Source organism: Echinicola salinicaeni, from assembly GCF_014280965.1.
Taxonomy (GTDB): Bacteria; Bacteroidota; Bacteroidia; order Cytophagales; family Cyclobacteriaceae; genus Echinicola; species Echinicola salinicaeni.
In genome coordinates this window covers 1-57671 of sequence record NZ_JACODZ010000011.1, presented here as the reverse complement: position 1 = coordinate 57671, position 57671 = coordinate 1, and the positions used below count along the sequence as shown (strand labels likewise).

The window sequence follows — 57671 nt, the reverse complement described above, 5'->3', positions numbered from 1 at the left end:
CAGCTATAGTGGTGAAAATTTTGTAAAATTTAAATTGTCCTACTATGCTAGGATGTTTTTCATGTGTTTTTCAAAATTTTCAAATAAATGTATATAGTTCTTGATAATGTTTTGTGTCAAGGTGTCGTCAGTATTTTCGGTGTATAATGTGGTGGCTTTTATCCTGCAAATGATCATGTCTAACCAGCCCTTTCCATCATCAATTAATTCTTCATCAAAAGCATCCAAGGTGACATCTCTAGATCCTGAATAAGGGGGGCGGCCTTGGTTTCTAAAGTATTCACTCATAGTGTTTAGTGCCAATTCATGGGTGAGTTCAAAAGATCGGTGTAGGTGCTGTTCTGATTTAGAATTGATGCCCCTGACTTTGATTTCTTCGATTACTTCTTGCAGCTCAGATAATGAGCTTGAAAAGTCCTCAAAATATTTTTCACAGGTTATTGGCTGGGTCTTCATATTTGCTTGTCGTTTTTTTAAAAATACAAAATTCCAGCAAAAAAGCACCGAATATTTTTCGGTGCTTATAATTTAATTTCGCTCTAAATAATGGGCTTAACGGACGCTGTAGGACTGTCTAAATGCCCTGCCTCTTGGTGTCAATCCTTCAATGACCAATCTTCCGCTATAATCCTCCAAGAATTCACCTATTTCTTCAGGATCCTTAGCTGGTTCGCCATTTATTTTTGTAAGTATAAATCCATTTCCTAGTCCCAGTTCATTTAGATATCCTCTGGTGAGTGAGGTGATTTTTATACCGTATTCTATTTGCATTTTGTCCTTTTCAACTGTGTTTACAGCTTCTAATCTAGCTCCCAAAAGCGCAGAGGAATAAAAGGCTCTTTTTATAATGCCAGTACCACCTTCTAAATTTTCAAGGGTAAGTTGTGCGGTCTTTGGCTTTTTCTCTCTGTAATAAGAAATATTGATTTTATCTCCAGGGTAGTAATAGGAGAGTGCTTCTTCAAAGCTACCTTTTCCGGTTATTTTGGTTCCATCAATTCCCGTAATGACGTCATTGACTTTTAATCCGGATTTTTCGGCAGCTCCGTTTCGGATAATATGACTTATCACTACGCCATCCAGGGATTCGAGGTTCATTTCTTCTGCCAGTTCAGGGGTGATTTCTACCGCTTCAATCCCTGGGATTGCCTTTTGAACTTCTCCGTATTTAATCAAGTCATTGGCAATTTTAGAGGCGATATCTGCTGGTACAGCAAAGCCATAGCCAGTATAAGATCCTGTTCTTGAAAGGATGGCGGTATTGATGCCTACCAGTTCCCCTTTGATATTTACCAGAGCTCCACCGGAGTTGCCGGGATTAATCGCCGCATCAGTTTGTATAAATGATTCCAAAGGGAAATCACCACCCAATATATTGATTTGCCTTTCTTTGGCAGAAACGATTCCAGCGGTGACGGTGGAGGTAAGGTTAAAGGGATTTCCTACTGCGATTACCCATTCCCCAATTTTGAGGTCTTTACTGCTGCCTTTTTTGATGGCGGGTAAGCCTTGGGCTTCAATTTTTAGCACTGCGATATCGGTATTCGGATCTGTACCGATGAGTTTTGCTTGGTAGGTTCTTTTATGGTGGACCACTTCTAGTGTTTCTGCATTTTCTACTACGTGGTTATTGGTGATGATATAGCCATCCTCTGAGAAAATAACTCCAGATCCAGTACTTACCCTTGGGGCCTGACTTCCTTGGGGGCCAAAGAAAAAGTCAAACATGCTGTACCGGCGGTAGTCTGAGCCTGAAAAGTTCTTGATGAATACCACAGATTCGGTGCTTTTTTCGGAAGCTTCCACGAAGGATACAGGTACATCCATGGCGGTACTTGTTCTTCTAGGGCTTTCTTCTGTGTAATTTACTTGGTGGGATATGTTTTCCTTTTTTATAAATTCATTTGAATCTGCACTTGCATCGTCCATTAAAAACTCCTGATGAGACCATGCACCCAATAGGCCTGCAGAAAAAGCTATGGCAATAGTTTTTAAATTTTTTTGCATGAGACTATTATTTTTGAATCATTGAATAAACGGTCTTTTTAAATTTAAGATAAACTCTTTAACATTTTTTAATATTTCTTTAGGCTGAGTTGCTGTATAATTATCAAAGTTTAGAATTTTCTTTGTGCCGGTCCCTAAATGAACTTCGCAGATAGTCAATGAACCATATATCTTGCGTGAGCAAATGGGGATTGAGCTCAAAGTCTTTACGGATTTGTTCGATAATGATATGGCTAAGGAAATGCCAAATTGCCCAAGGGTGAAAAAGTGGCAAAAAACAAAGGAAAAGTCTTTGAAGCTTGTAAATTTGTCAGCTTATTGAGTAGCCTTTAGAATTGCCAAAGAGACAAAAAGTCTCCTTAAAGAGAAATAAGACATCAATGTCAAATAAGAAAAGAGTGGCCCTTTTGGGGTCTACAGGAAGTATAGGAAAGCAGACCTTGGAGGTTATTGCGCAGCATGAGGATAGATTTGAGGTCGAGGTTTTGACCGCCCAAAATAATGTAGATTTACTTATTGAGCAATCTTTGGCCTTTATGCCCAATGCAGTGGTCATTGCCAATGAGGATCATTATCCGAAATTAAAAGCGGCTTTGGATCCGCATTTTATAAAGGTATATGCAGGTGACGCGGCATTGGCACAAGTGGTGGAGATGGATAGTATTGATATTGTGCTGACTGCTTTGGTGGGGTATTCTGGTCTATTACCTACTATCAGTGCGATCAAAGCAGGGAAGCAAATAGCCCTTGCTAATAAGGAAACCCTCGTGGTCGCCGGAGAGTTGATTACCAAAATGGCCCAGGAAAAAGCGGTGAATATATATCCTGTGGATTCAGAACATTCAGCTATTTTTCAGTGTTTAGTAGGTGAATTCCATAATCCTATTGAAAAGCTTGTTTTGACAGCTTCGGGAGGTCCTTTTAGAGGGAAGGACAGTGCCTATCTGGCCAATGTTACCAAAGAGCAGGCATTGAAACACCCCAACTGGGATATGGGAGCGAAGATCACGATCGATTCAGCTTCTCTGATGAATAAGGGGCTTGAAGTGATTGAGGCGAAGTGGTTGTTTGGAGTCAGTGCAGAGCAAATTGAAGTGGTAGTTCATCCGCAATCTATCATTCACTCTTTGGTTCAGTTTAGGGATGGGAGCATGAAAGCACAACTTGGACTTCCAGATATGCGTATCCCAATTCAGTTTGCACTGAGTTATCCGGATAGATTTGAATCAGATTTTCCAAGGTTTGACTTTGGCCAATATGCATCACTGGATTTTGAGGCGCCAGATATGAAGACCTTTAGGAATTTACAATTGGCCTTTGATGCACTCGAAAAAGGAGGAAACAGCCCATGTGCATTAAATGCAGCCAATGAAATTGCTGTGGCCGCATTTTTGAGGGACGAAGTAGGATTCTTGGAAATGTCAGATGTAATCGCAAAAACAATTGACAGGGTAGACTTTGTGTCTCAGCCTGCTTTGGAAGACTTTATTGAGACTGACAAAAAGGCAAGAATAATAACGGAAGAAATAATTAAGAATAAATAATATAACATGGATACTTTAATAATGGTGGGCCAACTCCTGCTTGGACTATCAATTTTGGTGGGCCTGCATGAAGGAGGTCATATGCTTGCAGCAAAGCTGTTTGGGATGAGAGTGGAGAAGTTTTCTATTGGTTTTCCGCCAAAGATAGTGAGCTTTAAATATGGAGAGACGGAGTATTCCCTAGGAGCAATTCCTCTAGGCGGTTTTGTGAAGATTTCAGGCATGGTGGATGAATCCATGGATACGGAACAATTAAGTTCAGAACCTCAACCTTGGGAATTTAGGGCCAAACCGGCTTGGCAGCGATTGATCGTTATGCTAGGGGGGATAATAGTAAATGTAATTACAGGTATAATTATTTTTATAGCCTTGGTGTATAACCGAGGAGAAACCTATTTTTCAAGGGAACAAGTGATTGAGCATGGTATTGTAGCTTATGATATAGGGCAGCAGATTGGATTCCAGGATGGAGATAAGGTGCTTGATGTAAATGGTCAAACGTATGAAAGTTTGGCGGATCTATCCAGCGGGGATGTGCTTTTGAGCGAAAATGGTTATTATACGGTGGATAGGGATGGTGAAATCTTGAAGATTGAAATCCCAAGAGGTTTTATTAATTCATTTTCCAATAAGGAAAGCCTTTCTAATTTCATCGATATCGGAGTGCCTTTTACCATAAAGGAAGCCACTAAAGGTAAGCATGCGGCCGGATTAGGTTTGGAAGAGGGAGATAAAGTTTTGGCCGTTAATGATCAAAAGATAAGATACTTTTCTGACTTTCAGCGTGTATTAGAGGAGAATGCAGGTAAGGAAATTGAACTTTCCTATGAAAGAAATGGACAGGCAAAATCTGGTAAATTGAATGTTTATGATGATGGAACCATTGGTGTATTGGTCAATCCACTCATTCAGCCAGTAAGGAAGGAGTTTACCTTTAATGAATCGATTGGGAAAGGGACTGAAAAAGCCTTCAGTGTAGTGATTGTAAACGCCAAGGCGTTAGGTAAAATGTTCACCGGAGAAGTTTCTACCAAAAACGTCAGTGGTCCTATTGGTATGGCCAAGATTTATGGTAGTAAATGGGACTGGGTAAAGTTTTGGAGCATCACTGGTTTGATATCAATGATTCTTGCCTTTATGAATTTACTACCTATTCCAGCTTTGGATGGTGGTCATGTGGTGTTCTTGTTATATGAGATGATTTCTGGAAGGAGCCCATCTGAAAAATTCCTTGAGAATGCTCAGAAAGTGGGTATGGTTTTGCTATTGGCCTTAATGGTGTTTGCGATTGGGAATGATATATTGAAATTGTTCACCGGAGGTTAAATATGAAATAGATACTGCCATTTTGTACCATTTAAAATATTGGCATATCCATTGAGATTAGTAGAAGAACCTTTGATTTTAAAGGTTCTTCTTTTATTTTAAATTTAAATATGACAAAATAACAGTCATTCTCTATATGAATAAAAACAATAGTCCATTATATCAATCAATGATCGTTGGGGATTTTGCCAGTGAAGGAGATCTGATTCAGTTGATCACTGATGATGAGGACGATGATCAGTCGCAAAACGAGGATTATGCAGAGGAGATTCCTATTCTTTCTGTAAGAAATACAGTACTTTTTCCCGGCGTGGTCATTCCTATAACTGTCGGAAGGGAAAGGTCTATCAAGTTGGTGAAAAAGGCCCAGAAAGGGGACAAGATGATCGGGGTATGTGCCCAGATCAATCCTAATAATGACGATCCTTCTTGGGATGATATTTATCAAGTAGGTACCATCGCCAAGATAGTGAAGATGATTGTGCTTCCTGATGGTAATACTACTATTATTATTCAGGGAAAGAAAAGGTTCAAAATCAAAGAGCAGGTTTCTGAGGATCCTTACTTTCAAGCGAAGGTAGAATACTTGTCCGAGAATTTTCCGGAAGGAAACAAGGAAATCCAAGCATTGGAAGAATCTTTGAAGGAAGCTGCTGTTAAGATTTTGCAATTGAATCCTGATATTCCTAGAGAAGCTCAGGTTGCATTGGACAATATTGATAATACCGCATTTTTGACCCATTTCTTGTCCTCAAACATTAATGCTCCTGTTGAATCCAAGCAAAAACTGCTTGAGATAAATGATGGATTGGACAGGGCGACCCTTTTGTTGGAGTTCATGATGAAGGATATCCAAATGTTGGAATTGAAGAGTGAGATTCATAAAAAAGTCCACACAGATATAGACCAGCAGCAGAGGGATTACTTCTTGCGTCAGCAAATGAAAGTACTTCAGACAGAACTTGGTGAAGAGGGGCCAGAGAAGGAGGTGGAGGAGCTTCGCCTAAAAGGTAAACTGAAAAAATGGCCAGATGAGGTAGGCAAGCACTTTGAAAAGGAGTTGGATAAAATTTTAAGAATCAACCCTTCTGCAGCAGAGTATCCTATTGCCTTGAATTATGCAGAGGTAATGGTGGAATTGCCTTGGAATGAATTTACAGAAGATAACTTCGACTTAAAAAGAGCCAAGGAAATCCTTGATAAGGATCATCATGGTCTTGATAAGGTTAAGGAGAGGATAATTGAATATTTGGCTGTATTAAAGCTGAAAAAAGACCTTAAAGGTCCAATATTGTGTCTATATGGCCCCCCAGGTGTTGGTAAAACCTCTTTGGGTAAGTCAATTGCCAAAGCTTTAGGACGTAAATACGTTCGAATGTCCCTTGGTGGCTTGCATGATGAAGCAGAGATTAGAGGACATAGAAAGACCTATGTAGGTGCTATGCCAGGCAAAATCGTCCAAAACATGAAAAAGGCTAAGACTTCAAACCCAGTTTATGTTTTGGATGAAATAGATAAATTAAGTTCTGACTTTAGAGGAGACCCTTCTTCGGCTTTCCTTGAGGTTTTGGATCCTGAGCAGAACAGTGCTTTTGTGGACAATTACCTAGAAGTAGATTATGACTTGTCCAAAGTGCTATTCATTGCTACAGCCAATTCACTAGAGAGTATCCAGCCAGCCTTGAGGGATAGGATGGAGATTATCGAGGTGACCGGTTATACCATGGAGGAAAAAGTGGAGATTGCCAAAAAGCACTTGATACCCAAGCAAAGAAAAGAACATGGATTGAAGGCAAAGGATATCAATTTTGGTAAAGCGGCTATTGTAAAGGTTATAGAAGATTATACCCGTGAATCAGGTGTGAGGAGCTTGGAAAGACAGATCGGTACGGTAATTAGAAATGTGGCCAAGTCGATAGCCATGGAAGAGGAGTACGAGAAAAAGATCAGCCCTGATATGGTTCGTAAGATCCTGGGAGGTGAAATCTTTGATAAGGAGATGTACCAAGACAATAGTGTAGCTGGGGTGGTTACTGGACTTGCCTGGACCTCAGTGGGAGGGGAGATCTTGTTTATTGAATCATCGCTGAGCAAGGGTAAAGGGAAACTCACCCTTTCAGGTCAATTGGGAGATGTAATGAAGGAATCTGCCATGACTGCTATCTCTTACCTAAAATCAAAAGCAGAGAAGTACGGGATTGATAGTAGAGTATTTGATAATTATGATCTCCATATTCACGTGCCTGCAGGTGCTGTTCCGAAAGATGGCCCTTCGGCAGGTATAACTATGTTGACCGCTTTGGCGTCTGTTTATACCCAGAGAAAGGTAAAGGCCAAATTGGCCATGACTGGTGAAATTACCCTTAGAGGAAAAGTGATGCCTGTAGGAGGGATAAAAGAAAAAATCCTAGCTGCGAAAAGAGCGGGAATCAAGGAAATTATTCTTTGTAAAAGAAACCAAAAGGATATCGAAGAAATCGATGAGCAATATATTAAAGGGGTGAATTTTCACTTCGTAGACAATGTGGATGAAGTACTTGAGATTTCCCTATTGAATACCAAAGTGGATGAGCCTTTGAAGTTTTCTTTCGAAGAAGCTTCAAAATCTGTTGAGGCTTAAGCATATTTTGGAGACCGACAGTGATTTATTTGCTGTCGGTTTTTTTTCAAGCTTCAGTCAATAAGTTCTTTTTAGCTTTGGTCTTTCTCGGAGCTACTTATTTCTAAATTAAATAATGTTCAGTAGAGATGCTAAAGGGTGCAGCAGGTAGGAGTGATAGATGAAAGAAAGGGATTTATTAATTTGAACTAAACTTTAGTAGGCATGTTTTATGTGTTAGTGAGATAAAAGAATATTGATGATAATTGAAACCAGTTTGCCCTGGTTTCTTGATATAAAGACATTATGAAAGAGATTAATAATTTGACACCTAAGCAAATTGTTCATGAATTGGATAAATATATCATTGGACAAAGGGATGCAAAAAGAAATGTAGCCATTGCCCTTAGAAATAGGATCAGGCGAATGATGGTCAAAAGCGATTTGCAGAAAGATATTGTTCCCAATAATATCCTGATGATTGGGTCCACGGGTGTTGGTAAAACAGAAATTGCCAGACGACTAGCAAGTGTGGCCAATGCTCCCTTTACCAAGGTAGAGGCATCAAAATTCACAGAAGTAGGTTATGTCGGACGTGATGTGGAGAGCATGGTGAGAGACTTGGTAGAGCAAGCGATCAATTTGGTGAAGGAAAACAAAAACGAAGAGGTTAAGGAAAAGGCGGCAGAGAATGTAGAGGACATTTTACTGGATATTCTTATTCCGCCAGTGAAGACTGCAGGATTTAGTACTTCTAAATCTATCAGTAATGGGGACTTTGATCCTGAAAATGCTTCAGAGCAGGAATTGAATGAAAAGACCCGTGAGCGTTTCCGTGAGAAGTTGAAAAATGGAGAGCTTGAAGAAAGGAAGATAGAAATTAATGTGAAGCAATCTTCACCAGTTGGCGTAGGAATGATAGGCAATGGTATGATGGATGATGCAAGTATGGCAGGCTTGCAGGATATGATTAGTGGGATGATGCCTAAAAAGACCAAGAAGAGAAAGCTGACTATTTCAGAGGCCCGAAAAATATTGATGGAGGAAGAGACTTCCAAGTTGATTGATTTTGACGAGGTGAAAGAAGAGGCTATTTTCCTGGCTGAAAATAATGGAATCATTTTTATAGATGAGGTAGATAAAATTGCTTCCAAAAGTGGCAAAAATGGTGGAGGACCTGATGTAAGCCGCGAAGGTGTTCAGCGGGACTTATTGCCCATCGTGGAGGGCAGTTCTGTAAATACAAAATATGGTCTCGTACATACAGATCATGTATTGTTTATTGCTGCAGGAGCATTCCATGTGAGCAAACCATCGGATTTGATCCCTGAGCTGCAGGGTCGATTCCCTATTCGTGTGGAATTGGATAGCCTTAGTCAAGAAGATTTTACCAGAATTCTCAGAGAACCCAAAAATGCTTTGACCAAGCAATACCAAGCTTTGTTTGGAGCTGAAGAGGTTGTATTGGAATACACAGATGAGGCAATAGAAGAGATTGCAAGGATAGCCTTTAAGATCAATGAAGAAGTGGAGAATATTGGCGCTAGAAGGTTACATACGGTAATGAGCCATTTGTTGAATGACTTTTTATTTGAGGTGCCGGATACGATTCAGGCCAATTCAAAAATTATGATCACCAAAGATATGGTGGATGAGCGATTAAGTTCCCTGGTTCAAAACAGAGATTTGTCCCAGTATATATTATAATGGAAATAGAGAAGGAGGCGGGTTAGCCTCCTTCTTTGTTAGAAGAATTAAGTATGAAACAGCTATATATTTTGACCGGTTGCAGCAAAGGCTTGGGTAAAGCACTATTGGATAGTTTGCTGGAAAATGAAGAGCATCATGTGGTGGGGATTTCCAGATCTATGATGGAGGAAAAAGAAAGGTTTGTCCATGTGCAATTGGATTTGGGCAATACTTCTGCTCTTATAGAGGCCCTGCCTGATATTTTTCCAGATGGTGATTTTAAAAAAGTTGTTTTAATCAATAATGCTGGTTGGATAGGAGAAATAGCTCCTTTGGGGAAGTTAGCGCCAGAGGGGATTGCTAAGATTCATGCAATTAATGTGGTCGCTCCTGCGATCTTGATCAATGCGTTTGTAGGGAAATATGCTGATAAGGAAGTTGAAAAGCTTGTCGTCAATATATCATCAGGTGCGGCAGAGAAGGATATAGATGGCTGGTCTGGCTATAGTAGTTCAAAATCTGCTTTAAACCGTATTTCAGGAGTTGCTCAGGCAGAAAGTGACTTAAAGGGTTATAATATAAACTATTTTGCATTGGCCCCGGGGATTGTGGATACACCTATGCAGGAAGATATTAGGTCTGCAAAATCTGTTGATTTTAGTGGACTGGAAAAGTTTATATCCTTTAAATCCAATAATGAATTGAGTTCGCCGGAGGAGGTTGCCAAAAAGGTAATTTATCTAATGGGGAATGCTGATAAATTTAAAGGAGTAATTCAGGATGTTAGGAAATTTTAATTTCCAGTTTGGTTTTTTGGGAAATCAAAGAACCAAACTTTAGCATTGCTAGGGCCGATTTTTTCCCAGGAGTCAGTTTCAAAGATAAAACCGAATTGGCCACAAGTAGGAAGATTGTCTATTTCTCCTCCAAGGTTTTCAATTAAATCATTGAGACCAGGATTATGTCCAAAAATAAAAGCTGTTTTCTTGCTGTCTGGGATATGCCTTATCGTTTTTAAGATATGGTTGGATGAAGCAAGGTATAGTTTATTGGTTAAATTGACATCTCCCTGTGCGTAATCCATATTCTCAGCGGTGATCAAAGCGGTTGTTTTGGCTCTTTCAGCATCAGAAGAGAGTATATAATCTGGCTTGATGTTTTTTCTTTTTAATCTTTGTGCCATTCTGGGTGCATCTCTCAAGCCTCTTTCTGCAAGGGGTCTTTTATGATCCTCCAAAAAGGGTTCTGCCCAAGAAGATTTGGCGTGTCGGTAGATTACTAATTTTTTCATAATGATAAGATACTAAAAAAACATATTTGTTTTTTGAATGAATATTTTTACTTTAATAATTCGTTTTTAACCACTAACAATATTAATTATTATGCTTACTGGAACTGTTAAATTTTACAATGAAGCAAAGGGATTTGGTTTCATCATAGACGATGAAACTCAAAATGATGTCTTTGTCCATGCGACTGGGCTTGTGGACAAGGTCGAGCAAAATGACAAAGTGTCTTTTGATGTAAAAGAAGGAAAAAAGGGATTGAATGCTATTAACGTTAAAAAGGAGTAGTGTTTTTAAGCCATTTTTTTTAAAAAGAAAAGCGCACTTGATTATGCGCTTTTTTTATGTGTTTAGAAAAAAGAAAAGGATAGAGACGCTTAAAGCAATAATCATTCTTTTTGATTTATCCTTGGTCTCATGTGGGATTTTTCTCTTTCGAATAACCAAGATGGCTAAGCTCAAGGCCATAAATTGAGCAGCTAAACCAAAACCGTTTAAGAAAAATATTTTCTCCGGTTCAGCAAAGGCAGTCACATTGTTGATCAAAGGAATGAAACATAGGATTATGCCTACTATGCCAATGGTAAAAGACCTTTGCAATAATTGCTGAGGGTCTTTATCGTTTAATTTCATCTTTTCTGCCTTATTTAATTTTAGATTTTCTTTTTTTGAAGTATTGGTCTATTTCTTCCAAACCGAGCGCATTAAAGGTCATTTCTTTGCTCAGCCCTCCTTTTCTGCCTACTAATACGCCATATTTCATATGTGCATAACCTGCTTTTTCATGGGCATCTGGGTTGATGGAGAGTTTTACACCTTGCTCTATGGCATAATGTACCCATCTCCAATCCAAGTCCAGTCTCCAAGGATTGGCATTAATTTCTATGACTACCTGGTTGTCTTTACAGGCCTCAATGATAGCTTTATGGTCTATAGGGTAACCCTCCCTTCTGAGTAAAAGTCTTCCTGTAGGGTGACCTAAAATAGTGGTATAAGGATTTTCTATGGCTTTTATTAGTCTAGCAGTAGCCTTTTTTCGACTCATGTTTAGACTGCTGTGAATTGATGATACAATAAAGTCAAATGAGGCTAGTACTTCTTCCGGGTAATCTAGGTTACCATCAGGTAGTATATCGCTTTCTATACCACTGAAAATTTTAAAGGGAGCCAATTCCTCATTGAGTTTCTTTATTTCTTTTTGCTGCTTTTCTACTTGCTCAATGGAAAGCCCGCCGGCATAAGATGCAGTTCTGCTATGGTCGGAAATGCCTAGGTACTCATAGCCAAGTTCTTTACAGTATTCAGCCATTTCTTTGAGACTGTGCTTACCATCACTATAGGTAGAGTGGTTGTGAAGGATTCCTTTTAAGTCCTTTTCCTCCAATAGTACTGGAAGTTTATTGTCTTTGGCAAGCTCAATTTCAAATTGTCCTTCTCTCAATTCAGGTGAAATATAAGCTAGTCCAGCCTCTTTATAAGCTTCTTGTTCTGAACCAAAACCCTTGGATTTGAAAAAACTCCCCAAAGTATGACCCGCATCCATTGGAGCCAAAAGATGGGCATTACTTGCTGTCCTTAATAATTGCTCATTAATAAAAGAACTTGGTTCGGTCGCGAAGATGATGATTTCTAATTCTTTTTCTTTGAGTTTTCCTCTCCAGGTGAATGGACTAGACACTTTTTTGTTCTGCTCCAGCGAATCTATTTGGTTGATTTCCTGAAAAACAGATTTGCGGTTATCTGTATTAATGATCCATTCTGCCTTTTCTATAATTTCAGATTTTCTTGCATATTCACCAGTAATGGCAACCTTTTCTTTTCCAAAAAGCTGGTCAAATTTTTCTTGTAATGCTTCTATATCTGACTCCACATCTGCATAGTGCCATTTTCCTTTATTGGAGGCAATGAATTCCAAAGACTGAATAATACTTTCTTGGGTTTTGGCTCCGAAGCCTTTTATTTTGGCTACTTCTCCCGATTGACAAGCTTCCAAAAGTTCATGTACAGAAGTGATATTGAGCTCCTTCCAAAGTACTTTGATTTTTTTTGGTCCTAATCCTTTGATCTCCAGGACCTCCAATAGTCCTTTTGGGGTGTCCTTTAAAAGTTCTTCAAGGTATTCATGTGTGCCTGTTTCTTGGAGCTGTACTATTACCTCAGCAATGCTTTTCCCAATACCATTGATTTTTTGAAGCTCTTCCTTTGTAAGGTTTTCCAAGCTAATATTTCCCTGGTCTATGGAGTAAATTGCTGAAGTATAGCTTCTGATCTTAAAAGCATTTACTTCATGGAGCTCCATTAATTGGGAGGTTAGTTTCAGTATTTTGGTGATTTTTTTATTGTCCAAAGTGATCTTTTGTTTTCGGATTTTGTATGGTACAAATGTCCGTAATAATTGTTTCAAAATAAAATCATATACCTTATCTTAAGGAATAATCAAGTTATAAATATGTGTTTAGAAACAAATAAAGTACTGCTGATATTTTTGTTGACATGCTTTGTTCAAACGTTTGGGATAGCCCAAGTGCAGTTTGTGCAGAGGGCAGAAGTTCCGACAGAATGGGATGATTATGATTATATCGTGATGCCCACCAATGATGGAACTATTGCTTTCAGGACCAAAGCAGAAAGAGGCCTGAACTCCCAACAAAAACTTCAATACTTTACTACTGACAGGCAGTTGAACAGTTCGCCAGTATATGAGTTTCCTGTCGAAGATTATTATAATCTTCTGGGCTTCGATATGGATGATGAATATTTGTATTTATTGTTTCAAGAAGGAGAGTCATTCTCTGGAGATAGAATTATCTATACGGTGAATCTAAATGATCAAGTCATGACCTCTGTGACCTTGGAGAGTGTGTTGGATATGGAGTTGCAGGAGTTTTTGGTAATGGAGGAAAAGGCGATTTTAATGGGGATGATGGACTATAGGCCAGCAATTCAAGTTTTTGACATTAATAGTGAGGATGTGATTACGATACAGGGCGTGTACCAAAATGAAGCCAGTATTCTACAATTGAGAAAAGACCCCGAACTCAAGGTGTTTGATGTTTTGGTAAGTAAAAGGGACAGGTTTAAAAAACGGTCCCTTTCCTTGATGACTTTTAATTTGGAAGGTGATAAACTAAGGGAAGTAAAGGTGGAGCCAAATGAAAAACCGGATATGGAAATAGTAGAGGGGGTTCTTACTCCAATGATGAATTATCAACAAGTATTGATCGGTCCTTATGGAGAGAGAAAAAGAGAACCCAATAAGGGACTTTATATGACAAAAATCAACGAGTTTGGAGAATATGAAAACCGTTACTATAATCTAGAAGATTTTGAAAATTTTTATAACTACTTACCGGAAAATCAACAGGAAAGAAGGGAGAAATCCTTGGAAAGGGCCATTGAAAAAGATAAAAAAATCACTATTCCCAATAGCTTGGTAACTAGGGAAGTTGTTTCAGGTGGAAGTGACTTTTTGGTTTATAATGATTATTATCTAACTAGTTCTGGAAGGTATTCTCCAAGGGATTTGATGTATTCAAGTGATTTTTACCGTTATGCTCCTTTGGGGATGCGGAACAGGATCTTGTCCTCTGGAGGCTACCCTTGGTATTATTCGGGGTACCCCAATAATAGTATCAACAATGAATACAAATTCATGGCCGCTCAATTTGTGCTCTTGGATGATCAAGGTAGGATGATTTGGGACAATACATTAAGTCTTGAAGATAAAACAAGTTCAAGTCCAGGTAAATTCGGTGAAGTGAGCTATGATGGCCGCCACCTGTTTTATATGTATTTGGAAAAAGATAAACTCAGGCTCAGTCTGATAGAAGAAGGAGAGGTGGTTTATCAGAATGAGGAATTCGATTTGGCGTTATTAGATGAAAATGAGCGGATCAGGGATACCCAAGAGGAGAGTTTGTCTTTGTTTTGGTGGTATGATGATTACTTTATATTGTCCGGAAAGCAAAGAATCCGTTTTTTGGATCAGGAGGGAAAGGAAGACAATCGAGAAGTGTTCTTTATGACGAAAATTAAGGTTTTGGCTTCTGTACTGCCCGAGGAAGAGTGAAAAAGCAGATTTGATTTTGTATTCAAAAGAATTCTTATTCAGCTTAATATGAATTAGGAGGTAGATTCGTGTTTTATAATCAGTTTATTCAAAGGCTGAAAGTAATTTATTTTTATATTTGTGCTCAAATCACAGCTATGCAAAAAAGACTCGTCTTAGACCAAAAGCAAATAGCCATTACCTTGGATCGGTTTTGTCATCAGTTGATTGAAAATCACGATGATTTTGATAATACTGTACTCTTGGGCCTTCAGCCTAGAGGTACCTTGGTATTGGACAAAATAGTCAAAAGACTAAAAGAAATTAGCGGCGTAGAGGTTCCTTCAGGATATCTGGATGCCACCTTTCACCGTGATGACTTTAGGAGGAGGGATATTCCTCTGAAAGCCAATGAGACTAAAATTAATTTTTTGATTGAGAATAAGAAGGTGGTGTTGGTGGATGATGTACTCTTTAAGGGGCGTTCTGCCAGGGCAGCCATGGATGCAATGATTGCTTTTGGCCGACCCCAAAAGGTGGAGCTGATGGTGTTAATTGACAGAAAATATACCAGAGATTATCCTATAAAGCCTGACTACTGTGGTAGAAAGGTGAATACCTTGGAAAGTCAATATGTAAGTGTAGAATGGGCTTCCCAAGGCTTTGCCCAAGATGCGATTTGGATTACCGAAAAAGAAGTTAAAAGCTAATAATGCAACAGCTAAGTACCAAACATTTATTGGGTATCAAAGGACTGACAGCAGAAGATATCCAGTTGATTTTCGAAACTGCTGATAATTTTAAGGATGTTATCAACCGCCCAATTAAAAAGGTGCCTTCCTTAAGGGATATTACGATAGCCAATGTTTTCTTCGAAAATTCTACAAGGACGCGGTTGTCCTTTGAGTTGGCAGAAAAGCGGCTTTCAGCTGATGTGATTAACTTCTCCTCAAGCAATAGCTCTGTTAAAAAAGGAGAGACTCTAATCGATACGGTGAATAATATCCTGTCCATGAAAGTGGACATGGTAGTGATGAGGCATAGTAGCCCTGGTGCTCCTCATTTTCTTTCTCAGAATATTGATGCCAATATAGTGAATGCTGGTGATGGTACTCATGAACATCCTACCCAAGCATTGCTGGATTCATTTTCTATTAGGGAAAAACTAGGTGATGTGGCAGGGAAAAAGGTAGCCATCATCGGTGATGTGCTGCATTCTAGGGTGGCGCTTTCCAATATCTTTTGTCTTCAGAAATTAGGGGCAGAAGTGATGGTATGCGGACCAGTTACCCTTTTGCCTAAGTACATTAGCAGTTTAGGGGTCAAGGTGGAATATGATGTTAAAAAAGCCTTGCAATGGTGCGATGTTGCCAATGTGCTCAGGATTCAATTAGAAAGGCAGCAAATTAAATATTTCCCTTCTTTGAGGGAATATTCCTTGTATTATGGTGTGGATAGAAAACTGTTAGACCAATTAGATAAGGAAATAGTTATTATGCACCCTGGGCCTATTAACAGAGGTGTTGAGCTGAATTCAAATGTGGCGGACAGTGAGCATTCCATTATCCTCAACCAGGTGGAAAATGGCGTAGCGATCAGAATGGCAGTGCTCTATCTTCTAGCAGGAGTTAAATAAAACTAGGTTTAAAGAATTTAGAAAGGAACAGTCGACAAATGGCAGGCTGTTCCTTTTTTTGTTTAATGGAAGGTTTTGCCGGTGGATTTTGTTTTATAAAGTAGCTACAAGCCTAGCTTAGTAGAAGTGATAAATATTTGTAAATTGCTGTAAAAATAACCGATTCGTCATGATATATAATTCCATTATAGAGACCATAGGAAATACCCCTTTGGTAAGGCTGAACAAACTGAACAGCGGAATAAAAGGCCAAATATTGGTGAAGGTGGAATATTTTAACCCAGGTAACTCCGTCAAAGACCGAATGGCCATAAAAATGGTTGAAGATGCAGAGAAAGAGGGGAAACTAAAGCCGGGAGGGACTATTATCGAGGGAACCAGTGGGAATACCGGTATGGGGCTTGCTTTGGCGGCCATTGCAAAAGGATACAAATGTATTTTTACCATGGCTGACAAGCAGTCAAAAGAGAAAATAGATGTACTTAAGGCGATGGGGGCAGAGGTAGTAGTTTGTCCTACTAATGTTTCTCCGGATGACCCAAGGTCATATTATTCTGTTGCCAAAAAACTAAATGCTGATATCCCCAATTCTTTCTACCCAAATCAATATGACAATCTTTCCAATTGGAAGGCACATTATGAAACTACTGGGCCAGAAATTTGGGAACAGACTGAAGGGAAAGTCACCCACTTTGCTGCCGGTGTCGGTACTGGTGGTACCATGAGTGGTACAGCGAAATATCTGAAAGAGCAAAATGCTGATTTGGTTTCAGTTGGAATAGATACCTATGGGTCTGTTTTTACAAAATATAAGGAGACAGGGCAGTTTGACGAAAATGAAATTTACCCTTATTTAACAGAGGGTATTGGGGAAGATATCCTTCCGGAAAATGTGGATTTTTCTGTAATAGATCATTTTGTCAAGGTTACCGATAAGGATGCTGCCATCATGACCAGAAGGTTGTCGAAGGAAGAAGGCTTATTTGTGGGGTGGTCATGTGGATCGGCAGTACATGGGGCACTGGATTATGCTAAAGAGAACTTAAAAGAAGATGATGTGATGGTTATCATCCTTCCGGATCATGGAACAAGGTATCTAGGGAAAGTTTATAATGATGATTGGATGCGTAATCATGGCTTTTTGGAAGATATTACCTTTGGAACTGCGAGGGATATTATCGCTGCGAGAAATGGTAATTATGAATTGGTAGTGGCAAGGAGAGGAGAGAAAGTTAAAAATGCCATAGAGTTGATGAATGAGAAAAGTGTTTCCCAAATTCCCGTAATGGATAATGGTCAGGTAATAGGAAGCATAACGGATAATAAACTGCTAAGTAAAATTATTGTAAAACCAGAGTTGAAGGATGCAAATGTGGAGGAGGTTATGGAAGAATCCATGAAGTTTGTAGCCATGGATAGTACTTTGGATGTGCTTTCTTCAATGGTAGATAAAGATAAAGCCGTGCTAGTAAGGGATGATTTGCATCAAATCCATATCATTACCAAGCATGATATTTTAGGTGCCATTACTAAATAATTCTAATTAACTTTCTTTTACTCGAATTAAGATTCTGAAAAATACACGGTAATTTGCCGTGTATTTTATTATTAACGAAAATATGGATAAAAACAGTTTAAACCGCTTGATCGAAACAGGCTATGATTTTGATGTCAAGCAAGTGTTCCAAAAAGGCTGGGAGCTATTCACTATGAAGCCGCTGTTTTCTATTGGTTTTACAGGATTTATATTGTCGCTGCAATTACTTTTTGTTTTATATCTGAAAGAGTATGCGATTTTGTATAGTGTTTTCCTTTCGGGGCCACTTTTTTCAGGATTTTATTTAGCAGCCAATAAGATGAAGTCAGGTGAGGAAATTATATATCCAGATTTTTTTAAGGGTTTTCAATATTATATTCCCATCATTTTGATCTGGCTGATTGGGCAAATTTTGGTTTCTATTGGTTTAATAGTTTTCGTAGTTCCAGGTGTTTATCTTATGGTAGGCTATATGTTCGCCATACTCCTACATATTTTTGCAGGCTTGGATTTTTGGGATTCACTAGAGTATAGTAGGAAGCTGGTAACGGTGAAATGGTGGAAGTTTTTTACGCTTGTACTTGTTTTTATAGTTATCAATGCCATTGGATTGTTTTTAATTGTAGGGCTATTTATTACCATTCCTGTATCTTTTTATGTCGCTTATTGTGCTTTTGAGGAAGTTACTCAAGAGGCGCTGCATCAACAATAAGGCACGATTTTGGTAGTGTCAGATTTGTTGCGAAATTTGTTGAAAATCAGAGAATTGTGAAGAGGAAAGAAACTACCCATAAAGCCAGAAGAAAAGTAGTATTAGGCTTTTTGTTGACCATTTTTTTGGTATTAAGCGTTTGTGCTATTACCTATTTTAGTATTGATAAATTATTGAATACAGCCCAAAACCTGTCAGAGCCTAATGACAGGGTGCAGCAGCTGAATGCCTTATTGGCAGATGTCTACCAACTCGATAAGGTGAAGGGTGATTTTAAGGCGCAGGGTGATTCCACGGTGACCGAAACTTACCTGGATCTTATAGAAGGAAGGTTGGAATACCTAGAGAAAAGTGCCAATGACAGTGCAGAATTGAATCACCTTAAAAAGATCAATTTTAATATCAATGAATTGGTGGTGGTATATAATGGTTTAAAAGATGTAAAGAAAAACCTGATTAATAGGAATTTTAGCCAGCAAGCCCTAAGAAGCTTAGAAACAAAAATAAAGCGACAAGAAGAGATCAATAGGTTACAAAGCTTGGGGCGTATTAGGTTTGACCATAAAATCAGACGGACCAAGCCTGTAGAATTTGATTTAAACAATAGTAAAAAAAGTGCTGCTGATTCTGGAAATGGAAGCCTGATGTCCTCGGAGGAAATGGAGAACCTTCGAAGCATGTTTCAGCAATTTAGGCCACAGGCAGGAGATGATGATTCTGTGGATTATGAAGGAAATAATACTTCCGATTCTATTTTATATGCCGTTAAACAGTTTTTATTAGATATCAACTATCAGGAGCAGCATTTAAGGTCGAGCCTGGCCAATTTGGAAGGGGAGCTCACCTTGAAAAACAAAGAACTGATCGAAGAAATACAGTCACTTATATCCAATCTTCAGGAGGATGCCATTAAAGAAAGCCAGCAGAAAAATGATTCTTTGTATGAATTGGCTTTTGATGTTTCTATTCTTTTGGGGGTATTAATATTAGTAGGAGTTTTAGGGACTTCAGCATTTATATACAGTATCCTTACAGAGATTAGGAAAGATGAAAGCTATCGGGAAGATTTAGAGGTGGCTAAGGAAAGGTCCGATAAATTGGCAAAGGCCAAACAGAATTTTTTGGCAAATATGAGCCATGAAATCAGAAACCCACTTCATGCCATCCAAGGTTATAATGCAGCCATTAAAAAGACGGCAATGAGCCCTGATCAGAAAGATTATGTGAATATGGTAGGCTTTGCTGCAGAAACCTTGTCGGGTATAGTAAATGATATCTTGGACCTTTCCAAGTTGGAAGCCGGTAAGATTTCCATAGAAAAATCACCATTTGATCCTCATAAACTTTTCAATTCTATTAAAAACAGTTTTGAGTTGAAGGCGAATGAAAAACAAATTGATTTTAACTGGAATGTGAATTTGCCAAAGGATAAATGGATCGTAGGGGATGAATTGAGAGTCAGTCAGATTTTGAATAATTTGATCAGTAATGCCCTCAAGTTTACCGAGCATGGCAAGGTGGAAGTAAGTATAGACTTCGAAAAGAAAGGCTTTCTGTCCATGAAAGTTGAAGATACCGGGATTGGAATGACAGAGGAGTTCAAAGAGAATATCTTTAAGGAGTTCAATCAAGGAGATGGTTCTATTAACCGAAGATATGGAGGTACAGGGTTAGGTTTGACGATAGTGAAACGAATGCTGGAGCTACAAAAAGGCGAAATGGAACTTAAGAGTGAAGTGGGAGAAGGTACTTCAATTCAATTGAGAATTCCGTCTAAATTGGTGGAAGCAGAAATGAAAAAAGCGGCTGATAATGAGACTTCCTTTGATATTAGTCAGCTTAATATTTTACTTGTGGATGATGATTCTGTAGGGCTTAAATTTGCAAAATTGTTATTGGAAAGCAACGGAGCGACTGTTAAGGCTATGCAGGGAGGGACAAAGATTAGGGATGGTGTCATTGATGAGGATTATGATATCTTTTTGATCGATATTCAAATGCCAGAAGTTAGTGGATACGATGTTTTAAGGTTACTTAGGGAAAATAAAAAGTATCAAGATATCCCTGCCATAGCAATGACCGCCAATGTGTTTGCAAAAGAGAAGGATGAAATCTCAAATGTAGGCTTTGATGCCATTGTATTGAAGCCTTTTAAAGAGGAGGATCTGTTGAATAAGATAGGAGAGATCCTAAACCTAGAGATAATACCAAAAGCGAAGGTTTTGAACAAACCCTCGTCCGATTTAAGTATTTCAGGAATGTCAAGTTATGATACTTCAGACCTTAGAAAGTTTTGTATGGATGATGAGGAAATGTTGAAGGAGGTCTTGACTGATTTTTGTATAAGTACCAGTAATGATCTGGTGGATCTCGACAAATTTAGTGAGGTTAATGACTGGTCGGAAGTGTTGGAAATAGCCCATAAGTTGGGAAGCCGATTAGGGCAGTTGAAAATTAAAACGGCCACTTTAGCCAGGGGATTAGAACATGATCTTAAAGAGGGAGACCATTCAAAAGCCTCTGAAATGATTGAAAAAATAAAAGTTGATACGCTTCAAGTCATAGATAGGATACTTAAAGAATATCAACTTATGAGTAAAATTGATTAATAGTTCGATAAGGGTTTAATCAATCCCGTATTTCTCTATTTTATTATAAAGTGTTTTTCTATCAATGTTCAGGATCTTAGCGGCTCTTGATTTGTTGTATTTGACCTCGCTAAGGGTCTTGATGATCATCGCTTTCTCTTGAGTTTCAAATGAAGACTTTAGGTCTTTTGTTTCACTGGTATGGCTACTAGAACTTTCAGGGACCAATAAATCAACTGGTAATGCTTCTTTCTGAATTGTGCCTTCTGGTGTTAATAATACAGCCCTTTTAATTATGTTTTTGAGCTCTCGTAGGTTTCCTGGCCAGCTGTAGTTTTGGAATATTGTGATGACTTCAGGTGAGAAGCCTTCTATATTTCTGTTCAAGTCCTCATTGGCTTCTTCAAGAAAGATATCCGCATAATGGAATAAATCCTCAGTTCTCTCTCTCAATGGAGTTGACTTTAGGCTGAACTCATTAAGCCTGTGGTATAGATCTTCTCTGAATTCTCCAGTTTTTGAAGCTTGGGAAAGGTCTTCATTGGTTGCAACGATTATCCTCACATCTATTGGGATGTCCTTGGTGCTACCGATTTTTTTGATTTTCCTCTCTTGGATAGCTCTAAGCAGTTTTATCTGAACTTCATAACTTAGATTTCCGATTTCATCTAGGAATATGGTGCCTCCATTGGCAGTTTCGAAGTGGCCTGTTTTATTGTCCAAAGCCCCTGTAAATGATCCTTTTACATGGCCAAAGAGTTCACTCCCAGCGAGCTCTTTAGAAAGTGATCCACAATCGATAGCGACAAATGGGCCATTTTTTCTTGATGATTTTTCGTGTATTCTCTTTGAAATAAATTCCTTACCTGTACCACTTTCTCCCAATACCATTACACTCATCTCTGTGGGGGCGACGAGAGAAATATATTGTTCTAACTGCTGGGATTCTGGGCTTTTTCCAACCACATATTGAGTGCTAACAGTTTGCTTTTGTGTTGTGCCTTTGGAAGTTGTAGGGGTAGGTGCGGGACTTTCTTCGATAGTTGGTTTCTTTGGGGCGGCCTTAAGCGCTTCCTGAACGGTTGAAAGTAACTCGTCGGGATTAACTGGTTTTGTGATATACTCAAATGCACCCAGTTTCATGGACTTTACTGCTGTGCGGATATCAGAATAATTGGTAATCAGTATAACCTTTGTATCCTTTTCTGAATGAATGATATTCTCTAAAACTTCCATTCCGGTACCATCTGGAAGTCTGTAATCAGTGATCACTAGGTCATAATTTTCCTTTTCCATGTCAGAGGAAGCGTCTTTTATCCTAGTGGTGGTATGAACCGTAAACTGGTGCTTCTCTAAGAAGTTTTTTATGATTTTTGAATAGGTTAAATCATCTTCAATGAGAAGTATTTTTTCTTTAGCCATAGGTTTCTTTTATATCAGTAATCAGGTACAAGCCGAAACTATGCCATAAAGCTTGGACTCAACGATTATTTGTTAATAATTAATTTTCTGCCCCTGTTTTTAAAAGGAAGAGATGGGTGTTACTACTTGATAGTTAGAGTGTTGTGTTTTGGGGTTCTTGCAAAAGTAACTATAAAATATTTGCTATTATTAATAAAAATGGAAGATTTTTATGGGTTTCTTAACTGTTTTATTACCAATGGTTTAAAATGTGTTTTGAAGTGAGTAAATCGTGTTTTGTATTCTGTTTTTCTTGGGTTTTTTACAGTGAGTTTCCTGTAAGCGTTTGTTTGTTAATTGCTTATGATGTTTCCTTTTTCGTCAAAAGTGGCGGTTATGGCAAATTGCTCCTCGTCAACGAATTTTAAATCATAGTAAACTTTACTGCTTAGTTTAAGCATGTTTGCTTCCACCAATTTTAAGTTTGAAAAGATTAAATCAGCTTCTATATTTTTTGCTAATAATACTGGGATTTCATGTGTTTCAATTGGCTCCAATATTAGTGTCAAATCTGCAGATGAAGTTGCAATTGAAATACTGTCATTTGATGGATGGAGTTTTGAAGGCTTAGTACATCCTATAAATAGGAATAATGGAATTATGAGTAGTGTTAAAGTTTTCATTTCAGGTAATCGTTAGGGTTTGTTTTGGTCAAGCATATTTAATTCTGATAAAAGAGATGTTTATGACAGGTTTTGGAAGGCTAATATCAGACCAATGGCAAAAAATGGTGTAAAAGTAACTTATTTGTAATTGTATAACATCTTCGGGGAGAAGTGGTGTGGAATTTTTCCCACAGTTTGTAGATAACGGCTTTGGTTCAGCTGTTCTATGGACTGCGTAAAAGGTTATGGATAATTTTTTTACAATGATCCTAAATAATTATATTTGAGATAAATAATAAATTAATTAACTCTTTGCTTGCAAATTGCCCTCAGGTACGTGCACCTGAGGGCTTATTTTTTGTAGTGAATGGCTATATTTGGCAATTAAACTTGATCGATAAAGTATGGAATCATCCTCTCCAATAGGGATTTTTGATAGTGGTATTGGTGGCTTAACAGTAGCCAGGGCAGTGAAGGACCTGATGCCCAATGAACAATTGATTTATTTTGGAGATACCGCTCATTTGCCTTATGGAGATAAAAGCACTGCTTCTATCCAGGCCTATGCTGTGAAGATAGCAGATGTGTTGTTGAAGGCAAGGTGTAAAGCAATCCTTATAGCATGTAATTCAGCATCCACGGCAGCATTTGAATTGGTAAAAGCTTATGTGGCTTCCAGGGCAAAGGTCTTTGATGTAATTGAACCAGTAGTAGAATATGTGTCTGAATATTATGGAGGGCAGAAAGTGGGCTTGATAGGTACGAAACAGACGGTGAATTCTGGAGTATATAGACAAAAGATAGAGGCACTCAATAAAGGTGTTCAATTTTCGGCTTTGGCAACTCCATTATTGGCGCCGATGATAGAGGAGGGTTTTCATAATAATCAAATTAGTCAGGTGATCGTACAGAATTATTTGGAGGAGGTTGAGTTGAAAGATGTGGATGCGCTGATTTTAGGATGTACACACTATCCTTTGATTAAATCCCAAATAGAAAGTATTTATAATGGTAAAGTGGAGGTGATTGATAGTTCAGAAATGGTTGCAAAAGCGACTTATGCTTCTTTAGAAGCACTTGGACTATTGAATAAAGGAGAAAAACTTAAGGATCGATTTTTGGTTTCAGACTACACTCCTTCGTTTGAAAACACTACCAAACTTTTTTTTGGAAAGGAAGTAAATTTGGAAAAATATCCGCTTTGGGAATGATTGTTTTTTGAAGTAGATTTTGATGATGAATTCCTGGGTTTTATAATGGAGGTTTTTTAAATAATTATAACGAGGTTTAGTTAAGCTTGGGGAAATAAAGCAGTGGTTGTTTTGCTATGTTTCAAAATTTTGTTTACCTGAATTTTTTATTACTAATTAATATTTTGAAAAAATGAATTTTTCTTTTCAAAATAAGGTTATCAAAGCCCATGTTAATGTGGGGGAAGTTATAAAAAAGATGTAACTTTGCTTCTTAAAATATTACTTGCTAATACTCGATGAGCGATCAAATCAAACACGAATGCGGGATTGCCATGATCAGGCTCCGCAAACCTCTTCAATATTATATTGATAAGTACGGAACTCCCTTGTATGCTGCAAACCGACTATATGTCCTTATGCAAAAGCAGATCAACAGGGGGCAAGATGGTGCAGGTATTGCGAATATCAAGATCAATAGCAAACCAGGAACCCGATACATCAGTAGGTATCGGTCTATTGACCCGCAGGCAGTTAACTCCATCTTTGCCAAAGTTTCCAAGAAATATAAGAAAGCAAAGAAGCTTGGAGGTGAAGAAGGGCTGAAAGATGAACAGTGGATAAAGGACAATGTGGCGTTTTCCGGAGAGGTCTGGCTAGGTCATCTTAGGTACGGTACACATGGTGAGAACAGTATAGAAACCTGTCATCCTTTTCTAAGACAGAATAATTGGAGAAGTAGAAATTTGGTCATGGCAGGGAACTTTAATATGACCAATGTGGAGGAATTGTTCGGTAAGCTGGTTGAATTGGGGCAGCACCCTAAAGAAAAGACAGATACCGTCACGGTGATGGAGAAAATCGGCCACTTTGTCGATGAGGAAAATCAAAGGATCTTTAACAAGTATAAAGAAGAATACTCCAATAATGAAATTACCGAGGTAATTGAAAGAGAGTTGGATGTAGCCCGTATCTTAAGAAGATCTTGTAGGGATTTTGATGGCGGTTATGCGATGGCGGGGATTATCGGAAATGGAGCAAGTTTCGTGGTAAGAGACCCTTCAGGGATCAGGCCAGCCTATTACTATGCCGATGATGAGATTGTGGTGATTGCTTCAGAAAAACCAGCGATCAAGTCAGCTTTCAATATTGATTATAATGCCATCAAGGAAATACAACCTGGCAACGCTTTGATTGTAAACAAGGATGGATCATTCGGAGAACATGAGATTATTCCAGCATTGGAAAAGAAATCTTGTAGTTTCGAAAGAATTTATTTTTCAAGAGGTACAGACCCCGATATTTACAGGGAACGTAAGCAGTTAGGGAGGGCCCTTATCCCTCAAATTTTGAAAACCATCGATTTCGATTTAAAGAATACAGTCTTTTCTTATATTCCAAATACTGCAGAAACAGCCTTCTTAGGCTTAATTGAAGGTTTGGAGGACTATCTGAGTGTTAAAAGAAGAGAGATATTGTTAGATGGTAAGCCACATTTAGGTGATGTGGAAGAATTGCTTAATTTCCGACCAAGAGTTGAAAAGCTGGTTAATAAGGACGTGAAATTAAGGACATTTATTACCAATGATAATGATAGGGATGTGATGGTGGCCAATGTCTATGATACCACCTACGAAGTGATCAGACCTGAGGTGGATACCATTGTAGTTTTGGATGACAGTATTGTCCGCGGTACGACTTTGGAAAAGAGTATTTTGACCACTTTGGATAAATTAAATCCTAAGCGAATTATCGTCGTCTCTTCAGCCCCACAAATTAGATTCCCTGATTGTTATGGTATAGATATGTCCAAGATGAAGGAATTCATTGCTTTTAGAGCAGCTTTGAAATTGTTGGAGGAGACAGGTCAGCAATATATTTTGGATGAGGTTTATGAAAAATGTAATGCGCAGCCAAATGCCGGTGAGAATTTTGTGAAAGAAGTTTACAATCAATTCACCCCACAAGAAATATCAGATAAGATTGCAGATATTATTACAGGAGATCAGATTAAAGCTGAAGTTAAAGTGATTTATCAGACGGTAGAGAACCTGAACAAGTCTTGCCCTGAACATCTTGGTGATTGGTACTTTACAGGTGATTTTCCTACAGCAGGAGGTATGCGAGTGGTAAATAAATCCTTTGTTAATTTTATGGAAGGAAAAGCTGTAAGAGCATATTAAAATATATTAAACTGAATTTTATAAAGGCCATTTTAACTGATGGCCTTTTTTGGCTTTATGGCCATAAAACTTAAGTTTCTCATCTTAATTTCAATAATAATATGAGTATAAATACAGGACTTTTAAAGCAAGTTTGTGAAATAGCCGGAGCACCCGGTTTTGAAAAAAGAATTAGGGATTTGGTGATTGAACAAGTGACTCCACTGGTCGATGAGGTTAATGTGGATAATTTGGGAAATGTCATTGCCATAAAAAAAGGCGTCAATAATCCTGAAGACAAAAAAGTCATGGTGGCTGCTCATATGGATGAAATTGGGTTTATTGTCACTCATATCGATGACAATGGCTTTTTAAGATTTCATACCTTGGGAGGTTTTGACCCGAAAACCTTGACAGCGCAGCGTGTGATCGTTCATGGAAAGAAAGATTTGGTTGGTGTGATGGGGAGTAAGCCTATTCATGTAATGACGCCTGAAGAGAGAAATAAACTTCCTAAAACTACGGATTATTTTATTGATCTTGGGATGAGCAAGGAGGAAGTGGAGCAGTATATTACTATCGGCGATCCAGTTACCAGAGATCGAGAATTAGTGGAGATGGGGAATTGCGTGAACTGTAAATCGATTGATAATAGGGTAGCAGTCTTCATTTTGTTAGAAGCCCTAAAGAGCATCAAGAATCCTCCTTATGATGTATATGCGACTTTTACGGTTCAGGAAGAAGTAGGGTTAAGGGGTGCGAATGTCGCGGCGCATGGTGTTGATCCAGATTTTGGGATAGCTTTGGATACTACCATTGCCTATGATGTGCCAGGAGCCTCTGCCCATGAGAAAATCACTGAGTTGGGGAAAGGGACAGCCATAAAAGTAATGGATGCTATGACTATCTGTGATTATAGAATGGTAGACTTTATGAAGAAAACAGCGGCTGAGAAAAGGATTAAATGGCAGCCTGAAATATTAACTGCTGGAGGAACTGATACTGCTGGTGTGCAAAGGATGGGTAAGCAGGGGGCTATAGCTGGCGCCATATCTATTCCGACCAGGCATTTACATCAAGTGATTGAAATGGCCAACAAGGATGATATCGCTGCAAGTATAGAATTACTAAATGCTTGCTTGGAAAACCTTGACCAATACGATTGGCAACATTAAGGGTTACATATAAGGAAAAAGCCTTCTGATTCAAGTTCAGAAGGCTTTTTTTTAAGCTTTTACTTTTTTCTTGGGAATTTTTTTCATGAGATATTTATAGAGTTCCAGATAGGAAGTATGTTCATGATTACTGAGACTAATCGAGGTTTTATCCTCAAAAGCAATGGTTATTTGTCTGAACTCTTTTTTATTAGTGATAATGATTTCTTCTTGCCATGCCAGTATTTGATTAAGGCTATAAAGTTTTTTAAATCCTTTAAGAGGTAATTTAACCTCAATCTGACTCTTTCCAGCATTGATAAAGCGGTAACCAGCCATCATTTTGACGAGGATCAATAAAATAACCACTGTAAGCAATGCAGCACTGATCAAGTAGAAAAATAACCCATAGGACCTGGAGGTGCTAAAGTCATTGAGAATATAACTGAGCCCAGAAATAAGGATAATCACTATGGCGCTTAGCGATATATAGGTGGCTCTTTTTGGTTTACATTGAATCATAATCTTTTAATAGCTCTTCAAGTTTTCCTTTGGCAAATTTAACCAAATCAGGAAAGAAAGCATCAAAATACGTCTTAAGCTTTGCTTCGTTTTCTTTTAAAAATAAATGGGCTGTTTCCATTTTAGAATCAAACTTAGTGTGTTTGGAGATGCCCGTTAAGGAAGCTTTCATTCCTTCAATAGTACCATAAGCTACCAGCCAATTGTCTTTTTTCATATAATGAAATAAGTACATGAAGCTTTGTGGAAGTAGATGGTCATTTTTTTCGATGGTATTATAGACATATTCAGCGAATTCTTCAATACTTCTGTCATCAAAACTACTCCAATATTTGCTAAGGAAATAATCAAAGTAAACATCGGTAATGACCAAGGAATATCTTTTATAATGGGGCTTTAATAATTCCTGAGCCTCTTTTACCACAGGGTGACCGTCGGTGAAATCATCAATTTCCCTGTGCAGTTTGATTCCCGCAACAATTCCGGGTTCGAATTGATCCTCTAGATTTCCACGGACAAAGTCCCCAATAAAGTTGCCCAAAAGCACCTTAGGATGATCAAATGAAAGATATGCGTGTGCTAAAAAATTCAAGATAGAAAAAAGGGTTAAATGGTTCGCGAAATAATCAAATACATTAGCTTTGATTATTAAAAATAACCATTGATGTCGAAAATACAGGAAGAATTAAAATTTACTTTACAACTTTTGAAAAAAGAGTGGGCAGAGGATTTGGAGCAATACCGCATAAAAACGCTCAGTGCTTCCCTTTCGGATAAGAAAAAGGAAGGAATATGCTGGTATCCTGTTAAGGTAATCAAAACCAAAGTAGGTATGGGAGAGAGGTTGATATTGGAAGTGGAGAGAGCTGAAAGTGGTCAATCCCATAGTTTTCAGTCAGGTAAATCTATTTCCTTGTTTTCCAACTTTACAGAGGGGAAGTCCCCTCGGGTCAATGGCGTTGTGAATTTTGTCCGTAAGAATACCATGACCATTACGCTTATGGGCAATGAATGGCCTGACTGGTTGCATGATGGTAAGTTGGGAGTGGACCTTCATTTTGATGAGGCCAGTTACAGAGAAATGGACTTTGCCATGAATAGTGTAATAAAAGCTGAAAGTGGGAGGTTGGGACAATTAAGGGATGTGTTACTGGGTGAGGAACAAGCTGCTTTTAAGAGTGACTCAAATCAAGGAAATATTACTAGCTTAAATAGTAGTCAAAATGCTGCGGTAAGCAAGGTTTTAAGTGGTCAGGATGTGGCAATAGTTCATGGCCCTCCAGGTACGGGAAAGACCACAACTATTGTGGCTGCGATCAAGGAGGTTTTAAAAGAACACTCACAGGTGATGGTTTGCGCCCCAAGCAATGCTGCTGTAGATCTTTTGGTTGAGAAATTAACGCTTAATAGAGTGTCTACACTGAGAATAGGGCATCCAGCAAGAGTGGACGATCAGATTTTAGAGCAGACTTTGGATGCTAAGATTGCTGCGCATAATAGTTACAAAGACCTCAAAAAGTTACGTAAATCGGTGGAGGAGTATAGGCGAATGGGTAGGAAGTACAAGCGGCATTTTGGATATGCTGAAAGGGAACAGAGAAAACGCCTGATGGCAGAGGCCAGTAAAGCAAAGGAGGCTGCTTCCCATTTAGAAGATTATATACTATTTGATGTTTTTCAGCAAAGCAAGGTGGTTGCAACTACCTTGGTAGGTGCGAATAATCCAGTATTAAAGGGGATGAAATTTCCGGTAGTCTTTATCGATGAAGCAGGTCAAGGAATGGAACCTGCCACTTGGATACCGGTAATGAAAGCGGAGAAGGTGATTATGGCAGGAGACCACTGTCAACTTCCTCCAACAATCAAATCTTATCAAGCCAGTCAAGAAGGCTTAAGTGAAACTTTATTTGAAAAGGTGATCAAACGACAGAAAGAGGCCAGTTCAATGCTTGAGCTTCAATATAGAATGCCTGAGATGATCATGAAATTTTCAAGTAAGTACTTTTATCATGAAGCATTGGAGGCTGCTGAAAATACATTGAGTCACAGTTTGGCTAAGGAAGAGCCGGTTATTGAATTTATAGATACTGCAGGAAGCGGCTTTACTGAACACCTAGAGAAAGATTCCTTGAGTAAACTCAATACAGAAGAGGCGAGATTTTCACTAGGAATGTTAGAAAAGCTAATTGGAAGATTAGGGATAGATGCTTTTAAAACCAGTGGCTATACTTTTGGGCTTATTTCTCCCTACAAAGCCCAAGTTAAGAAACTTGCCGAGTTATTGGAGGAAGGAGCAGGGTTTGACCAATTAAGGGAATTAAGAGATAATATTAGCGTAGGGACTATCGATGGTTTTCAAGGACAGGAAAGGGATGTTATTTTGATCAGTTTGGTGCGGTCCAATGAGCAAGGTGAAATAGGCTTTCTAGCTGATACCAGGAGGATGAATGTGGCATTGACCAGGGCCAAGCGTAAATTGATAGTTGTCGGAGATAGTGCTACTTTGAGTGCTCATCCATTTTATCAGCAATATTTAGATTTCGTTACTGAAAATGGTTTTTATAAGAGCATTTACGAAGTGATGGAATTTTAAGAAGTGAAAAGCCTGAATAAACTGTTATTCAGGCTCTCTTATCTATATAGATCAAATGTTATTGATCTTTCTTTTCTTCCATATAGGCAAGATTGAGGTAGCTTAAGACGCTTCCAAAAGCATGAGCAGATTTTTCCTGCTCAGGGCTTAATTTTTTTCCAGTGAGCCGACACAGGAGGAGTCCATAAACTCCGTTTATACAAATTTGAATTTCATGGCCCAAGTCCTGCCCCTCAGCAGCCATAATTGCATCGATTATATGGGGTTTAGCATCATTGTAGATTTTAAAATATTCTTGGTCATTCTTGAGCAGGTTCCAATGAATATTGGCCAAGTGGTCCACCTCCTTTTGAGTAGTAGAAAGATGACCTGTTTCCTGGATATTTTCATTCTGCATTTCCTGTACTAAATAGCGAAACCAATCTGTAATTTCAGTTTTTTCCTTATCTGATACAGGGTAGTGGGAAATAACATATTGGCGGATTTCGTCCATATTGAATTGGTAAGATCTGATCAGGTCTTCCATTTGGTACATATAAACAATATACTCACCTATGTTTTTCTCTTTTTTCTTTTCCGCTAGCTGTTTCATGATTTGATAATGACATTGAAGCTGCAAAGATAAGGAGCTTAAAAAGGTTCAACAAGTCCAAAATGCTAATAGAAAAGCCAGCGCAGGGATAGGAATGTCAGGTATTAAGGCACTTAATGATAAATATGTCAATCCTATACTATTAAAACACTAACTATTTACTATTTTTGCCCTCAGAATGGATATGCAAAAAATAAGAAATTTCTGTATCATAGCCCATATTGATCATGGGAAGAGTACATTGGCGGATCGTCTACTGCAGTTCACCAATACGGTGACTGAAAGGGAGATGCAAGATCAGTTGTTGGATAATATGGATCTAGAGCGTGAGAGAGGGATTACCATTAAGTCTCATGCCATCCAAATGAAATATAATTATAAGGGAGAGGAGTTTACCTTGAACTTGATTGATACTCCAGGTCACGTGGATTTCTCTTATGAGGTCTCTCGTTCAATTGCTGCCTGTGAGGGGGCTTTATTGATTGTAGATGCCTCACAAGGAGTGGAAGCCCAGACTATTTCCAATCTTTATTTGGCGATGGAACATGATCTTGAGATTATTCCAGTATTGAATAAAATTGACCTTCCTGGAGCTGATCCTGAGGTGGTGGCAGATGAGGTGATGGATTTGATTGGATGTGACAAAGAGGATATTATCCATGCGTCTGGAAAAGAAGGTTTGGGTATAGAAGATATTTTGAATGCAGTAGTTGAGAAAGTACCTGCGCCTAAGGGGGATGTTGATGAACCATTGCAGGCCATGATTTTTGACTCTGTTTATAATCCTTTTCGTGGTGTAGAAGTACTTTTCCGAGTATTCAATGGAACCATTAAGAAGGGGGATAAAATTAAGTTTGTCAATACCGGAAAAGAATATGATGCTGATGAAATCGGCATTTTAGGTATACAACAAAAGCCACAAGACTCGATAAGTGCGGGGAATGTAGGTTATTTGATTTCAGGTATCAAGGTGGCTAAGGAAGTAAAGGTGGGGGATACCATTACCCATATAAAAAGACCTTGTTCCACCGCTATCCAAGGTTTCGAGAACGTCAAGCCAATGGTGTTCGCGGGGATTTACCCTGTTGATACTACTGAGTTTGAGGAGCTAAGGGCATCCATGGAAAAGCTTCAGTTAAATGATGCTTCCTTGGTTTGGGAACCTGAGACCTCTGCAGCATTGGGCTTTGGTTTCCGTTGTGGATTCTTAGGAATGCTTCATATGGAGATAATTCAGGAGCGTTTGGAGCGTGAATTTGATATGACGGTGATTACAACCGTACCATCAGTTCAGTTTAAAGCCCTGATGAATGATGGGGAGTATAAGCTAATTAATGCACCATCTGATATGCCTGACCCTAACCTGTTTAAGCATATTGAGGAGCCGTTTGTACATGCATCAATTATTACCAAGTCCGACTATGTAGGGCCTGTTATACAGCTGTGTATGGAAAAGCGGGGGCAGATCAGAAACCAGGTTTACTTGACTGCAGACAGGGTAGAGTTGTCCTTTGATATGCCACTTGCTGAGATTGTATTTGATTTCTTCGATAAGCTGAAGACCATTTCCAGGGGCTATGCTTCATTGGATTATGAGTTAAAGGAAAATAAACCTTCTCATATGGTGCGTTTGGATGTAATGCTAAATGGTGAAGTGGTAGATGCTTTATCTGCTGTAGTGCATAGGGATAAAGCCTATGAGTGGGGTAAGCGACTTTGTGAGAAACTGAAGGAATTAGTACCACGTCAGATGTTTGAAATTGCAATCCAAGCTGCTATTGGTACAAAGATTATTGCCAGAGAGACGGTAAAAGCCATGCGTAAAAATGTATTGGCCAAGTGTTATGGTGGTGATATTTCACGTAAGCGTAAACTACTTGAAAAACAGAAGAAAGGTAAGAAGCGTATGAGACAGGTAGGAAACGTGGAAGTACCTCAAGAGGCATTTATGGCAGTACTGAAATTAGATTAGAAGAAGCTAGATATAAGACGTTAGACTTAAAATCGGTTGGGATTAGAAGCCTTGATCTTGAAAAACAAAATGGCTTTAAGATATTAAATTGGATAAAAATTGGGACTAATAAGTGGGCTGTGAAATTCCCACTTCGACCTTCTCACTTAAATAAAAAATTATGCCTACAATAATAGACGGTAAAAAAATATCAGCGGAAATTAAAAACGAAATTGCTGACCGAGTTAAGGAAATCAAAAAAGAAGGTGGAAAAACGCCTCATTTGGCTGCTATCTTGGTGGGTAACGATGGAGCCAGTCAAACTTATGTAGGTGCTAAGGTGAAGGCTTGTGAGTTTGTGGGTTTTGATTCCACATTGGTAAGACTGGAAGATAGTGTTTCTGAAGAGGAGCTGCTAAAAGCGGTAGAAGATATCAATGAAAATCCAGATATTGATGGATTGATCGTTCAATTGCCATTGCCTGATCATATCTCGGTGGAGAAAGTAACGGCTAAAATCAAGCCTGAAAAAGATGTGGATGGATTTACTCCTGCTAATGTAGGGAGAATGGCTTTGAATTGGCCTACTTATGTGGCAGCGACACCTTATGGAATTGTAGAGTTGCTTAAGCGATATAATGTGGAAACTTCTGGTAAACACTGTGTGGTTATCGGAAGAAGCCATATTGTGGGCTCACCAATGAGCATCTTGATGGCCAGAAATGGAAATCCAGGAAACTGTACCGTTACCTTGACGCATAGTAGAACTCAAAACTTAAAGGAAATTACCAAAACAGCGGATATTCTTATCGTAGCGATTGGTAAGCCTGAGTTTGTAACAGCAGATATGGTTAAAGATGGGGCTGTGGTAGTGGATGTTGGGATTCACAGAATTGAAGATGCAAGCAAGAAGAGCGGTTTCCGTTTGATTGGTGATGTGAAATTTGATGAAGTTGCTGAAAAAGTTTCAGCTATTACTCCTGTTCCTGGAGGTGTTGGTCCGATGACCATTGCTTCATTACTTTATAATACATTGCAGTCAGCTGAGAAAAAGGTTTATTCTTAATCAATGTAATTAATGGCGGGCTTTATAATTGGGAGGAACCTTCTGGTTATAAAGCCTGCTTTTTATATAAAAGGGCAAAGGCCTAAATATTTAGCGGTTCAATTACCCGCTCAATCAAAAATTATTATGGAAGAGAAAGTGTTAGTGGAAAAAGGATTGAAGCTTCCAGTAATGGAGGCGTTTTACACCATTCAAGGAGAAGGGACATTTACAGGACACCCAGCTTACTTTATTCGTTTGGGAGGCTGTGATGTAGGTTGTGTTTGGTGTGATGTAAAAGAATCATGGGAAGCGGGTAAGTGGCCAGTACTTTCTATAGAGGAAATTGTACAAGGGGCATTGGAGCATCCAGGGAGATTGGTGGTAATTACAGGAGGGGAGCCTTTGATGTATGATTTAAATCCACTGACGTCTTTACTAAAAGAGAAAGGTTTTACTACCAATATCGAAACCAGTGGTGCTCATCCATTTTCTGGTGATTTTGATTGGGTATGTTTTTCACCCAAGAAATTTAAGGAGCCCCATGAGAGTATTTTTGAAAGGGCAAATGAGCTCAAAGTGATTGTTTTTCATAAAAGTGATTTTGATTTTGCAGAGAAACATGCTGCTAAGGTGTCAAAAAGCTGCAAAAAACTCCTTCAACCGGAGTGGAGCAAATCTGAAAAGTATACCAACGAAATAATTAATTACGTAAAAAGTCATCCAGATTGGAATATTTCGCTCCAAACTCATAAATTTATGGATATACCATAAATAAATGCGAACAACCCAAATAGTCCTTTTTTTTATATTTATCAGTTTTAATCTTTACGGACAAGCGTATTCCGTTGATGATAGGAGAGCCATTAAGCTTTACCAAGAGGGGGAAGACTTGGCTTTGAGGCGAAGATATGATCAAGCGATTGAGAAATTTGAGTTAGCGGTAAAAAGAAATGGCCATTTTTTAGAGGCCTATAAAAAATGGTCTCAGTTATTACTCAACCGAGGTGATTATTCTGAAGCACTTCAGGTGGCTATAAATGGGGATATTAAAAGTGCAGGAAATATAGAACATAAGGCCAATTTTGCATGGTTGATCACCAATATTTATTTAAAGTCTGGAGATTTCAATCAGGCCATTCAAAAGTTTGAAGAATCCCAGCAGTATTTCTCCAGTAGTCTAAAGACTTCTTATGCTTTTAAAGAAATGGAGGAGCAACTGGCCTTTATCAAAGAAGAGATGAAAATAGCCAAGGAGATTGATAAGGAAAAGCTGCCTGTACCACTCAACGAGTTTCATCAACAATATTTTCCTGTTTTAACAGCTGATAGCAAACAGATATTGTTTACAAAACGAGATGGTGTCGCCCGAACGGACCATGAAGATATTTTTACCTCATCATGGGATGGGATGAGTTGGTCTAGTCCTGAGGCCTTAGGGAAAAATATTAATACAATGTACAATGAGGGGACATGTACGATTTCTGCTGATGGGAATATATTAATCTATACCAGCTGTGATGCACCGGACTCTTATGGCTCTTGTGATTTATACATAGCTTATAGGGTGGATGGCAAATGGCAGAAGCCCAAAAATATGGGAGAGAAGGTGAATTCCAGGTATTGGGATTCACAGCCCTCATTATCAGCAGATGGCAGTATTCTTTTCTTTTCATCCAATAGGCGAGGAGGATTTGGTGGGAATGATATTTATTATTCCATGAGAACAAATACCGGTCTTTGGTCTGTGCCCGTGAATGTGGGGGAAGTAGTAAATACCAAGTTTGATGAAGTGTCTCCATTCTTGTATTTCAATAATGAGTTGTTGTTTTTTGCATCAGACGGGCATTTGGGTTTTGGAGGAATGGACCTGTTTAGTAGTAAAATAAATAAAGGGGAATTCGAAATTCCTGATAATCTTGGATATCCGATAAATGATCAAAGGGATCAATTGGCTTTGTTTATTACTGCCCAGAGAGATTATGCCTATTACACTGAGAATTCTATACGAAATGGGGTTTTAGATAGATCCTATTTGTATCGTTTTAACTTTCCACAAGAAATTGATTTAGGGGAAAGGTTGATAGTCACAGGAGGAAAGGTGATGAACGAAAAGACCGGAAAGCCCATAGTAGCTTCCTTGGCCTTAGTGAACTTGGAAAATGATAGTACGCTTTATGAGTTTAGATCAAGTGGGGATTCAGGGAAATTCATGATGATCTATCCGGACAAGGCTTTTTCTGGACTTTATGTGGAAAAGAAAGGGTTTTTGCCAAAGATTTATAATGTGGAGAAGGATAGTTTAAAGGATATAAAGAACATGGAAATTGGCCTTAAACCAGTAGCCAAAGGTGAACAGTTTCTATTTGAAAATGTATTTTTTGATTTCGATAAATCTGAATTGAGGCCTGAATCTAAAAGTTCCTTGTCTCGATTAAAGAAGTTTCTTTTGGAGAATGATCAGGTGAGTATTGTTATTGAGGGGCATACTGATAATATTGGGGAAGAAAGCTATAATCAGGACTTGAGTATGCGTAGAGCTAAAAGTGTGGAAGCTTATTTAGTTGAAAATGGAATTTCCAGTTCCAGGTTAGAAGTAATGGGTTGGGGGGATAAAAAGCCTTTGGTGCCTAATTCGAGTCAGTCTAACAGGGCAAAAAACCGAAGGATTGAAATTGTAATCAACTAAATTTTTGAAAAAAATTTTCGTTGGTTTATGTGGTATGCTTTTTTGTACGTTTTATTTAGCTTCTAATTTTTTTTTGATTACACAACTGGGTCAGATTTAATTTGTTGTTTTTCAATGATTTGTGCTTTTTATTGCGTTGCTGATGGGTTCGAAAAAAGGATTATTTAAATATTTTTTAGATTTTAAAATAGTTTGTTGCAGTTTGATCTTAAATATGTTCTAAATGGTGCTTTGTTGGTATTTATGGTTGAAATATTATTTGGTAATTGTAATTGTTTTAGTAATTAGATGAGTTCAAATAGTTGTAAGTTATGTTTTTGTTTTAGTTTCTATTTCGAAATAAAATTCTGTTTTTGTAGTTTGGATTAGTTTTTTGTGGAATCATTGATTTTTTAAGTTTGTTGAAATTGGGGTTTGATGTTGGATTATTAGGAGATAATAAGCTATCTTATAGATGTTAAACCAAAATAAAATTATTTATCATGAAGAAAATTTTACTGCTAGGACTGGTATTCCTTGTGGCTTGTGCCATGGTATACGGTCAAAGCCGTACTGTCACAGGGGTGGTGTCTTCCGTATCTGACGGAGAAGTCATTCCAGGTGCTACGGTTCTTGTAAAAGGGACTACAGTAGGAGTTGCTACAGATCTTGATGGGGAGTATTCCATTAATGTACCATCTGGTAGCACTGTCCTTATTTTTAGTTTCGTAGGGATGAAGTCGATTGAAGTTCCAATCGGAAATAAGTCAATTATTAATGTTGAGTTAGAACCGGATGTACAAACATTGTCAGAGTTTGTGATCACATCGTATGGAGATCAGTCGAAAAGGGAAATTACAGGCGCTATTGCTTCTGTAAAAGGTGAAGTGTTTGCTAATCTTCCAATGCAGTCTTTTGATAGGGCTATGCAGGGTAGAATAGCAGGTGTGCAAGTGACCTCAGGAAGTGGTCAGCCTGGTGGTACATTGAATGTAAGAATTCGAGGAACAGGATCTATCAATGCAGGTAACTCGCCATTATATATAGTGGACGGGGTACAGTTGACAGCGGGAGGTGTTTCTGGCCAAGGAAGTCAAAATGGTCTTGCAGCTATTAACCCAAATGATATTGAGTCCATAGAAGTTTTGAAAGATGCAGCAGCTGCTGCGATATATGGAGCGCAAGCAGCCAATGGAGTGGTTTTAATTACAACCAAAAGAGGTCGGGAAGGTAAAACCGATGTTTCGCTTTCAGTTCAAGAGGGGATAGTACAGCCTTTAGGTTTGTATGATGTAATGAATGCGAGAGAATTAGCTACCATCAAACGTGCATCTTATGTTAATGCAGGGTTAGATCCAAATGATGCAGCAGCTATTTATGGTAATCCAGAGGATCCAGATCTTGAATCTATAGATTGGGTTGATGCACTTTATCGTGACAATGCCAGATTGAGTATATATGATCTTTCTGTTTCCGGCGGTGATGAAAAGACTACTTTTTATCTTTCCGGTTCTTATACCGCTCAGGAAGGTCAAATCATACAGTCAGATTACAAGCGGGGAACAGGTAGGTTAAACCTGACTCACCGTCCGAATGACAAGTTCACCATAACAGCTAATTTATCATTGGCCTATCAAAGGACCAACGGGACTATTGACAGAGGTAATTTCGTGAATGGACCTTTCGTGGCTGGCTATTCAGCTAGACCAAATGCACCGATATATGATGAGGAAGGTGAGTTTGCATTATATCCTTCTGACCACCTTTTTGGATATAATATTATTCAAGGTGTTTATGAGGAATTGAGACGTGCGACTACTGTTCAGTCCGTGTCCAATTTATCCTTAAATTATCAGTTTACGCCATGGTTGAGTTTTACATCCTATGCGGGTATCGATTTTACGGATAATCGGGATGAAAACAATCGGCCTTCTACAATTCCTGCTTTTTCATCTTATGGAGGGTCTGCGTCTTATACAGACAGGAGGTATAATAACTTTAATACTAACCATAACTTCAATTTTAATAAAAGTTTTGAAGATGTTCATAATGTTTCAGGTGTATTAGGTTTTGAGTATAAGGGTGCTCAGGATGAGTTGAGCTCAGCCACAGGTCGGGGCTTTGCAAATCCTACATTAAGGTATCTACAAAATGCTGCTACGCCATTTGACGTGAACGGTAATTATACAGAATATAAGCGTGCAGGTATTTTTGGACAGGCCAAATATGATTATGATGACCGATACAATGCGGAGGTAATCCTTAGAAGAGATGGTAATTCTCGATTTGGATCAGAATACAAATGGGGAACATTTTATGCCTTCTCTGCTGGCTGGAGGATCTCATCAGAAGATTTTCTTCAGGATATGGATTGGATAGACAATTTAAGGATGAGAGCATCTTATGGTGTCACCGGTAACTCTGATATTGCCAATTTTGCTTCCAGGACCTTAGTGGGTAGTGCAGGGCAATACCTAGGCAATGGTTCTTTGAGGGTGTCCCAATTAGGTAATGATTTATTGACTTGGGAAGAGGCAGAGACCTTTAATATAGGATTGGATTGGACTTTGTTTAATGGTCGTATCATCGGTACAGTTGATTTTTGGAGGAAGAATTCCAATGCATTGCTTTTGGATACACCACTTCCAATCGATGCAGGATTTAAGACAATTACAAGAAATTCAGGAAAAGTAAGGAATCAAGGGATCGATATTGACTTACAAACAGTGAATGTTGTTTCTGGAGATTTTCAATGGAATACGGCATTTAATGTAACTTTCTTGGAAAATGAATTGCTGGAGCTTTATGATGGATTGGATAGGATAGGTAATGATCTAATAGTGGGAAGACCAATTAATTTCTTGTACTCCAATCAGTTTTTGGGAGTTAATCCTGCAAATGGTAGGGTAATGTATGAGGATGAAAATGGAGAATATACTTATATCGCCGGAGAATCATCATTAAGATATATAGGCAGTGGTTTACCAAGCAGTTATGGTGGTCTGTCTAATTCATTTAGTTATGGCCCAGTTTCCTTGGAAGTATTTTTCCAATATCAATTTGGAAACAAGGTGTTTAATCAGGATTTGTACAATATAGCTTACGCCGGTTCAAGCCCGGATAATCAGTCTGTTTCCCAGTTAGATTACTGGAGGGAACCTGGGGATATTACCAAAACACCAAAGCCATATGAAGGAGGCCAGGAGCCCGGTACCTCAAGTATAGGCACAACTTCCACCAGATTGATCAATGACGGTGGATATATCAGATTAAAGCAGGTGACCTTGAATTATTCTTTGCCAGTGGCAATTGCGAATAAAATAGGGATGAAAAGAGCAAGGATTTATGCACAAGGAATCAACTTAGCCACTTTTACAAAGTTCAATGGCATAGATCCTGAAGTCTTAAGTGTGGGAGAAAGTACTTATGGTGCTTATCCAAACTCTAAGCAATTTTCAGCAGGTATTAATCTAACATTCTAAGACTAAAGCAAAATGAAAAATATTATTAAAATACTATTTGTAGGTTCGGCTTTAGCAATGGGGGCATGTTCAGATTTATTGGATACGCAGCCCCGGCAAAGCTTAACACCAGAAACTGCACTAGCAGATGTGGAGGGATATCAGTCTTTGGTCTATTCCCTGTATGGAAGAACTCTGGGATTTGATTATTATGGACAGCTGATGCAAGTGGCTCCAGAAGTGATGGCGGATAATTTAAAAATTATAGCCAACACCGGTAGGTATATTGGTCAGGAAGCTAATGCAGATCGTCAACACATTGACATATGGGAATTTACCGAGGTAGATACGGATACGGATAATAATCCTGGGTTATACGCTTCCATCAATGATGCCAATATAATATTGGCAGGAATAGATGAGGTGGATGGGGATGATAATTTGAGAAATAGGGTGAAGGGAGAAGCCTATTTCTTCAGAGCCTTAAATTATTTTGATTTGGCCAGGGTTTATGGATATGAGCCAGGACAAGAAGTCAATGGATTTGATTTGAGTGTTATCTTAAGAACTACACCTACTTTGGGCCTGTCCGCGGCAGACTTTAGGGCAAGATCTACGAATACAGAGGTTTATAATCAGGTCGTTTCAGACTTGAAAGAGGCCATTGATTTGTTGCCAAACGCAAGTTTAGGTGAAGAAGATGTTTATAGAGCATCAAAGGGTGCAGCACAAGCCTTATTGGCAAGAGTTTATCTGTATATGTCAAATTATTCAGAAGCTGAAACAATGGCAACTAATGCTATGGTGAGTTTTGGTTTGACCGATAATGGTACTGGCCTTTTGGAAGCGGAAGACTATGTAGCTGGTTTTTCCACGGCTCCAAATCCAGAATCGTTATTTGAGGTGGAGATCCGTTCTCAAGACTGGAATAGTACGGATGGATTAAATAATTCCATGTGTTCCCTTCTGGCCAATGTATATACTGGTGCTCAGTTTATCCTAACGGTATCCGATGATTTACTGGCCTCTTATGAAGCGGGAGATGTGAGGTTGGATACTTGGGCAGAAACTGAAAGAGAGGGGACTTCAGGTACATTCTATCGGTCTACCAAATGGCTAGGTCACAAAGGAGATTTTCTCGAAAACCTTCCTATTATCAGGGCTTCTGAACTGTATTTAATTAGAGCGGAGGCTCGCTATAAAACTTCCAATGAAACAGGTGCCAGAGCAGATATTAATGCTCTGAGAAGTAAAAGAGGTTTGGGAAATACTGCTGCTAGCGGTACCGCTTTAATGGACCTTATCATGCATGAGAACAGAGTGGAATTTGCCACAGAAGGCCATAGGTGGTTTGACTTGAAAAGAAATGGTATGACGATTTCTAAATCTGGAAGTTTCGAACCTGTTCCTTACACTGATTATAGGATTTTATCTCCTATTCCTCAGGACGAAATCATACTGAATGATTTGTTGGAAAATAATCCTGAATATAACTAAACGAAGGAGAAATGATGAGACAACATAAATCAATATATATATATGTACTAGTAGTACTGGTGTCCTTTGTAGTTACTTCCTGTTTCGATGATCCAGGTTTAGAGACTACATGGAGTGGTTCGGAAATTGAGTTTAATGAAGCTAATCTCCCCAATGGTTATACAGAAAACTTTGCGAAGGAAGAGGGGAATGTTACTCAGACTGATATGGGGGTGATTCAAGTTAATTTGGTTGGGGCACCCGCTACCAGTGATCTTATGATTGAAGTGGAGGTAGATCCTAGCTCTACAGCTGTTCAAGGTGTTCATTATAATTTACCATCCAGTACCGTAACCATTCCTGCCGGTGAGGTTACAGGGACATTAATGGTGGAAGTTTTAATTGGTAATATTGGGCTAGAAGAAACTCCCGATTTGGTTTTAAAAATAGCAGATGCCAGTGGCGCAAAAATAAGTGCCAACTATGGTGAGTTGACCTATAAAATAAGGATGGTTTGTGCATCCCAATTAGAAGGGACATATTCTGTGTTTTGGGAAACTTTGATCATAGGAGATGGTAGTGGAGGAGCAAACCAAACATTAACCAATTACACTTTTAATAATACCATTGAAATTAAAGAAGTGGCAACAGGAGTTTATCAATTAAGTGATATGACCTTTGGATTGTATCCAGAGGTGTATCAAGACAGTGCTCCAACAGGTAGGATCTCGGATAATTGTAATGATATTACTGGTGATGCAAGTAATGCTGATCAATATGGGGATCCGTTCACTGTTAGCGGAACTGCAGATCCGATAAACAATACCATTAGGTTAGTATGGTCGAATACTTATGGTGACGGAGGTACTGTGGTGCTTACAAAAGAATAAACTAAATTAGTTATTTTTTAAAGGGAGATGTCATGTCTCCCTTTTTTATTCCAAACTTTTTATAAATTGAAAGGGTTAACTATTGGGGCCAAGAGGATTATTTATGAGAAAATTAATACTGATAAAGTTTTTTTTGTTTTTTGCCTTCACAAGTGTTTGGGGACAGGAATCTTCAGAACTTGGGCAAAAAATTGTTAAAGAAAGAAAGAGCATTCAAGAAAATTTTGATGCCAACTATAAGCAATATTTACTCGGGAATGATGCCCTCAAGATCATGGCGGCTTCAAAAGGAGTGCCTGTGAAATTGTTTTTGGATGAGGGGAAAGTAGGAGAGTTGCGGTATTTTGATGAAAAGGGAGCTCCAGTTTACTATATCACATATAATATTAGGGCTGCTGCAACCACCCAAACAGATGCACTTCAGCCCAATGGAGACTTAGGTCTAAGCCTTACAGGTAAAGGGATGACCATAGGTGTTTATGATCAGACTCGCCCAAAACCCGATCATGTGGAATTTGGGGGAAGAGTTAGACAGGTCGATGGATCAAGTGAGGTGATCAGTAACCATGCTACTCACGTTACAGGTACGCTTTTGGCCGAAGGGTTGAATGCCAATGCAAAGGGTATGGCATATGAATCAAACGGTTGGGCCTTCAACTGGGAAGGGGATATTTCAAAAATGGGCACCAATGCCTATGATGAAGAAACTAAGTCAGATGGACATTTGGTTTCGAATCACTCTTATGGGATTGTTTTGGGATGGTACCGAGATCAAAATGGAACCTGGAAATGGGCTGGAAATCCATCAGTTGATCCTAATGAGGATTACAGGTTTGGCTTATATACCAATAAAAGTAAATCTTTGGATGATTTAGCTTTTTCAAAACCCTATTATACCATGGTTTGGGCTGCAGGAAATGACAGGACAGATAGAGGTGATGGTACCAAGGATCCTGATGGTCCTGATGATACCATTGGTCCTGAAGGAGTAGCTAAAAATGTCATAACAGTTGGAGCTGTCTCTCCCTTTGAAGAATATAATGACCGGTCTTCTTTGGCGATAAGTGATTTTTCCAGTTGGGGCCCCACAGATGATGGCAGGATTAAACCAGATCTTGTAGGTGTGGGTGTGGGTGTTTTCAGTACAGCTATTTCAGGTGAGGGAAATGATTCCTATACGACCTTAAATGGCACTTCTATGGCTTCCCCTAATGTAGCTGGTTCCCTTTTACTGCTTCAGCAGCTTTATGCTCAAAGAAACGGTGGCGCGTATATGCGATCATCAACCCTTAAAGCTTTGGCCATTAATACTGCGTTGGATGGAGGTCTTTATGAGGGCCCCGATTATGTATATGGTTGGGGGATACTGAATGCAAAAGCTGCTGCTGAGATGATTATAAATGAAAATGGTTCTTCGGATTTGATCCGGGAGCTTACCTTGGAAGAAGGGGGAGTTTTTGAATATGAGATCGTATCAGATGGGATTACACCTATAAAAGCCACTATTGCGTGGACCGATCCATCAGGCAGTCCAAGTCCAACTGCATTAAATCCGTCGAATTCAAATCTGGTGAATGATTTGGATTTGAGAATTATAGATGAATCAGGACAAGAATATTTTCCATGGACACTTGATCCGAGTAAAGGAGCCAATAGTAGAGCTATTAATACAAGTGATAATTTTAGGGATAATGTGGAACAGGTGATCATTAACTCACCTACTCCCAAAAAATATACTGTAAGGGTTAGCCATAAAGGAGAATTAACCAATGATGCCCAAGAATTTGCCTTGGTGTTAAAGGCGGGGACGATTGATGGGGCTGATGAGACCTTATACTGGATTGGTGGTGAAACAGGCAATTGGAGTGATGTGTCAAATTGGTCTGAAACACAAGGAGGAGCGTCAGCAAATAAAATCCCTGATGCCAATTCAAGGGTGCTGTTTGAATTGACATCAGGTCAGAGTACTCAGGTGAGTTTATCTGAGAGTTCATCCGCCTTCAGTGTAAATATATTTGGAGAGGGAATTGTTACTATGGATATGAATACTTTTGATTTGACTGTAGGAGGAGGTTTTAGAGTCAGTAACCAATTGACTACCATACGTAATGGAGAAGTAATTTTTAATACCGCTGACGAACAGGATAAGTTTATGGAATTTGCGGGAGTGCTCTTTGATGACCTGGTTATCAGAATTACTTCAGGTAACTGGAATCTTACCAATGCTGAATTATTGGATAGATTGGAAATCGTGGGCGGAGAACTTTTGGTAGGTGCAGAAAGCTTAGAGTTAAATAGTTTGTTTTTGGAGCAGGATGCCGTATTAAAAGGGAATTTGGATGTCCTAGAATTTCATGAAACCATGAGCATTGCAAGTAATGCTAGTTTTACCTTTGAAGGAGATTTTGTTTTTGAAGGAGAAAATGGATCATTTAACAATAATAATGGTAGTATAAATTCACTTGAAATTCAATCAGGAGATTTGGTTTATAACGGTAGTGCCAATTCAATCGATGATGTAAATGTTCAGAATGGTAGTTTGGTTTTGGGCAATGTTACTGATTTTACAGCTAATACTCTGGTAATGGGGCAAGGAGCGCTTTTGGATTTATCTCCTGACAAACGCTTTGTGTTATTGGAAAATTTGACTGTTGAATCTGTCAGTAGTGATGCGGCGAGGATATATGCATCTCAAAAAGGGGAGTTGATTCATGATGTTTATAGGAAGTATTGTTTTGAGTTTTTAAATATAGATGGCGTGGATTTATCTGGAGATGCCATAATTAATCTGGGTTTGGCTGCTGATGTGAATAATGCTGATAATTGGTTGAGTCAAAATTGTGAAGATGTATTGTTTGCCAATTTTACTTCGGAATTTAATTGTGTAGGAGGATCAACTGAATTTACAAACCTAAGTGAGGGAAGTATCAGCACTTACTCCTGGACCTTTGGAAATATTGGAGATTCGGATTTGGAGAACCCAAGCTTTAGCTTCCCAGAAACAGGTGATTATGAGGTGGAATTGACCATTGGAGATAATGGGAAGAGCGAATCCTTTACCCGTACAGTTACCGTTAACGATAATGGTTTGCAGGTCCCTGTCATCGTAGTAAATGGTAGTGTGATGACCAGTCAAACACTGGCAAATGCCTATCAATGGTATTATGATGGAGCGAAAATTCCAGGGGCAACCAATCGTTCCTATGCTGCCGATAATGATGGTATGTACCAGGTTGCCATTTTTGATGAAACATGTAATAGACTTTCCGAACCAGTTTTGGTCACTTCCTTGGAGGATGAAGAACCTGCTTTGGGTACTTTTGGGGTTTTTATAGGCCCAAATCCAACAAGCGGAAGGGTTAATCTAAGGATTAATAATGAGTATCAAGGTGAATTAGAGCTGGCCGTGGATGCCATTGATGGTAGAAAAGTGTCATCCAAATCAGTTTATAAACAACAAACAGAAGTGTTTTATGAATATCAACTGTCTCAGCCTTCTGGAGTTTATTTGTTTATGATCAAAATGGGAGATTTAGTTTTGAGGACTAAAGTGATAAAGAAATAATGATGAATAGATCAATTAAGATAATATTTATACTGACGCTTATTAGTTTTAGCGGTTTTGGTCAAATAGTCAATCTAGAGATGAATGGTGTTCCTTTGAGGGCATCATCTTATGAGGGGATACAAGGCTCCCCTTTTTTATTTGATGATTGGTCAAATGCCAGTTATACCATGGAGAAGGGCTGGACAAAAGAAAATGTACCCACTAAAATCAATGTTTACGAAAAGGAAATTTTGACTGTAAACGATAATGGTAATCAGATTGTTTTGGATAAAAAACAAATTTATTCATTCGTCCTGAACCGACCACAGGATAATCTTAGAGACAATGATGGGGCTTTGGTGAAAATGGTTTTTAAAAAAGGATTTAATGAGATTCCAGGAGTTTCCGAAAGCGACTTTGTTAATGTGCTATTAGAAGGTGAAAATTATGTTTTGGTACGGGTATTTAAGAATAAGTTGGAAACACCTCCTAAGAATTCTTACTCTCCAAGTCCAGGAAAAAGGTTTATTCCATCAGAATCTTATTATTTGATTAATTCTAGCGGGGAAGCCATTTCAGTAAGGCTCTCCAATAGAAGTATGGTGAAAAGTTTAGATCCCGATGATCAAAAGGATGGTAAGAAATACCTAAAAGAGAATAAGCTAAATCTCAATAGGGAAGATCATCTTATACAGTTTTTGGTAAAAATGAATGAAATAAGCTAAGTCTTTAAATGGATTCCCAAGTTCATGATATAAGGGTGTTACTTTTTTTTTATCTTTGCAGTCTCAAATCGTAATACCAGTCATGATACAAGTCTCTAGAAAAGAACACTTCAATGCAGCACATAAACTTTGGAATCCCAAATGGACTGAGGAGAAGAATGTTGAAGTATTTGGACCATGTGCCAACGCCAACTGGCATGGGCACAATTTTGATTTAATAGTGACAGTTAAAGGACTGCCAGATGAGGAAACCGGCTTTGTAGTGGACTTGAAAGCCCTGAGTACTTTAATTAGAACTTTGGTGATAGAAAAGGTAGATCACAAAAACCTCAATGTGGATGTTGATTTCATGACAGGGAAAATGGCCAGTTGTGAAAATTTGGTCATGGAGTTCTGGAAAATTTTGGAACCTGCAATAAATAAGATCACTCCTCATGGAGGCTTATATAAGCTGAAGCTGTATGAGACTCCTAGGAATTTTGTAGAATACTACGGAGAATAAAAAAGGCCCTTTAAAAGGGCTTTTTCTTTTTACTATGCTTAATTTGTCAAATAATTAGGCATTACTCCTTTGTCATAGATGCCAATATTGCCTATCTAATTGGGTTATTTTCTTTTATATGAAGTACTATATTATTTCCGGTGAAAGATCCGGTGATTTACATGCGTCTAACTTAATTACGGCCATCAGAGAGCTAGATCCAATAGCCAATTTTAGAGGAATGGGAGGGGATTATAGTCAGCAGGCAAATCTTTCATTGGCTGCCCATTATGATGAAGTGGCTCTGATGGGTTTTGTTGAAGTACTATTTGGTTTTAGGAAAGTGTTAAAATACCTCAAGCTGGTAAAGGAAGATATTCTTGCATTCCAGCCAGATGCTGTGATTTTGGTGGATTATGGCGGGTTTAATATGAAGATTGCCAAATTTTGCCACGAAAAAGGTATACCTGTACATTATTATATATCTCCTAAAGTTTGGGCTTGGAATCAAAATCGAGCATTTAAGTTAAAAAAATATGTAGATCATTTATATTCCATATTGCCCTTTGAGCCAGATTTTTTTAAAAGGTTTGATTGGGAGGTTAATTATGTTGGGAATCCATTATTGGATGAGATTGCGAAATTTACGCCACATGATTTTTTTCATCAAAAAAATGAATTGAGTTATAAGCCAATAATAGCTTTACTTCCGGGAAGTAGGAGGCAGGAGGTGGATAAAATGATGCAAACAATGGTAGAAATTGTTCCGGCCTTCTCGAATGCCCAATTTATCATTGCGGGTGTTAGAAACCTGCGCGCAGGTGTTTATCAAAAAGCTAAAGATTTGGGCGTAAAGGTGATTTTTGATCAAACATATGACTTGCTTTACCATGCAAATGCAGCTATAGTGACTTCAGGTACGGCTACATTGGAAACAGCCTTGTTTAGGGTTCCTCAGGTAGTGGTTTATAAGACTTCAGGGATTAGTTATGCTATTGCTAATCATCTAATAAAAGTGCGGTTTATCTCTCTTGTAAATTTGATTGCTGATAAGGAAGTGGTAAGGGAGTTGATTCAGGGAGAATATAATAAAGAGGTTTTATTAGGGGAACTCAAGGCTATTTTAGGAGATGTTCAGAGAAAAGCAGAAATCCTCCAGGGGTATAATTTGGTAAGAGCATTATTGGGTAATAAAAGTGCCTCAAAGGAAACTGCAAAGCTGATTGTAGACAGTATAAAAAAATAACCTGCCAATAGATATTAGCAGGTTATGTCTTATGTTATTTCTGAACAGTTATGCTACTTGAAGCTTTTTGAATTTGGATTTGTCAAATTGTTCTTGCGCATACTTTCTGTTGATTACCAATTCTTTGACATCAGAATCAGAAGGCAACTCATACATAGCATCAGTAATGATGGCTTCGCAAATGGATCTTAAGCCTCTTGCTCCAAGGCTATATTCAACTGCTTTTTCAACTATATAGTCAATACCGCTCTCTTCAAATTCTAGATTGATGCCTTCCATTTCCATTAATTTAATGTATTGTTTGGTAAGGGCATTTTTAGGCTCGGTAAGGATGCTTTTGAGTGTTTCCTTATCCAGCGGATCCAAGTGGGTTAACACTGGAAGACGACCTATTAATTCAGGTATTAGACCAAAAGATTTTAAATCTGGAGCGGTTACATATTGCAATAGGTTATTTCTGTCAATAATCTCCTGCTCGTTTTTCTTACTGAAACCAAGTGGTTGTGTATTGAGTCTATTGGCAATATGTCTCGCAATACCATCAAATGCACCGCCGCAAATGAAAAGAATATTTTCAGTATTGACAGCAATCATTTTTTGGTCTGGATGTTTTCTACCTCCTTGTGGTGGAACGTTGACAGTGGTGCCTTCCAATAATTTAAGCATAGCCTGCTGAACTCCCTCTCCACTTACATCTCTAGTAATTGATGGATTATCTGATTTTCGTGCAATCTTATCAATTTCATCAATGTATACGATACCTCTCTCAGCCGCTTCTACATTATAATCGGCGGATTGAAGTAAACGCGTAAGGATACTCTCAACATCTTCACCTACATATCCAGCTTCTGTCAAAACAGTAGCATCAGCTATGCAGAAAGGAACCTCAAGAATTTTAGCCAAGGTTTTGGCTAAGTAAGTTTTACCTGTTCCTGTATCCCCAACCATGATGATATTAGATTTTTCTATCTTTATTTCGTCATCATTGGTCTTTTGAAGAAGTCGTTTATAGTGGTTATATACGGCCACAGAAAGTACCTTCTTGGCTTCGTTTTGACCAATTACATATTGATTGAGGTACTGGGTAAGTTCCTTTGGTTTTTTTAATTTAAACTTCGGTTTTTTATCCTGCTTTTTTGTCTTTTCTTCCTCACCTAAGATTTGGAAAGCCTGATCAATGCAGAAATTACAGATATGTGCTGAAATTCCTGAAACCATCAGGTCTACATCTTTCTTATTTCTCCCACAAAAGGAACAAGTAACTTGAGCCATTATTATTTTTTTCTAGTCAATACTTCATCTATCAAGCCATATTCTTTGGCTTCAGGGGCTCTCATCCAGTAATCACGATCTGAGTTTTTCTCAATTTGTTCGATGTCTTTACCAGAGTGATGGGCCAATATTTCATACAGTTCTTGCTTTAAAATCAAGATTTGTTTGGCAGTGATTTCAATATCAGAAGCCTGGCCTTGAGCTCCACCAAGTGGTTGGTGAATCATAACCCTTGAATGGGGTAAGGCTGCTCTTTTGTTCGCGGCTCCACCAGCCAATAATACAGCACCCATGGAGGCTGCCAAGCCAGTACAAATAGTTCCAACATCAGGGTTGATATACTGCATGGTATCATAGATCCCCAATCCAGCATAAACGGATCCCCCTGGGCTATTAATATATAATAATATGTCTTTTTTCGAGTCTACTGATTCCAAGAAAAGTAACTGGGCAGTGATGATATTAGCTATATGGTCATCTACTTGAGTACCCAGAAAAATAATACGGTCCATGATCAGTCTTGAGAAAACATCAATTTCACGGAAATTGGTAGGCCTTTCTTCAATAACCGATCTGGTCATGTTTTCGATTTGTTGGGTATATTGATCAAAAGCGGTACCACTCACCCCTTGGCTGTGAATGGCATATTTTCTAAATTCTTCTTTGTTAATCATATCGTCTTTTTTATGAATTAGTACAAAAATAAAAAAAGCCCTTAGAAAAGGACTTTTTATTAACGATTAATTATTGGAATTAGTTTTCGATTAGCTCTTTAAACTTATCGACATCTATCTTTTCTTCCTTAATGGTAATCTTGTCCTTGACAAGTTCCAGTACTTTGTCGTTTTGAACAGCTGTTAACATCTGCATATAGTTCTGTCCTTCGTTGCCTTGAAGGTAGTTGTTAACAAACATGTCCATATTGTCTTCCATCTGAGCACCTAGGCCAGAAGCTGCTAATTGCTCACGAACCATGTCTTGTGTCTTGGCGATTACATCTTCGTGTTCCGCTTTGATTTCGTTCTCTTCTGCAATTTTGTTAGAGATAAGCGACCATGTTAATTGCTTGGCGTATACAGGAAATTCTTTCTCCACATCAGCTTCTGTCACTTTTCCATCATTGGCTTTCAATAACCATTCTTTCAGGAATGCTTCAGGTAGTTCAATATTGGCTTTTTCTACAAGAATTTCTTTGATCTTTTCCTCGTTGAATACCTTCGTTTCTTTATTGTAGTTGTCACCTAGGATTTCTTCCACTTTTGCAACAAACTCTTCTTCAGTTTTTACTTGGTCAGGTCCAAACACTTTGTCGAAGAATTCTTGGTCCAGAGCAGCATCTTCAGTTCTGTTGATGTTCTGCACGGTGAAAGTATAGGTGCCAGCGATATTGGCTGCTTCTTCCTCACTTAGGCTTAATACTTCTGCAAGATCAGTTTTGATAGCTTTAGATGGGTCAAACTCGATGACAGCACCTTTTTCTACACCAATGAATTTCTTTACTGATCTTCCGTCCATTTTAGAAAGAGGAAGAGATAATGTTTGCTCATAAGAACCATCGGCAGACTTAAGGTCACCATAAAGGAAGTCGTTTTCTTGACTAACTTCAGGGTTGGTCATTTTACCATACTGACGTCTTAAGTTTTCGATTGCATCATCGATAGCCTTTTTGTCAACCTTTAGTTTATAATCAGTGGCTTTGATAGACTTGTCCAAAGCAACTTCAACGTTTTCTACGAATCCGATTTTATATTCAAAATCAAATTCTTTTTGCTTATTCCAGTCGATAGCATCAGCATCTTCAACCACTGGAAGAGGTTCGCCTAGAATTTTGAAGCTTTGCTCTTTGATATAGTTGTTCAAAGATGAAGAAAGGATCTCGTTGATTTCTTCAACCAAAGCAGACGTTCCGTATAGTTTTTTAACCATACCAATTGGAGCTTTACCAGGACGAAAACCTTTAATATTGGCTTTCTTGGCATAGTCTTTTAGTTTGGCATCAACTTTAGGTTGATAATCTGCTTCATTTAAACTAATTTTAATTGAAGCTTGATTAGTAGATTGCTTGTCTAGTTTGATTTCCAAGGCTGTAATTGATTAAATTTTGCTATAAACTAAAAACCCTCAACCTCGACACCATTGTCCTGTCCAATAAATCGGGTAGGGTTGGTGGTTCGTGATTGAGGGCTGGTTGATTAGTGCGGATGGAGGGACTCGAACCCCCATGCCTCGCGGCGCTAGATCCTAAGTCTAGTGCGTCTACCAATTTCGCCACATCCGCTTATTTAGTCAATGTAAGTGCTACCCTTTTGGTTTTGCTTACATTTGCTTCTCTAATGTGGATGCAAAGGTAATAATGAAATTCTAACTTGCAATAGTTAGCTTGAAAAAAAGTTGAATAAATTTTGTTTTGAGATATTAAGGTGTTGAAAATCAGTGGGAATAAATTTTGGGGTAAAACGGGGCTTGATAATCTTTCATTGCCTACTGGGCTTTTGGAGAAAAAAGATAGAAATTAGTGGGTAATTTGGTGAGTTGGTAACCTGATAACTGCAGGGCAGTTGAAAACTACGATTATAAGAATATGATTAACATAGATCCAGAGGTTGAAAGAAAAGAAATACTCAAAAGATACAGGAAGCTGCTGAGGTTAGCCAAGCCTTTGTTGAAAAGTGGGGATGCAAAAATTATTAAAAAGGCTTTTAATGTTTCCAGTGAAGCGCATAAAGAGATGCGGCGAAAATCTGGCGAGCCTTATATATATCATCCGCTTGAGGTGGCCTTGGTTTGTGTAGAGGAGATTGGTTTGGGTACAACCAGTATTGTGGCTGCATTGCTTCATGATGTGGTGGAGGATACTGAGTGGGAATTGGAAGACATTGAAAGGGAGTTTGGCCCGAGGGTGACTAAGATAATTGATGGATTGACCAAAATTTCTGGAGTTTTTGAGTATGGTAGTTCTCAACAAGCTGAAAATTTCCGGAAAATGCTCTTAACCCTTTCCGATGATGTTAGGGTGATATTGATAAAACTTGCTGATAGGTTGAATAATATGAGGACACTTCAAAGCATGCCAAGGCATAAGCAGTTGAAGATCGCCTCAGAAACCATGTACCTTTATGCTCCATTGGCCCATCGATTGGGGCTTTATAGCATTAAATCGGAGCTGGAAGATTTATATTTGAAATATACCGATACAGAGACCTATCAATTTATTGTTGGGAAAATTAAGGAAACCAGGATTTCCAGGAATAAATTTATAAAAAGCTTTGTAGCTCCAGTTGAGCGTGAATTAGAAACCCAGGGGTTCAAGTTCAATATAAAAGGAAGGCCCAAGTCTGTTTATTCAATTTATAATAAGATGAAAAAGCAGAATATTCCTTTTGAAGAAGTATATGACTTGTTTGCTATCAGGGTGATCATTGATTCCAATGTTGAATCCGAGAAAGCAGATTGTTGGCAAGTCTATTCTATTGTTACAGATTTTTACCGACCCAATCCAGACAGGTTGAGAGATTGGATAAGTACTCCTAGGGCAAATGGTTATGAGTCTCTTCATACTACTGTAATGAGTAATACAGGCCAATGGGTAGAAGTACAGATCAGGACCAAGAGAATGGATGATATTGCCGAGAGAGGTTATGCAGCTCATTGGAAATATAAGGAGAAAGAAGTGAGTGCTTCCAAAGGAGCCGCTGGTTTGGATGAATGGATCACTCAGGTAAGAACCCTATTAGAATCGAATGATGGGTCGGCCATAGAGTTTATGGATGATTTTAGGGGGAATCTTTTCCAAGATGAGGTGTTTGTTTTTACTCCAAAAGGTGATTTAAAAGTGCTGCCCTTTGGTGCAACAGCTTTGGATTTTGCGTTTGAGATACATTCTGAAGTAGGGGCTAAATGTATTGGTGCCAAAATCAATCAGCGTTTGGTACCAATTAATCATAAACTAAAAAATGGCGATCAGGTAGAAATCCTTACATCCAACAAGCAAAAACCTTCGGAAGACTGGTTAAGGTCAGTGATAACTTCTAGGGCCAAGGCCAAGATAAAGGATGCTTTGAAAGAAGAGAAAAAATCTTTGATCATGGATGGCAAGGAAATCGTACAGCGAAAGCTTCGTCAGATGAAGATGGATTTTACCTCGGTAGTGGTAGAGCAGCTTAGGGCATTTTTTGAAACCAAGACGGCTAATGAGTTTTATTTCAAGGTAGGGAAAGGGATTATTGATCCAACCTCCATTAAAAGCTTCAAAGATTTTAAACAGACCAAAAAGAAAAAAGTAAAAAGTCCATTACAAAATGTGGTGGATGAGTCCTCTTTTACCAAGGAAATCAAAAACCTTAAGGGGCCAGACCATGATCAGCTACTGATAGGTGAGGATATGGATGTGGTGGATTATATTTTGGCAAAATGTTGTAATCCTATCCCTGGTGATGATGTATTTGGTTTTGTTACTGTAAATGAGGGTATAAAAATTCATAGGACAAGCTGTCCCAATGCCTTGGAGTTATTGTCCAATCATGGTAATAGGGTGATAAAGGCACGATGGACCAGTCAACAAGAGATTGCTTTTCTTGCTGGTTTAAAAATAGTTGGGACTGATCGAGTAGGTTTGATCAATGATCTGACCAGGGTGATCTCTGATGAACTTAAAGTGAATATGAGATCCATTACTGTAGACTCTGAAAGTGGGCTTTTTGAGGGGTCCATTAAGCTTTATGTCCATAGTACCAACCACCTTGAAAACTTAATTGCCAATCTCTCCCAAGTGCCAGGTGTGATTAAAGTTACCAGGTTTGATTAATAAGTCTGTTCTTATTTGAATCTTTTCTAAATAAGAAGTGTATATTTGTAAAAATAAAACACGAGAAAATGGCATTGAATGAAACGCTATTTGAAGAAGTAAAGAAAATATTTACTGCCTACCTAGAAAATAAAAAACTGAGAAAAACTCCCGAGCGCTATGCGATTTTGGAAGAGATTTACGGGAGAGACGGCCATTTTGATGTAGAATCACTTTATATCAGCATGAAGAATAAAAATTACAGGGTCAGTAGGGCTACTGTATATAATACTTTGGATTTATTGGTTGAATGTGATTTGGTAACTAAACATCAGTTTGGTCAGAATTTGGCTCAGTATGAGAAATCATACGGTTATAAGCAACATGATCACTTGATATGTACAGAATGTCATAAAGTGGTTGAGTTCTGTGATCCAAGGATTCAAAATATTCAAAATACGGTAGGCGAAATTTTAAATTTTAATATTCTTCATCATTCCTTAATTTTGTACGGAAATTGCAATAAGAAGGATTGTGAAAACAAACTAGCCGTATGAAATTAACTTATAGCTCAAGTAGAGAAGACCATAACCTGATACTTTCGATAAAAGGAGATTTAATAGGAGATGAGTCTGGGCCCAAATTGGTTGAGGTTATCTCCGATGCACTGCAGGAGGGGGTAAAAAGTTGTATTATTGACCTAGAAGAGGTGAGGTATATCAGCTCGAGTGGAATAGGTGTTTTGATAACAATGCTCACCAAAATGAGAAATGCTGGCGGAGAGGTCTTTTTGGCATCTCCATCTGAACATGTAAAAAAACTGTTGATCATCACCAAGCTTAATAATATTTTTACCGTGTATGAATCTTTGGAGGATGCTAGGGAAAAAGTAAAATGATTGGTTTTTACTAAAATTTAGAGCTTTGTATATAAAAAAAGTAGCATTGAGTTGCTATTTTTTTTTGTTATTGCAAACTTCACGCGGAATTTGACGAATATAAAAATTAGATAAATATATAAAATGAAAATGGACGTTCTTTTAGGCCTACAGTGGGGGGATGAAGGCAAAGGTAAAGTAGTTGACTTCCTCGCACCTAAGTACGATATGGTTGCCAGGTTTCAAGGAGGTCCTAATGCTGGTCATACCTTGGAGTTTGATGGAATTAAACATGTTCTTCACCAGATTCCAAGTGGTATTTTCAGGGAGAACCTTAAAAATGTCATTGGTAATGGGGTGGTTTTGGACCCTGTGGTATTGAGGAAAGAGATTGAAGGGCTTAAAAAGTTTAATATTGCTTATCAGCAAAATCTTTTTATTTCCAAAAAAGCTACGATTATCATACCTACCCATAAGTTGCTAGATGCTGCTTATGAAAAATCTAAAGGAGATAAGAAGATCGGATCTACTTTAAAGGGGATTGGTCCTACTTACCAAGATAAAATTGGTAGAGTAGCATTAAGAGTAGGGGATATTCTTAGTCCGGATTTTCAGGAGAAATACAATGCATTAGTAGAAAAGCATAAAAACACCCTAAGCTTTTATAACTACGATATTTCAGAATTGCCGCAATTGGAAACAGCTTTCTTTGAGGCAATTGAATTCTTCAGAACACTTAATCTCATCAATAGTGAGTACGATGTGAATGCAGAATTATCTTCTGGGAAGCAAGTGTTAGCAGAGGGGGCACAAGGATCGTTATTGGATATTGACTTTGGTAGCTATCCATTTGTTACAAGTAGTAGCACCATGACTGCTGGGGCTTGTACGGGGCTTGGAGTTTCTCCGTCCAGTATTGGTGAAGTGTTTGGTATATTTAAAGCCTACTGTACACGTGTTGGTAGTGGGCCATTCCCTACGGAGCTGTTTGATGAAGATGGTGATCGTATGAGAAAAGAAGGTAATGAGTTTGGCTCCACTACAGGAAGACCAAGAAGATGCGGTTGGATTGATTTGCCTGCCTTAAAGTATTCTATCATGATCAATGGAGTGACAGAGTTATTCATGATGAAGGCTGATGTTTTGAATATATTTGAAGAGATCAAAGTGTGTACTCATTATAAGCTAGAAGATGGGACTGTGATTGATCAATTGCCTTTCGAAATCAACGATGTAAAAGTTGAGCCTGTATATAAGGTTTGTAAAGGTTGGAATAAGGATTTGAGTGATGTGACTTCTTACGATGGATTTCCACAAGAATTGAAGGAATATGTCGCTTTACTAGAAAAAGAGTTGAATGTTCCCATTAAAATGGTTTCAGTGGGGCCTGACCGGGAACAAACCATCATGAAATGATGATGAAATAAGCTTAAAAGATAATGGAGCCCCTTTGAATAATTTTGTTTCAAAGGGGCTTTTTCTTTAAATTGGACTTAGGTGCCAATTTTTTTTGTCTGGTATACAGGGACTTTGCGGATATTTTTGTAAATTAATTCTCTTGCCTCTTGCAGCGGGGAAAACCTTTCTTACCTTTGTCATCCTGTTGGACGGACAGGGGCATTTGGGAAGAGTTTTCGAGGTGCTTGATTTGGAATAAGGTTTTGGTTTCCAGGGCTTAAAAATATTTTGATAAAAAGTGTTTTATAAGAACGGAAAAGCTTTTAACTTTGCAGACCCAAAAGAGGGGAGGAGAGTTGTAGACAAAGGTTTCGGTCTTTGGGAAAGCACAAAAACTTCCAAAAAATATTTTAAAAAAGCGTGTTGGAAAACAAAATATTTTCCTCACCTTTGCAGACCCAAACGGGGAAAGCATAGTGTTGAAGGCTTGGCGGGCCAAGAGAAACAGAAGGTTTTCGGTCAAAAAAGTTTTAGAATTTTAAACCGGAAATTGTTTTGCAAAATAAAGTTCTTTTTCGGACCTTTGCCAAGCGAAAAACA

45 protein-coding genes and 1 tRNA gene are annotated in these 57671 nt (G+C 38.4%); 32 read left to right on the top strand and 14 right to left on the bottom strand.

Going from position 1 to position 57671, the window contains the following annotated elements; all coding sequences use genetic code 11:
- Positions 1-42: 42 nt before the first annotated feature.
- Both H7U17_RS18880 and H7U17_RS18875 read right to left on the bottom strand, forming a co-directional pair.
- The gene (locus H7U17_RS18880; protein ID WP_186758410.1) at positions 43-456 is read right to left on the bottom strand and encodes a nucleotidyltransferase substrate binding protein; all 414 of its coding nucleotides are present in this window, start codon (positions 454-456) and stop codon (positions 43-45) included.
- Between the two features lie 96 nt (positions 457-552).
- Positions 553-2007 carry a S1C family serine protease gene (locus H7U17_RS18875; protein WP_186758409.1) on the bottom strand — a complete coding sequence of 485 codons (1455 nt, stop codon included), beginning with the start codon at positions 2005-2007 and terminating at the stop codon, positions 553-555.
- Positions 2008-2387: 380 nt separating this feature from the next.
- Here H7U17_RS18875 and H7U17_RS18870 point away from each other — a divergent pair, with 380 nt between their 5' ends.
- The 5 genes from H7U17_RS18870 to H7U17_RS18850 all read left to right on the top strand — a co-directional run bounded on the left by H7U17_RS18870 (position 2388) and on the right by H7U17_RS18850 (position 9962).
- Positions 2388-3551 carry a 1-deoxy-D-xylulose-5-phosphate reductoisomerase gene (locus H7U17_RS18870; RefSeq protein ID WP_186758408.1) on the top strand — a complete coding sequence of 388 codons (1164 nt, stop codon included), beginning with the start codon at positions 2388-2390 and terminating at the stop codon, positions 3549-3551.
- Between the two features lie 6 nt (positions 3552-3557).
- On the top strand, positions 3558-4877 hold the full coding sequence (gene rseP / locus H7U17_RS18865; protein ID WP_186758407.1) for an RIP metalloprotease RseP: 1320 nt from the start codon (positions 3558-3560) through the stop codon (positions 4875-4877).
- Positions 4878-5013: 136 nt separating this feature from the next.
- A complete protein-coding gene (lon, locus tag H7U17_RS18860; RefSeq protein ID WP_186758406.1) occupies positions 5014-7497 on the top strand; it encodes an endopeptidase La in 2484 nt (827 codons plus the stop codon).
- A 285-nt stretch (positions 7498-7782) separates the two neighbouring features.
- Entirely contained in the window at positions 7783-9183 is a 1401-nt protein-coding gene (hslU, locus tag H7U17_RS18855; RefSeq protein WP_186758405.1) for an ATP-dependent protease ATPase subunit HslU, read from the top strand.
- 53 nt (positions 9184-9236) lie between these two features.
- Entirely contained in the window at positions 9237-9962 is a 726-nt protein-coding gene (locus tag H7U17_RS18850) for an SDR family NAD(P)-dependent oxidoreductase (protein ID WP_186758404.1), read from the top strand.
- Here the strand turns inward: H7U17_RS18850 and H7U17_RS18845 are convergent.
- The gene (locus tag H7U17_RS18845; RefSeq protein WP_186758403.1) at positions 9959-10456 is read right to left on the bottom strand and encodes a SixA phosphatase family protein; all 498 of its coding nucleotides are present in this window, start codon (positions 10454-10456) and stop codon (positions 9959-9961) included. The two genes, H7U17_RS18850 and H7U17_RS18845, sit on opposite strands and share 4 nt — an antisense overlap.
- Positions 10457-10547: 91 nt before the next feature.
- On the opposite strand from H7U17_RS18845, the gene H7U17_RS18840 reads away from it, so the two are divergent.
- Positions 10548-10739 (top strand): cold-shock protein, encoded by a 192-nt coding sequence (locus H7U17_RS18840; protein WP_186758402.1) that lies wholly within the window; start codon positions 10548-10550, stop codon positions 10737-10739.
- Between the two features lie 54 nt (positions 10740-10793).
- Here the strand turns inward: H7U17_RS18840 and H7U17_RS18835 are convergent, their stop codons facing one another.
- Both H7U17_RS18835 and H7U17_RS18830 read right to left on the bottom strand, forming a co-directional pair.
- Entirely contained in the window at positions 10794-11084 is a 291-nt protein-coding gene (locus tag H7U17_RS18835; RefSeq protein WP_186758401.1) for a hypothetical protein, read from the bottom strand.
- A gap of 10 nt (positions 11085-11094) precedes the next feature.
- The gene (locus H7U17_RS18830; RefSeq protein WP_230981495.1) at positions 11095-12750 is read right to left on the bottom strand and encodes a helix-hairpin-helix domain-containing protein; all 1656 of its coding nucleotides are present in this window, start codon (positions 12748-12750) and stop codon (positions 11095-11097) included.
- A gap of 150 nt (positions 12751-12900) precedes the next feature.
- Between H7U17_RS18830 and H7U17_RS18825 the strand changes: the two genes are divergently transcribed.
- The 6 genes from H7U17_RS18825 (at position 12901) to H7U17_RS18800 (ending at position 20993) form a co-directional block, all read left to right on the top strand.
- Entirely contained in the window at positions 12901-14520 is a 1620-nt protein-coding gene (locus tag H7U17_RS18825; RefSeq protein ID WP_186758400.1) for a transcriptional regulator, read from the top strand.
- A gap of 137 nt (positions 14521-14657) precedes the next feature.
- Positions 14658-15209: a bifunctional pyr operon transcriptional regulator/uracil phosphoribosyltransferase PyrR gene (pyrR, locus tag H7U17_RS18820; RefSeq protein ID WP_186758399.1), complete on the top strand. Its 552-nt coding sequence runs from the start codon at positions 14658-14660 to the stop codon at positions 15207-15209.
- A 2-nt stretch (positions 15210-15211) separates the two neighbouring features.
- Positions 15212-16135, top strand: coding sequence for an aspartate carbamoyltransferase catalytic subunit (locus H7U17_RS18815; RefSeq protein WP_186758398.1), 924 nt, complete (start codon positions 15212-15214; stop codon positions 16133-16135).
- Positions 16136-16304: 169 nt separating this feature from the next.
- On the top strand, positions 16305-17672 hold the full coding sequence (locus H7U17_RS18810) for a cystathionine beta-synthase (RefSeq protein ID WP_186758397.1): 1368 nt from the start codon (positions 16305-16307) through the stop codon (positions 17670-17672).
- 82 nt (positions 17673-17754) lie between these two features.
- Positions 17755-18384, top strand: coding sequence for a hypothetical protein (locus H7U17_RS18805; RefSeq protein WP_186758396.1), 630 nt, complete (start codon positions 17755-17757; stop codon positions 18382-18384).
- 56 nt (positions 18385-18440) lie between these two features.
- A complete protein-coding gene (locus H7U17_RS18800) occupies positions 18441-20993 on the top strand; it encodes a hybrid sensor histidine kinase/response regulator (protein ID WP_186758395.1) in 2553 nt (850 codons plus the stop codon).
- A 15-nt stretch (positions 20994-21008) separates the two neighbouring features.
- Here H7U17_RS18800 and H7U17_RS18795 read toward each other — a convergent pair whose 3' ends face one another.
- Entirely contained in the window at positions 21009-22394 is a 1386-nt protein-coding gene (locus H7U17_RS18795) for a sigma-54-dependent transcriptional regulator (RefSeq protein ID WP_186758394.1), read from the bottom strand.
- A gap of 332 nt (positions 22395-22726) precedes the next feature.
- Positions 22727-23056, bottom strand: coding sequence for a hypothetical protein (locus H7U17_RS18790; RefSeq protein ID WP_186758393.1), 330 nt, complete (start codon positions 23054-23056; stop codon positions 22727-22729).
- A gap of 386 nt (positions 23057-23442) precedes the next feature.
- On the opposite strand from H7U17_RS18790, the gene murI reads away from it, so the two are divergent.
- The 3 genes from murI to H7U17_RS18775 all read left to right on the top strand — a co-directional run bounded on the left by murI (position 23443) and on the right by H7U17_RS18775 (position 27565).
- Entirely contained in the window at positions 23443-24249 is an 807-nt protein-coding gene (gene murI, locus H7U17_RS18785; protein ID WP_186758392.1) for a glutamate racemase, read from the top strand.
- Between the two features lie 278 nt (positions 24250-24527).
- Positions 24528-26411, top strand: coding sequence for an amidophosphoribosyltransferase (locus H7U17_RS18780; protein WP_186758391.1), 1884 nt, complete (start codon positions 24528-24530; stop codon positions 26409-26411).
- 101 nt (positions 26412-26512) lie between these two features.
- Complete coding sequence (locus tag H7U17_RS18775) at positions 26513-27565, top strand: M42 family metallopeptidase (RefSeq protein WP_186758390.1); 1053 nt, start codon at positions 26513-26515, stop codon at positions 27563-27565.
- Between the two features lie 51 nt (positions 27566-27616).
- On the opposite strand, the gene H7U17_RS18770 is transcribed toward H7U17_RS18775, so the two are convergent.
- Positions 27617-28066, bottom strand: coding sequence for a hypothetical protein (locus H7U17_RS18770; RefSeq protein ID WP_186758389.1), 450 nt, complete (start codon positions 28064-28066; stop codon positions 27617-27619).
- Positions 28053-28658 carry an acyl carrier protein phosphodiesterase gene (locus tag H7U17_RS18765; RefSeq protein WP_186758388.1) on the bottom strand — a complete coding sequence of 202 codons (606 nt, stop codon included), beginning with the start codon at positions 28656-28658 and terminating at the stop codon, positions 28053-28055. The genes H7U17_RS18770 and H7U17_RS18765 overlap by 14 nt, the downstream gene beginning before the upstream one ends.
- 72 nt (positions 28659-28730) lie before the next feature.
- Between H7U17_RS18765 and H7U17_RS18760 the strand changes: the two genes are divergently transcribed.
- Entirely contained in the window at positions 28731-30659 is a 1929-nt protein-coding gene (locus H7U17_RS18760) for an AAA domain-containing protein (protein WP_186758387.1), read from the top strand.
- A gap of 58 nt (positions 30660-30717) precedes the next feature.
- Here the strand turns inward: H7U17_RS18760 and H7U17_RS18755 are convergent, their stop codons facing one another.
- Positions 30718-31251 (bottom strand): DUF4924 family protein, encoded by a 534-nt coding sequence (locus H7U17_RS18755; RefSeq protein WP_186758386.1) that lies wholly within the window; start codon positions 31249-31251, stop codon positions 30718-30720.
- A gap of 178 nt (positions 31252-31429) precedes the next feature.
- Between H7U17_RS18755 and lepA the strand changes: the two genes are divergently transcribed.
- From lepA to lpxB, 11 genes are all read left to right on the top strand, one after another.
- On the top strand, positions 31430-33223 hold the full coding sequence (gene lepA / locus H7U17_RS18750) for a translation elongation factor 4 (protein ID WP_186758385.1): 1794 nt from the start codon (positions 31430-31432) through the stop codon (positions 33221-33223).
- A gap of 160 nt (positions 33224-33383) precedes the next feature.
- The gene (gene folD, locus H7U17_RS18745) at positions 33384-34268 is read left to right on the top strand and encodes a bifunctional methylenetetrahydrofolate dehydrogenase/methenyltetrahydrofolate cyclohydrolase FolD (protein WP_186758384.1); all 885 of its coding nucleotides are present in this window, start codon (positions 33384-33386) and stop codon (positions 34266-34268) included.
- Positions 34269-34394: 126 nt separating this feature from the next.
- Positions 34395-35021: a 7-carboxy-7-deazaguanine synthase QueE gene (locus H7U17_RS18740; protein ID WP_186758383.1), complete on the top strand. Its 627-nt coding sequence runs from the start codon at positions 34395-34397 to the stop codon at positions 35019-35021.
- A gap of 4 nt (positions 35022-35025) precedes the next feature.
- Positions 35026-36936 (top strand): OmpA family protein, encoded by a 1911-nt coding sequence (locus tag H7U17_RS18735; RefSeq protein WP_186758382.1) that lies wholly within the window; start codon positions 35026-35028, stop codon positions 36934-36936.
- Between the two features lie 482 nt (positions 36937-37418).
- Complete coding sequence (locus tag H7U17_RS18730) at positions 37419-40397, top strand: SusC/RagA family TonB-linked outer membrane protein (protein ID WP_186758381.1); 2979 nt, start codon at positions 37419-37421, stop codon at positions 40395-40397.
- A 12-nt stretch (positions 40398-40409) separates the two neighbouring features.
- Entirely contained in the window at positions 40410-41873 is a 1464-nt protein-coding gene (locus tag H7U17_RS18725; RefSeq protein WP_186758380.1) for a RagB/SusD family nutrient uptake outer membrane protein, read from the top strand.
- Positions 41874-41884: 11 nt separating this feature from the next.
- A complete protein-coding gene (locus tag H7U17_RS18720) occupies positions 41885-42742 on the top strand; it encodes a DUF4843 domain-containing protein (RefSeq protein ID WP_186758379.1) in 858 nt (285 codons plus the stop codon).
- Between the two features lie 103 nt (positions 42743-42845).
- The gene (locus tag H7U17_RS18715; protein WP_186758378.1) at positions 42846-46307 is read left to right on the top strand and encodes a S8 family serine peptidase; all 3462 of its coding nucleotides are present in this window, start codon (positions 42846-42848) and stop codon (positions 46305-46307) included.
- Positions 46307-47014: a hypothetical protein gene (locus H7U17_RS18710; protein WP_186758377.1), complete on the top strand. Its 708-nt coding sequence runs from the start codon at positions 46307-46309 to the stop codon at positions 47012-47014. Before H7U17_RS18715 ends, H7U17_RS18710 begins: the two co-directional genes overlap by 1 nt.
- 82 nt (positions 47015-47096) lie before the next feature.
- Complete coding sequence (locus tag H7U17_RS18705) at positions 47097-47516, top strand: 6-pyruvoyl trahydropterin synthase family protein (RefSeq protein ID WP_186758376.1); 420 nt, start codon at positions 47097-47099, stop codon at positions 47514-47516.
- 118 nt (positions 47517-47634) lie between these two features.
- The gene (gene lpxB, locus H7U17_RS18700) at positions 47635-48741 is read left to right on the top strand and encodes a lipid-A-disaccharide synthase (RefSeq protein WP_186758375.1); all 1107 of its coding nucleotides are present in this window, start codon (positions 47635-47637) and stop codon (positions 48739-48741) included.
- 48 nt (positions 48742-48789) lie between these two features.
- Here lpxB and clpX read toward each other — a convergent pair whose 3' ends face one another.
- The 4 genes from clpX to H7U17_RS18680 all read right to left on the bottom strand — a co-directional run bounded on the left by clpX (position 48790) and on the right by H7U17_RS18680 (position 52291).
- Complete coding sequence (gene clpX / locus H7U17_RS18695) at positions 48790-50013, bottom strand: ATP-dependent Clp protease ATP-binding subunit ClpX (protein WP_186758374.1); 1224 nt, start codon at positions 50011-50013, stop codon at positions 48790-48792.
- Between the two features lie 2 nt (positions 50014-50015).
- Positions 50016-50687 (bottom strand): ATP-dependent Clp protease proteolytic subunit, encoded by a 672-nt coding sequence (locus H7U17_RS18690; protein WP_186758372.1) that lies wholly within the window; start codon positions 50685-50687, stop codon positions 50016-50018.
- A 79-nt stretch (positions 50688-50766) separates the two neighbouring features.
- On the bottom strand, positions 50767-52095 hold the full coding sequence (gene tig, locus H7U17_RS18685; RefSeq protein ID WP_186758370.1) for a trigger factor: 1329 nt from the start codon (positions 52093-52095) through the stop codon (positions 50767-50769).
- Between the two features lie 114 nt (positions 52096-52209).
- Positions 52210-52291 (bottom strand) — tRNA-Leu (locus H7U17_RS18680).
- 303 nt (positions 52292-52594) lie between these two features.
- Here H7U17_RS18680 and H7U17_RS18675 point away from each other — a divergent pair.
- The 5 genes from H7U17_RS18675 to H7U17_RS20575 form a co-directional block, all read left to right on the top strand.
- Positions 52595-54817, top strand: coding sequence for a RelA/SpoT family protein (locus H7U17_RS18675; protein WP_186758363.1), 2223 nt, complete (start codon positions 52595-52597; stop codon positions 54815-54817).
- 68 nt (positions 54818-54885) lie between these two features.
- Entirely contained in the window at positions 54886-55353 is a 468-nt protein-coding gene (locus H7U17_RS18670) for a Fur family transcriptional regulator (RefSeq protein WP_186758361.1), read from the top strand.
- Positions 55350-55694 (top strand): STAS domain-containing protein, encoded by a 345-nt coding sequence (locus tag H7U17_RS18665; protein ID WP_186758359.1) that lies wholly within the window; start codon positions 55350-55352, stop codon positions 55692-55694. The genes H7U17_RS18670 and H7U17_RS18665 overlap by 4 nt, the downstream gene beginning before the upstream one ends.
- A 123-nt stretch (positions 55695-55817) precedes the next feature.
- On the top strand, positions 55818-57089 hold the full coding sequence (locus tag H7U17_RS18660; protein WP_186758357.1) for an adenylosuccinate synthase: 1272 nt from the start codon (positions 55818-55820) through the stop codon (positions 57087-57089).
- Positions 57090-57369: 280 nt separating this feature from the next.
- A partial coding sequence (locus tag H7U17_RS20575; RefSeq protein WP_222439245.1) for a hypothetical protein occupies positions 57370-57671 on the top strand: 302 nt, incomplete at its 3' end.

Coding starts and splice junctions, on each gene's coding strand:
- H7U17_RS18810 (WP_186758397.1), top strand. CDS start 16,305: ATGATATATAATTCCATTATAGAGACCATAGGAAATACCCCTTTGGTA.
- H7U17_RS18690 (WP_186758372.1), bottom strand. CDS start 50,687: ATGATTAACAAAGAAGAATTTAGAAAATATGCCATTCACAGCCAAGGG.
- H7U17_RS18720 (WP_186758379.1), top strand. CDS start 41,885: ATGATGAGACAACATAAATCAATATATATATATGTACTAGTAGTACTG.
- murI (WP_186758392.1), top strand. CDS start 23,443: ATGGAATCATCCTCTCCAATAGGGATTTTTGATAGTGGTATTGGTGGC.
- H7U17_RS18760 (WP_186758387.1), top strand. CDS start 28,731: ATGTCGAAAATACAGGAAGAATTAAAATTTACTTTACAACTTTTGAAA.
- H7U17_RS18725 (WP_186758380.1), top strand. CDS start 40,410: ATGAAAAATATTATTAAAATACTATTTGTAGGTTCGGCTTTAGCAATG.
- H7U17_RS18845 (WP_186758403.1), bottom strand. CDS start 10,456: ATGAAAAAATTAGTAATCTACCGACACGCCAAATCTTCTTGGGCAGAA.
- H7U17_RS18835 (WP_186758401.1), bottom strand. CDS start 11,084: ATGAAATTAAACGATAAAGACCCTCAGCAATTATTGCAAAGGTCTTTT.
- H7U17_RS18825 (WP_186758400.1), top strand. CDS start 12,901: ATGTGTTTAGAAACAAATAAAGTACTGCTGATATTTTTGTTGACATGC.
- H7U17_RS18850 (WP_186758404.1), top strand. CDS start 9,237: ATGAAACAGCTATATATTTTGACCGGTTGCAGCAAAGGCTTGGGTAAA.
- rseP (WP_186758407.1), top strand. CDS start 3,558: ATGGATACTTTAATAATGGTGGGCCAACTCCTGCTTGGACTATCAATT.
- H7U17_RS18675 (WP_186758363.1), top strand. CDS start 52,595: ATGATTAACATAGATCCAGAGGTTGAAAGAAAAGAAATACTCAAAAGA.
- H7U17_RS18780 (WP_186758391.1), top strand. CDS start 24,528: ATGAGCGATCAAATCAAACACGAATGCGGGATTGCCATGATCAGGCTC.
- H7U17_RS18775 (WP_186758390.1), top strand. CDS start 26,513: ATGAGTATAAATACAGGACTTTTAAAGCAAGTTTGTGAAATAGCCGGA.
- H7U17_RS18805 (WP_186758396.1), top strand. CDS start 17,755: ATGGATAAAAACAGTTTAAACCGCTTGATCGAAACAGGCTATGATTTT.
- pyrR (WP_186758399.1), top strand. CDS start 14,658: ATGCAAAAAAGACTCGTCTTAGACCAAAAGCAAATAGCCATTACCTTG.
- H7U17_RS18665 (WP_186758359.1), top strand. CDS start 55,350: ATGAAATTAACTTATAGCTCAAGTAGAGAAGACCATAACCTGATACTT.
- H7U17_RS18880 (WP_186758410.1), bottom strand. CDS start 456: ATGAAGACCCAGCCAATAACCTGTGAAAAATATTTTGAGGACTTTTCA.
- H7U17_RS18710 (WP_186758377.1), top strand. CDS start 46,307: ATGATGAATAGATCAATTAAGATAATATTTATACTGACGCTTATTAGT.
- H7U17_RS18870 (WP_186758408.1), top strand. CDS start 2,388: ATGTCAAATAAGAAAAGAGTGGCCCTTTTGGGGTCTACAGGAAGTATA.
- H7U17_RS18740 (WP_186758383.1), top strand. CDS start 34,395: ATGGAAGAGAAAGTGTTAGTGGAAAAAGGATTGAAGCTTCCAGTAATG.
- H7U17_RS18705 (WP_186758376.1), top strand. CDS start 47,097: ATGATACAAGTCTCTAGAAAAGAACACTTCAATGCAGCACATAAACTT.
- H7U17_RS18830 (WP_230981495.1), bottom strand. CDS start 12,750: ATGGAGCTCCATGAAGTAAATGCTTTTAAGATCAGAAGCTATACTTCA.
- lpxB (WP_186758375.1), top strand. CDS start 47,635: ATGAAGTACTATATTATTTCCGGTGAAAGATCCGGTGATTTACATGCG.
- H7U17_RS18790 (WP_186758393.1), bottom strand. CDS start 23,056: ATGAAAACTTTAACACTACTCATAATTCCATTATTCCTATTTATAGGA.
- H7U17_RS18770 (WP_186758389.1), bottom strand. CDS start 28,066: ATGATTCAATGTAAACCAAAAAGAGCCACCTATATATCGCTAAGCGCC.
- H7U17_RS18815 (WP_186758398.1), top strand. CDS start 15,212: ATGCAACAGCTAAGTACCAAACATTTATTGGGTATCAAAGGACTGACA.
- H7U17_RS18660 (WP_186758357.1), top strand. CDS start 55,818: ATGAAAATGGACGTTCTTTTAGGCCTACAGTGGGGGGATGAAGGCAAA.
- H7U17_RS18795 (WP_186758394.1), bottom strand. CDS start 22,394: ATGGCTAAAGAAAAAATACTTCTCATTGAAGATGATTTAACCTATTCA.
- clpX (WP_186758374.1), bottom strand. CDS start 50,013: ATGGCTCAAGTTACTTGTTCCTTTTGTGGGAGAAATAAGAAAGATGTA.
- H7U17_RS18715 (WP_186758378.1), top strand. CDS start 42,846: ATGAGAAAATTAATACTGATAAAGTTTTTTTTGTTTTTTGCCTTCACA.
- H7U17_RS18735 (WP_186758382.1), top strand. CDS start 35,026: ATGCGAACAACCCAAATAGTCCTTTTTTTTATATTTATCAGTTTTAAT.
- hslU (WP_186758405.1), top strand. CDS start 7,783: ATGAAAGAGATTAATAATTTGACACCTAAGCAAATTGTTCATGAATTG.
- lon (WP_186758406.1), top strand. CDS start 5,014: ATGAATAAAAACAATAGTCCATTATATCAATCAATGATCGTTGGGGAT.
- H7U17_RS18840 (WP_186758402.1), top strand. CDS start 10,548: ATGCTTACTGGAACTGTTAAATTTTACAATGAAGCAAAGGGATTTGGT.
- lepA (WP_186758385.1), top strand. CDS start 31,430: ATGGATATGCAAAAAATAAGAAATTTCTGTATCATAGCCCATATTGAT.
- H7U17_RS18755 (WP_186758386.1), bottom strand. CDS start 31,251: ATGAAACAGCTAGCGGAAAAGAAAAAAGAGAAAAACATAGGTGAGTAT.
- folD (WP_186758384.1), top strand. CDS start 33,384: ATGCCTACAATAATAGACGGTAAAAAAATATCAGCGGAAATTAAAAAC.
- H7U17_RS18670 (WP_186758361.1), top strand. CDS start 54,886: ATGGCATTGAATGAAACGCTATTTGAAGAAGTAAAGAAAATATTTACT.
- H7U17_RS18875 (WP_186758409.1), bottom strand. CDS start 2,007: ATGCAAAAAAATTTAAAAACTATTGCCATAGCTTTTTCTGCAGGCCTA.
- H7U17_RS18730 (WP_186758381.1), top strand. CDS start 37,419: ATGAAGAAAATTTTACTGCTAGGACTGGTATTCCTTGTGGCTTGTGCC.